Annotated in this window: 48 protein-coding genes, 2 tRNA genes and 2 pseudogenes (1 of these 52 running past the window's edge); 21 read left to right on the forward strand and 31 right to left on the reverse strand. The window is 62.3% G+C overall.

The window, feature by feature from the left end:
• Positions 1 to 800 (forward strand): DMT family transporter (locus tag VNN55_09805; protein HWO57849.1); only part of this gene is annotated, 800 nt, incomplete at its 5' end.
• 178 nt (positions 801 to 978) lie between these two features.
• On the opposite strand, the gene panB is transcribed toward VNN55_09805, so the two are convergent.
• The 6 genes from panB to VNN55_09835 form a co-directional block, all read right to left on the reverse strand.
• Entirely contained in the window at positions 979 to 1,839 is an 861-nt protein-coding gene (panB, locus tag VNN55_09810; protein ID HWO57850.1) for a 3-methyl-2-oxobutanoate hydroxymethyltransferase, read from the reverse strand.
• Positions 1,840 to 1,903: 64 nt separating this feature from the next.
• Complete coding sequence (locus VNN55_09815; GenBank protein ID HWO57851.1) at positions 1,904 to 2,551, reverse strand: hypothetical protein; 648 nt, start codon at positions 2,549 to 2,551, stop codon at positions 1,904 to 1,906.
• A 9-nt stretch (positions 2,552 to 2,560) separates the two neighbouring features.
• The gene (gene folK, locus VNN55_09820; protein ID HWO57852.1) at positions 2,561 to 3,133 is read right to left on the reverse strand and encodes a 2-amino-4-hydroxy-6-hydroxymethyldihydropteridine diphosphokinase; all 573 of its coding nucleotides are present in this window, start codon (positions 3,131 to 3,133) and stop codon (positions 2,561 to 2,563) included.
• Entirely contained in the window at positions 3,130 to 3,522 is a 393-nt protein-coding gene (folB, locus tag VNN55_09825; protein ID HWO57853.1) for a dihydroneopterin aldolase, read from the reverse strand. Before folB ends, folK begins: the two co-directional genes overlap by 4 nt.
• Before the next feature lie 8 nt (positions 3,523 to 3,530).
• Positions 3,531 to 4,757 carry an aminotransferase class I/II-fold pyridoxal phosphate-dependent enzyme gene (locus tag VNN55_09830; GenBank protein ID HWO57854.1) on the reverse strand — a complete coding sequence of 409 codons (1,227 nt, stop codon included), beginning with the start codon at positions 4,755 to 4,757 and terminating at the stop codon, positions 3,531 to 3,533.
• 3 nt (positions 4,758 to 4,760) lie between these two features.
• The gene (locus tag VNN55_09835) at positions 4,761 to 5,504 is read right to left on the reverse strand and encodes a class II aldolase/adducin family protein (GenBank protein ID HWO57855.1); all 744 of its coding nucleotides are present in this window, start codon (positions 5,502 to 5,504) and stop codon (positions 4,761 to 4,763) included.
• A gap of 102 nt (positions 5,505 to 5,606) precedes the next feature.
• Here VNN55_09835 and VNN55_09840 point away from each other — a divergent pair, with 102 nt between their 5' ends.
• From VNN55_09840 to VNN55_09850, 3 genes are all read left to right on the forward strand, one after another.
• Complete coding sequence (locus tag VNN55_09840) at positions 5,607 to 5,894, forward strand: hypothetical protein (GenBank protein HWO57856.1); 288 nt, start codon at positions 5,607 to 5,609, stop codon at positions 5,892 to 5,894.
• 133 nt (positions 5,895 to 6,027) lie between these two features.
• Positions 6,028 to 6,456, forward strand: a complete 429-nt coding sequence (locus VNN55_09845) for a hypothetical protein (GenBank protein ID HWO57857.1) — start codon at positions 6,028 to 6,030, stop codon at positions 6,454 to 6,456.
• Between the two features lie 350 nt (positions 6,457 to 6,806).
• The gene (locus VNN55_09850) at positions 6,807 to 7,511 is read left to right on the forward strand and encodes an SDR family NAD(P)-dependent oxidoreductase (protein ID HWO57858.1); all 705 of its coding nucleotides are present in this window, start codon (positions 6,807 to 6,809) and stop codon (positions 7,509 to 7,511) included.
• A gap of 92 nt (positions 7,512 to 7,603) precedes the next feature.
• On the opposite strand, the gene VNN55_09855 is transcribed toward VNN55_09850, so the two are convergent.
• Together VNN55_09855 and VNN55_09860 are read right to left on the reverse strand one after the other, a co-directional pair.
• Positions 7,604 to 8,377 carry a hypothetical protein gene (locus VNN55_09855; GenBank protein ID HWO57859.1) on the reverse strand — a complete coding sequence of 258 codons (774 nt, stop codon included), beginning with the start codon at positions 8,375 to 8,377 and terminating at the stop codon, positions 7,604 to 7,606.
• A complete protein-coding gene (locus tag VNN55_09860) occupies positions 8,358 to 9,032 on the reverse strand; it encodes a hypothetical protein (GenBank protein ID HWO57860.1) in 675 nt (224 codons plus the stop codon). The genes VNN55_09855 and VNN55_09860 overlap by 20 nt, the downstream gene beginning before the upstream one ends.
• 119 nt (positions 9,033 to 9,151) lie before the next feature.
• Between VNN55_09860 and VNN55_09865 the strand changes: the two genes are divergently transcribed.
• Entirely contained in the window at positions 9,152 to 10,366 is a 1,215-nt protein-coding gene (locus tag VNN55_09865) for a TIGR00300 family protein (GenBank protein HWO57861.1), read from the forward strand.
• 193 nt (positions 10,367 to 10,559) lie between these two features.
• Positions 10,560 to 11,906 carry a hypothetical protein gene (locus VNN55_09870; GenBank protein HWO57862.1) on the forward strand — a complete coding sequence of 449 codons (1,347 nt, stop codon included), beginning with the start codon at positions 10,560 to 10,562 and terminating at the stop codon, positions 11,904 to 11,906.
• Positions 11,907 to 11,911: 5 nt separating this feature from the next.
• Here VNN55_09870 and VNN55_09875 read toward each other — a convergent pair whose 3' ends face one another.
• Positions 11,912 to 12,352 carry a hypothetical protein gene (locus tag VNN55_09875; protein ID HWO57863.1) on the reverse strand — a complete coding sequence of 147 codons (441 nt, stop codon included), beginning with the start codon at positions 12,350 to 12,352 and terminating at the stop codon, positions 11,912 to 11,914.
• Between the two features lie 455 nt (positions 12,353 to 12,807).
• On the opposite strand from VNN55_09875, the gene VNN55_09880 reads away from it, so the two are divergent.
• Positions 12,808 to 13,164, forward strand: coding sequence for a hypothetical protein (locus tag VNN55_09880; GenBank protein ID HWO57864.1), 357 nt, complete (start codon positions 12,808 to 12,810; stop codon positions 13,162 to 13,164).
• A 1,062-nt stretch (positions 13,165 to 14,226) separates the two neighbouring features.
• The gene (locus VNN55_09885) at positions 14,227 to 16,647 is read left to right on the forward strand and encodes a vitamin B12-dependent ribonucleotide reductase (protein HWO57865.1); all 2,421 of its coding nucleotides are present in this window, start codon (positions 14,227 to 14,229) and stop codon (positions 16,645 to 16,647) included.
• A gap of 395 nt (positions 16,648 to 17,042) precedes the next feature.
• Here VNN55_09885 and VNN55_09890 read toward each other — a convergent pair whose 3' ends face one another.
• The 6 genes from VNN55_09890 to VNN55_09915 form a co-directional block, all read right to left on the reverse strand.
• Positions 17,043 to 19,640, reverse strand: coding sequence for a fibronectin type III domain-containing protein (locus tag VNN55_09890; GenBank protein HWO57866.1), 2,598 nt, complete (start codon positions 19,638 to 19,640; stop codon positions 17,043 to 17,045).
• A gap of 654 nt (positions 19,641 to 20,294) precedes the next feature.
• Positions 20,295 to 22,472: a sodium-translocating pyrophosphatase gene (locus VNN55_09895; GenBank protein ID HWO57867.1), complete on the reverse strand. Its 2,178-nt coding sequence runs from the start codon at positions 22,470 to 22,472 to the stop codon at positions 20,295 to 20,297.
• A 237-nt stretch (positions 22,473 to 22,709) separates the two neighbouring features.
• Positions 22,710 to 23,306, reverse strand: coding sequence for a YceI family protein (locus VNN55_09900; protein HWO57868.1), 597 nt, complete (start codon positions 23,304 to 23,306; stop codon positions 22,710 to 22,712).
• Positions 23,307 to 23,381: 75 nt separating this feature from the next.
• Entirely contained in the window at positions 23,382 to 23,669 is a 288-nt protein-coding gene (locus tag VNN55_09905) for a DUF2480 family protein (protein HWO57869.1), read from the reverse strand.
• 9 nt (positions 23,670 to 23,678) lie between these two features.
• Positions 23,679 to 24,062, reverse strand: coding sequence for an iron-sulfur cluster assembly accessory protein (locus VNN55_09910; protein ID HWO57870.1), 384 nt, complete (start codon positions 24,060 to 24,062; stop codon positions 23,679 to 23,681).
• Positions 24,063 to 24,143: 81 nt separating this feature from the next.
• The gene (locus tag VNN55_09915) at positions 24,144 to 25,337 is read right to left on the reverse strand and encodes a cysteine desulfurase family protein (protein ID HWO57871.1); all 1,194 of its coding nucleotides are present in this window, start codon (positions 25,335 to 25,337) and stop codon (positions 24,144 to 24,146) included.
• Between the two features lie 167 nt (positions 25,338 to 25,504).
• Between VNN55_09915 and VNN55_09920 the strand changes: the two genes are divergently transcribed.
• Positions 25,505 to 25,948: a CBS domain-containing protein gene (locus VNN55_09920; GenBank protein ID HWO57872.1), complete on the forward strand. Its 444-nt coding sequence runs from the start codon at positions 25,505 to 25,507 to the stop codon at positions 25,946 to 25,948.
• Between the two features lie 231 nt (positions 25,949 to 26,179).
• Here the strand turns inward: VNN55_09920 and VNN55_09925 are convergent, their stop codons facing one another.
• Positions 26,180 to 27,094, reverse strand: coding sequence for a hypothetical protein (locus tag VNN55_09925; protein ID HWO57873.1), 915 nt, complete (start codon positions 27,092 to 27,094; stop codon positions 26,180 to 26,182).
• 148 nt (positions 27,095 to 27,242) lie between these two features.
• Here VNN55_09925 and VNN55_09930 point away from each other — a divergent pair, with 148 nt between their 5' ends.
• Positions 27,243 to 28,133, forward strand: a complete 891-nt coding sequence (locus VNN55_09930) for a restriction endonuclease (protein ID HWO57874.1) — start codon at positions 27,243 to 27,245, stop codon at positions 28,131 to 28,133.
• Between the two features lie 53 nt (positions 28,134 to 28,186).
• Here VNN55_09930 and VNN55_09935 read toward each other — a convergent pair whose 3' ends face one another.
• The 3 genes from VNN55_09935 to VNN55_09945 all read right to left on the reverse strand — a co-directional run bounded on the left by VNN55_09935 (position 28,187) and on the right by VNN55_09945 (position 30,326).
• Complete coding sequence (locus tag VNN55_09935; protein ID HWO57875.1) at positions 28,187 to 28,402, reverse strand: hypothetical protein; 216 nt, start codon at positions 28,400 to 28,402, stop codon at positions 28,187 to 28,189.
• A gap of 22 nt (positions 28,403 to 28,424) precedes the next feature.
• Positions 28,425 to 29,186 carry a class I SAM-dependent methyltransferase gene (locus tag VNN55_09940; protein HWO57876.1) on the reverse strand — a complete coding sequence of 254 codons (762 nt, stop codon included), beginning with the start codon at positions 29,184 to 29,186 and terminating at the stop codon, positions 28,425 to 28,427.
• A gap of 195 nt (positions 29,187 to 29,381) precedes the next feature.
• On the reverse strand, positions 29,382 to 30,326 hold the full coding sequence (locus tag VNN55_09945) for a cysteine synthase family protein (protein HWO57877.1): 945 nt from the start codon (positions 30,324 to 30,326) through the stop codon (positions 29,382 to 29,384).
• Between the two features lie 150 nt (positions 30,327 to 30,476).
• On the opposite strand from VNN55_09945, the gene VNN55_09950 reads away from it, so the two are divergent.
• Complete coding sequence (locus tag VNN55_09950) at positions 30,477 to 31,325, forward strand: class I SAM-dependent methyltransferase (GenBank protein HWO57878.1); 849 nt, start codon at positions 30,477 to 30,479, stop codon at positions 31,323 to 31,325.
• Between the two features lie 62 nt (positions 31,326 to 31,387).
• On the opposite strand, the gene VNN55_09955 is transcribed toward VNN55_09950, so the two are convergent.
• Positions 31,388 to 32,068 carry a uracil-DNA glycosylase gene (locus tag VNN55_09955; protein ID HWO57879.1) on the reverse strand — a complete coding sequence of 227 codons (681 nt, stop codon included), beginning with the start codon at positions 32,066 to 32,068 and terminating at the stop codon, positions 31,388 to 31,390.
• A gap of 517 nt (positions 32,069 to 32,585) precedes the next feature.
• Between VNN55_09955 and VNN55_09960 the strand changes: the two genes are divergently transcribed.
• Both VNN55_09960 and VNN55_09965 read left to right on the forward strand, forming a co-directional pair.
• Positions 32,586 to 32,864, forward strand: coding sequence for a transposase (locus VNN55_09960; GenBank protein HWO57880.1), 279 nt, complete (start codon positions 32,586 to 32,588; stop codon positions 32,862 to 32,864).
• Positions 32,865 to 32,881: 17 nt separating this feature from the next.
• On the forward strand, positions 32,882 to 33,622 hold the full coding sequence (locus VNN55_09965; protein ID HWO57881.1) for an IS3 family transposase: 741 nt from the start codon (positions 32,882 to 32,884) through the stop codon (positions 33,620 to 33,622).
• A 209-nt stretch (positions 33,623 to 33,831) separates the two neighbouring features.
• Here VNN55_09965 and VNN55_09970 read toward each other — a convergent pair.
• Positions 33,832 to 33,902, reverse strand: a tRNA-Leu gene (locus VNN55_09970).
• Between the two features lie 227 nt (positions 33,903 to 34,129).
• Here VNN55_09970 and VNN55_09975 point away from each other — a divergent pair.
• From VNN55_09975 to VNN55_09985, 3 genes and pseudogenes are all read left to right on the forward strand, one after another.
• A complete protein-coding gene (locus VNN55_09975) occupies positions 34,130 to 37,081 on the forward strand; it encodes a DNRLRE domain-containing protein (GenBank protein HWO57882.1) in 2,952 nt (983 codons plus the stop codon).
• A 317-nt stretch (positions 37,082 to 37,398) separates the two neighbouring features.
• Positions 37,399 to 37,593: pseudogene (locus tag VNN55_09980) on the forward strand (transposase).
• Positions 37,594 to 37,695: 102 nt separating this feature from the next.
• Positions 37,696 to 38,836: pseudogene (locus VNN55_09985) on the forward strand (IS3 family transposase).
• A 248-nt stretch (positions 38,837 to 39,084) separates the two neighbouring features.
• On the opposite strand, the gene VNN55_09990 reads toward VNN55_09985, so the two are convergent.
• The 4 genes from VNN55_09990 to VNN55_10005 form a co-directional block, all read right to left on the reverse strand.
• Positions 39,085 to 39,158: transfer RNA gene (locus VNN55_09990), tRNA-Arg, on the reverse strand.
• Positions 39,159 to 39,263: 105 nt separating this feature from the next.
• Complete coding sequence (locus VNN55_09995; GenBank protein HWO57883.1) at positions 39,264 to 39,890, reverse strand: carbonic anhydrase; 627 nt, start codon at positions 39,888 to 39,890, stop codon at positions 39,264 to 39,266.
• A complete protein-coding gene (locus VNN55_10000; protein HWO57884.1) occupies positions 39,887 to 40,285 on the reverse strand; it encodes a heavy-metal-associated domain-containing protein in 399 nt (132 codons plus the stop codon). The genes VNN55_09995 and VNN55_10000 overlap by 4 nt, the downstream gene beginning before the upstream one ends.
• An 8-nt stretch (positions 40,286 to 40,293) precedes the next feature.
• Positions 40,294 to 41,058: a 4Fe-4S binding protein gene (locus VNN55_10005; GenBank protein ID HWO57885.1), complete on the reverse strand. Its 765-nt coding sequence runs from the start codon at positions 41,056 to 41,058 to the stop codon at positions 40,294 to 40,296.
• A gap of 374 nt (positions 41,059 to 41,432) precedes the next feature.
• Here VNN55_10005 and VNN55_10010 point away from each other — a divergent pair, with 374 nt between their 5' ends.
• Complete coding sequence (locus VNN55_10010; GenBank protein ID HWO57886.1) at positions 41,433 to 43,493, forward strand: S9 family peptidase; 2,061 nt, start codon at positions 41,433 to 41,435, stop codon at positions 43,491 to 43,493.
• A gap of 98 nt (positions 43,494 to 43,591) precedes the next feature.
• Here VNN55_10010 and ric read toward each other — a convergent pair whose 3' ends face one another.
• Positions 43,592 to 44,968, reverse strand: a complete 1,377-nt coding sequence (ric, locus tag VNN55_10015; protein ID HWO57887.1) for an iron-sulfur cluster repair di-iron protein — start codon at positions 44,966 to 44,968, stop codon at positions 43,592 to 43,594.
• A 25-nt stretch (positions 44,969 to 44,993) separates the two neighbouring features.
• Positions 44,994 to 45,620: a TetR/AcrR family transcriptional regulator gene (locus VNN55_10020; protein HWO57888.1), complete on the reverse strand. Its 627-nt coding sequence runs from the start codon at positions 45,618 to 45,620 to the stop codon at positions 44,994 to 44,996.
• Between the two features lie 294 nt (positions 45,621 to 45,914).
• Between VNN55_10020 and VNN55_10025 the strand changes: the two genes are divergently transcribed.
• The 3 genes from VNN55_10025 to VNN55_10035 all read left to right on the forward strand — a co-directional run bounded on the left by VNN55_10025 (position 45,915) and on the right by VNN55_10035 (position 51,372).
• Positions 45,915 to 48,392 (forward strand): prolyl oligopeptidase family serine peptidase, encoded by a 2,478-nt coding sequence (locus VNN55_10025; protein ID HWO57889.1) that lies wholly within the window; start codon positions 45,915 to 45,917, stop codon positions 48,390 to 48,392.
• Between the two features lie 156 nt (positions 48,393 to 48,548).
• Positions 48,549 to 49,019, forward strand: a complete 471-nt coding sequence (locus tag VNN55_10030) for a hypothetical protein (protein ID HWO57890.1) — start codon at positions 48,549 to 48,551, stop codon at positions 49,017 to 49,019.
• Positions 49,020 to 49,065: 46 nt separating this feature from the next.
• Positions 49,066 to 51,372, forward strand: coding sequence for a DPP IV N-terminal domain-containing protein (locus tag VNN55_10035; GenBank protein HWO57891.1), 2,307 nt, complete (start codon positions 49,066 to 49,068; stop codon positions 51,370 to 51,372).
• Between the two features lie 19 nt (positions 51,373 to 51,391).
• On the opposite strand, the gene VNN55_10040 is transcribed toward VNN55_10035, so the two are convergent.
• Both VNN55_10040 and VNN55_10045 read right to left on the reverse strand, forming a co-directional pair.
• Positions 51,392 to 52,864, reverse strand: a complete 1,473-nt coding sequence (locus VNN55_10040; GenBank protein HWO57892.1) for a C69 family dipeptidase — start codon at positions 52,862 to 52,864, stop codon at positions 51,392 to 51,394.
• Positions 52,865 to 52,945: 81 nt separating this feature from the next.
• The gene (locus tag VNN55_10045; GenBank protein ID HWO57893.1) at positions 52,946 to 53,833 is read right to left on the reverse strand and encodes an aldo/keto reductase; all 888 of its coding nucleotides are present in this window, start codon (positions 53,831 to 53,833) and stop codon (positions 52,946 to 52,948) included.
• Between the two features lie 188 nt (positions 53,834 to 54,021).
• Between VNN55_10045 and VNN55_10050 the strand changes: the two genes are divergently transcribed.
• A complete protein-coding gene (locus VNN55_10050; protein ID HWO57894.1) occupies positions 54,022 to 54,225 on the forward strand; it encodes a cold-shock protein in 204 nt (67 codons plus the stop codon).
• A gap of 123 nt (positions 54,226 to 54,348) precedes the next feature.
• Here VNN55_10050 and gatD read toward each other — a convergent pair whose 3' ends face one another.
• Together gatD and gatE are read right to left on the reverse strand one after the other, a co-directional pair.
• Positions 54,349 to 55,737 carry a Glu-tRNA(Gln) amidotransferase subunit GatD gene (gatD, locus tag VNN55_10055; protein HWO57895.1) on the reverse strand — a complete coding sequence of 463 codons (1,389 nt, stop codon included), beginning with the start codon at positions 55,735 to 55,737 and terminating at the stop codon, positions 54,349 to 54,351.
• Positions 55,730 to 57,671 carry the 3' portion of a Glu-tRNA(Gln) amidotransferase subunit GatE gene (gene gatE, locus VNN55_10060; GenBank protein HWO57896.1) on the reverse strand. It continues 32 nt past the right edge of the window, so 1,942 of the gene's 1,974 nt are visible here — the last part of the coding sequence; its start codon lies off the right edge, out of view — the gene reads right to left on this strand; the stop codon is at positions 55,730 to 55,732. Before gatE ends, gatD begins: the two co-directional genes overlap by 8 nt.

Raw genomic sequence — 57,671 nt, forward strand, 5'->3', positions numbered from 1 at the left:
CCCCGCCGATCACCGTGGCCTTCTACCGCATGGTCACCGCCACGCTGGCCATCGGCGGGATTGTGATTGCGCGCGGCGGACGCGACCTGGTCGGCATTGATAAGCAGGCGTTTTGGCGTTCGGTCGCCGCCGGTGTGCTGCTGGCGGTGCATTTTGCGACTTGGATCACTTCGTTGGACTACACATCGGTGGCCAATTCGGTCATCATCGTCACCACCCAGCCGATCTGGGCCGCGCTCCTCGGCATCTGGTACCTGCGCGAGCGCGTGCATGCGGCGACCTTCATGGCCATCGGCCTGGCGTTGGTCGGTGTTGTCATCATTTCCGGCGGCAATCCTGAACCGGGCGGGACAAAAGGCGATCTTTTGGCGTTGGTCGGCGCCGTCATGGCATCATCCTACATGGTGGTCGGCCGCCAGGTGCGCCGTACGGTCTCGACGCTTGGATATGTGCTGGTCGCCTATGGCACCGCGGCTGTCGCGCTGGGGTTCTTCGCCGTCCTTATCGACACGCCGCTGTCCGGGTTGCCGGAGACATCCTGGTTCTGGATCATCGTCGCCGGATTGGGGCCCTCGGTGATCGGGCACACGCTTTACAACCGATCATTGCGCGAGTTTTCGGCGCATGCGGTGGCGACCACGATCCTGGGCGGAGAGACTCTGGTAGCCACCGTCCTGGCCGCGCTGGTCCTGTCGGAATTTCCAAGCCCGTGGGCGTATCTCGGCGCCATTCCGATCGCGATTGGCGTCGTGTGGACCTTGCGCCTGGAGCGCAATCGCGTGTTGGTGGAAGAGGCGTAGCGGGGAATCGGGCCTGAGTGCGCTACCTGGAAACTGGCTGACGCGGAAACCAAGACTTCAACGCCCATTCCTCGTGCGCGACCGGCGGAGATACCACATCGCCCCCGCGGAAGCGGGGGCCCGGACCGCAGGAGCAAGTGTCTGAATTTCCAATGTCGCGGGAAGAAAGGCGTAGCGCCTAATACGATTCGTCCGGACCGGGGAATCTGCGCGCGCGGACATCGTCGCGGTAGCGCGTGAAGGCGTCCTTCATCGCCGTCGACAACTCCGCATACCGCCGCACAAACTTCGGACGAAAATCGGGGAAGAGCCCAAGGAGATCATTGGTGACGAGGATTTGGCCGTCGCATCCGACTCCCGCGCCGATACCGATGGTGGGAATTTCGATGGCCTGGCTGATCTCCGCGGCCAGACCCGCCGGAATACTCTCCAGCACGATGGAAAAGCAGCCGGCCTCGGCCAGCGCCTGCGCCGACTCCATGAGGTACTGACGCCCCTCATCGGATTTCCCCTGAACCGAATAGCCGCCGAACCGGTGCACCGACTGCGGCACCAAGCCGATGTGGCCCATGACCGGGATGCCGGCCTCGATTAGGCGCTTGACCGTCGGCGCCATGGGCAACCCGCCCTCGAGTTTGACCGCGGCCGCTCCGGCTTCCTTGAGGAAACGCCCGGCATTGCGCAACGCCTCGTCGGCACTCACCTGGTAGGACATAAAGGGCATGTCGGCGATGACCAGCGCATGCCGGACCGCGCGCGCCACGGCGCGGGTATGGTAGATCATCTGATCGACCGTGATCGAAAGCGTGGTCTCCTCGCCATAGAAGACCATGTTGGCCGAATCGCCGACGAGGACACCGTCCAGGCCGCATTCATCGAGGAAACGCGCCGTGAAATAATCATAGGCGGTCAGCATCGCGATCGGATGCCCGGCTTTCTTCATGCGCACGATATCGGTCACGGTGACCGGCTTGTCGCTCAACATGCCCTTTGCCTTGCCGGCGGCGATTCCCGCCTGTCGCGGTGATACAGTCGACATGATCCGCCTCGCATCCTCCTGCACCCGGAATACGAGGGGAATCTACGATTTGCCGGGGGGTAAATCAATCGGCGGTGGGTTGGCCGCCGGCCCAGGAGTCGGCCTCGCCCATGAGGTAGGTCTTGGCGCCGCGTGTGCCGAGAATCCGCTCGAAGAGGGCGTTTTTGGCCTTGTCCGACGCCAGCCAGGACGTCGAGGCGGTGCGCACCACCAGAAGCGGCGCGGTGTCATACGCGAAGAAGTGGTGATTGAAGAAGGCGATCAGATCGCGCCAACGCGCCGGATCGACATTCTTGTCCAGCGCACGCAGTGTCTCCACCAGGTCTTCTTCCGGTCCCTGCAGGTAGACAACCAGGTCCAGCGTCACCGGCGGCGGGACAATCACGGCGGCGATCTTCTGGTAGAGCGTCCAATCCTTCTCGGCCAACAGCGCCCGGGCCCAGAGTCGATGGGTCTCGAAGATGTAGTCGGTGACAATCTGCTCGCGGAACAGGTCGGTGCCGATCAGGCCATGCGCCCAATCGTAGCGGTCGATCAGAATCTGCAGGAGCGACGAGAGATGCGACGCGCGTCCGCCGGCCAGCGTCACCGGTTCCTCGGCGCAGGCGGCGTACCAGCCGGGCTGGTCGCCGATCCATTGGGCAAACTCGGTGTGTCCCGAGCCGGGGAGTCCCTCGATGGCGATGAGGCGGCGGTTGGGAGGCGCGGTCATCGGGAATGGTCAGGTCCGGGGCGCGTACGTCGTTGGCAAGGCGCCGGCCACCACGCCGAGAATCTGGTCAGACGGCGGCAGCGCCGCAAGCAGTTCCCGCATCGACAGCCCCAGCTCCGGATGGGTTTGTTCGGCGTCCAGGTCGCAGAGGGGGCGCAGAACAAACTCGCGCTGGTGCATGAAGGGATGCGGCACGACCAGCGCATCGTTCTGGAAGACCAGATCATCATACAGCAGGATGTCGAGGTCGATGGTGCGCGCACCGATCCGTGCGCCGGCCTTTGCCCCGGCCGGAGCGGGGGAGCGCCCCAGCGCGATCTCGATCTCCTGCAGGACCGCCAGCAATTGCACCGGGGAGAGGCAGACCTCCAGAGCGAAGACGGTGTTGAAGAAGTTGTCCGGTCCGGCCGGTCCGACCGGGCGTGTCTCGTAGATCGGGGCACAGCGCAGTGTGCGGATGCCGGCGGTGTCCTGCAGACGGTGCGCCGCTTCAGCGATGCATCCCATGCGGTCGCCGAGATTGGAGCCGGCGCCGACGAAGACACGGCTGGGCCGGAAGCAGGGGTGGGCGGGCTCCATCATGACCCTTTGCGCTGACGGGGCGCGACGGGCTTGTCATGCGCCGAATCGTATTCGACTTCGATGTAATCGAGGTTGCCGGGAATCGGCGGGATGCGCTTGCGCACCCGCACGACCACCCGCTTCGGCTTGAAATCAGCGAGCAGCTTGGTGGCGATTCGTGTGGCCACGGTCTCGAGGAGGTTGAAGCGGTTGCGCCCGACAATCTCCTCCACCACCGCGTAGACGCGGGTGTAGTTCTTGGTGTCGGCTAGTTTGTCACTGCGGGCGGCGCGGGCGATGTCGATGTCCAGCTCGCAATCGACCTCGAAACGGCGCCCGGTTTCGCGTTCGGCCTTCGAGACGCCGTGGTAGCCGTAGAAGGTCATGTTGTGCAGGCGGATGGTGGCCACAGGCGGTCCTATTCCTCTTCGGGTTGACGGCGCAGACGCGCGCCGATGTGGCGCGGGCGCGGCAGGCGGCGCTGATAGATGCGGACATGGCGGCGCCAGCGGTCGACGACCTTCTGCGCCAGCGCCGTGTCCTCGGGAATGGTGACGCGGATGTACCCTTCGCCGCCTTCGCCGAAATCGGTGCCCGGCGCAACGAGGACGCCGGTGCGGCGCAAAAGCCGGCGGCAGAAGGCCTCGGCTCCCACCCGGGCGCGCACCCGCACCCAGAGATAGGGGGAGATCGTCGCCGCCGATGGCTCCCAGTCCAGTTCGCTCATCATCTCGCGGAGCAGGCGATGCGATGGCGCCAGTCGCTCAAGCCGCGCGCGGATCGGCGCATCCCCCTGAAGCAGCAACCGACAGGCGGCGCTTACCATTCCCTGCGGCAACGACCAGCGCCCCGCTTCGGTCAGGAAGGCGACCGCCGAGACCGCCTCACGATTGCCGGCCAACAACGCCAGCGGCAAGTCAGAACGGCCGAAATTGGTGTCGAGCGCGGCGATTTCGACGCCGACGCCGGTGGCGTACGACGCCGACAGAAACGACGGGGGCCGTGTCTGCGCGTCATAGGGGAAGGCAAAGGCGGCATCGGAGACAACCAGAGTCTGGTGCTTGCGCGCGAAGGCCACCGCTTCGGCGAACAACGCATCATCGGCCTGGGCGGCGGTGGGGTTGTGCGGATAGGACAGCACAATCAACCGGGTCCGTCCGACCAGCCGTTCGGCCAGCGCGGCGAAACGCGGGCGGTAGGCGTTGGCGTCGCTCAAATGGTAGGGAACCGCGCCGCCGCCGGCCATCACGATGGCGCCGCGGTAAAACGCCGCGCCCGGATCGGGCAGCAACGCCATGTCCCCCGCCTCGACAAACGACAGCGAGAGCAGCGTCATGCCGATGACGGCATTGGGAACGAAGGTGATCTCGGATTCGGGGTCGAGCGTGACGCCGAAACGATGCTCGTACCAGTGCGCGGCCGCCTCCCGCAGCGCGGCGAGTTGCTCCGGTGTGGCCGGTTGCCATCCGGCAACATCAATTCCCATCGCGCTGATTGGATTGCCGACGGCGACACGCGACAGATCGATAATCTCGACGCCACGGCGGCGTAACCGCCCGGCGATGCGTGCCAGGTCCTGCGAGGGGACCGCCAGTCGCTGCAGACGGTCGGTCCGATCCAGAAAGATGCGTCGTCCAATGCTCACAACTCAGCCGCCATATCCCGGCGATTTTCCGTCCGTCCCCGACGTGGTACCCACTTGGCAGCGTCCGCAGACCGGAGCGGCGGCGCCGGCAAACCGCGAGTGCAGGTTCTGCGACAAGGCCAGGAGTTCATCGACCTGCTTGCACGTCAATTCATCCACCGCGCCGAGGCTGCGGGCCAGATGCACGATCATCGCGAAGCGCTCGACGGTCTCCATCTTACGGAATGCCGACTCCAGGTCGGGCCCCAGTGTTAATACGCCGTGATTCTTCAAAAGAAAGGCATCGAACTTATCGAGATATCCCTCGATCGACGCGCCCACCTGCGGGGTCGACGGCGTGGCATACTCGGCCAGCGGCACGGCGCCGAGCGTGGCCACCACTTCGGGAAGGATGCAATCGGCCAACGGGATGCCGGCGACGGCGAAGGCCGTGGCATACGGCGGATGGGCATGCACCGCCGCCATGACATCGGGGCGCCTGCGCATCACGGTCAGATGCATGCCGTATTCGGTGCTGGGGCGGTTGCCGCCCTGGGTCTTTTTCCCTTCGGGCGTGATGACAACCATGTCCTCAGGGTTCATGCGTCCTTTGCAGAATCCCGCCGGCGTGATGAGGATGTTGCCGTCGGGCAGACGGGCGGACAGGTTCCCCTCCGCGGCGACCACCAGCCCGCGGTCGTAGAGGCGACGGCCGATGTCGACCATCTCGCGGCGCAGGGCAAAAGTCGATCTTGCAACTTGAACCATCGCAACAATTAAGACGGTCGCATCGGGGTGAATCAATCGCTTTGTCAGCGGATTGCCAGATGGCTTGACCCCGGTCGGGCAGATTCGTTAGTCTGTGGCAGAATGGATACTGGCCGTCCCCATTGCTGGAGTTGCGGTGAACCGTATGAGTTCGACGGCAAGATTGCGCGCGGCCAGGAATGCGAAAAGTGCGCGGCGTGGCTGCGTTGCTGCCGCAACTGCCAATTCTTCGATGAGTTCGCGCCGAATCAGTGCCGCGAGCCGCAAGCCGATCTGCAGGCGGACAAGGAAGCTGCCAACGCCTGCGACTACTTCCGTCCCGCCGGCTTTGGACCGGCCTCGAAGTCAAAGAATTCCAAGAATGACTTCGATAACCTCTTTAAGGATTAGCCAACAACAGCGCGTCGCGTGCGGAACGGCTTCTCGACTTGAGAGATGACGACAAGAGGAAACCCCGACCGACCTCATCCGTAAGAGCATTGGAGTATTGAGGCTGATCACAGGAGGACCCATGGGACGCAGAATGAAAATCGCGTTGTGGGGCGGCGTCGGATATCTTGTTGTGCTGTTGATCGTGATCGCGACCGGGCTCATAGTATTCCGTGGTCTCGCTGATGCGCCGCGGCCCACGCTTGGCACGACCTTTGCCCCGCAGTACCAGGGATTTCTCGGTCTGATCGGTGGTTTGCTGGCCGTCTATCTTGGCGGCTACACCGGTTTCCTTGCAAAGTTTTTCGGGCGTATGTGGATCGGCGCAACCGGCTTCGGGGTCGGCTCACTGGCTACGATTGCGGCGTTTTCCCTGTTGCCGTGGGTCAGGTTCCCCTTTGACCAGTATGCGGCCGGCGTGGCTTGGGTATTCTCTTCGATGCCGATTGGCGTGTGCGTATGGATTCTGGTCATTCTGCATAACAGAATTGCCCGCGCCAGTGACCATTCCACCCTGTTCTGATTTTCGTTTTCCATCGACTATTCTTCAGCAATTGGCCATTGCCTTTGCGATGCGTGCATCTATATTGCAAGCGAGGCCGACGGAGAGATGCATTTGAAGAACCCTTTACAAGTGTTCCAATGAAGGCTGCCCCAGTCGGGTTGAGTCGCTTGCCGTGACCTCTGCCAAACAGAGTAGCGAGGACAAAAAACTCGATGCGGCTTTAAACCGCCTTTACCGTATTTGTGTTGTTGGCGTTCTTCAAATCGAATCTCTCGACTGGCCACCGCCGCCCCGGTGCAAACCGGGGCGGTTTGTTTTGTAACACCGATGTATCATGGCCTGAAATATGGGACAGACAGCGAGAGGTCATGGCCATGACAAGTGACAAACGGACCGCCCTCGTCACCGGCGGCAACCGCGGCATCGGACTGGAGGTGTGCGCACAGCTGGCCCGGAAGGGACTGGATGTCATCCTCGCGGCGCGCAATCCCACCCTCGGCAAGAAGGCGATGGACCAGCTGGAACGACGCGGCTTGCCGGTGGCGTTGATCACCCTCGATGTGACCGACCCGCGCAGCATCGACCGTGCGCTGGCCCGGCTGGAGCGTCAGGGGATCGCGATCGATGTGCTGGTCAACAACGCCGGGGTCTATCCGCAGGGCACCGCGCTCAGCTCGCCGGAGGCGCATTTCCGCGAGACCCTGGAGACGCACTTCTTCGGGCCGTTGCGCCTGTCGCGCGCCCTCATCCGGGGAATGCAGAGGCGGAAGTACGGACGGATTGTCAATGTCTCCTCCGGCTCCGGCTCCTTTGGCGAAGGGCTGGAGGGACCGGCGGCGTACTGCATTTCAAAAGCGGCAATGAACGCCCTCACGTTCAAACTGGCGGAGGCGGCGGGGCCTCACATCAAGATCAACGCGCTCTGCCCCGGGTGGGTGCGCACGCGCATGGGTGGACCGAGGGCGACACGGAGTGTGGTCAAGGGCGCCGAAACCATCATCTGGCTGGCCACACTGCCGGAGGATGGGCCGACCGGCAAGTTCTGGCGGGATAAGAAAGAGATTCCGTGGTGACGCCGCCGCGGTCCGCGGATGACCGTAACGGGCGCGTTTCCGCCGGCGATTGATCGCCCGCGACGAGGCATCGTGCTCGAAGGATCTGTGCCCTAACGCGCGGATTGGCCGCGTTCGCGGTGTTCCAGATACATGAAGAAGCCGGCCTGCTCCAACAAGTCGTGGTGTGGGCGCAGGAGGACATAGAATTCCTCTTCGGCCAGCGGGCGCTGGGTTTCGAGGGTTTCGAGGAACGCGTCGATCATCGCGGCGATGGCCTGCATGGTGGCGGCGTTGCCGGCGAGCGTTTGACCCTTGCGCACCTGCAAGCGCCCGGCGGCATCGACCATGATGGCGTCGAGGGCGCCGTTGGTGTTGGCCGCTTCACGGGCCTTGCGCCAGTCGTTGGCCAGACGGAGCCGTCCGCGCGAATCGGCCAGTTGGTCGGTCAATGCGCCGCAGGCGGTCACCAGGCGCAGAATGGGTTCAGCGCCGTTGGCGGCGGTTCGGGTGGAGGCGCCGCCGCGCTGGCTGCCGGCCGGTGCGGCCGCGTCGCCCCCCTGCGCCAGCGCGCGGGCGATCGAGCCCAGCTTGGAATTGACCACCTGCTCGCACTGACGCGTATCGGTGTCGGGCAGAGTGGTAAGGAACAGCAGAAACTCGGGCTGATTGTACAGTTGCACGACCACGCGCTCAAAGCGCAGCGCCAGACGGGTGAAGCCGCGCAGGCGCTGGTAGGTGTTCGAAACCAGGTCGCGCAGGTACTGCGTGTGCCGGTCGCTGAAGGCGGCCGGGAACAGGTGCTCGATCTTCCCGGTGCGTTTGGCGATCACCGCCACGCCGGTCACGCCCGACAGGGCGCGGATGTCAGACAGGATCTGTCGCATGGTAGACGGCCTCGAAGAACTCGGGGAAATCGCGGCGGAGGTGTTCCACGGTGGCCTCGGGATCGGTCATGATCCCGAAGGCGCGTCCCTTGATCCGCGCGGTGATCAGGTTTTCAGCGCCGAAGTAGACGATCCCCTGCCGGAACTCGCCGACACGGATCACCGCCGGCATGCCGAAGACAATCTGCGAGAGCGCTTCGAACTCGCGGTCCCACTCGCCGACCATGTCGCGGAACTGGGCGCGGTAGACGACCTTGCCTTCGTTATCGAATTCGCAGAAGGCCATGATGTAGGGCACCGTGCGCAGGACTTCCTCGATCGTGTCGCGGAAGGTTGGGGTCTCGTAGCCGGCCTGCGACGGCACGGTGACCGTGGCTTGTCCGCTGGTGAACTCGGCGGCGCGCTCGGCCACCAGCGTCATGGTCGCCCTGTGTTGCTCGACGATGGTGGCTTCCAGCCGTTCGCGGTTTTCGGGCACAGCCAGATCGTCGGACCACTCGCGGTCGTTTTTGTGAACGATGCGGCCGTCGACGACCACCGAGGAGGTGATGCGGGGACGCGGACGGGTGGCGTATTCGGTCTGCACCTGCAGGACCTTGTCCCCGTGTTTGTGATGGCCCAGTTGTCCGGGCGGGATGTAATCGACCGCTTCCATTGCTCTCCCGGGTGACGGACGCTATCTTGCGACGCCCGATGGACTTCGGGGCGCCCTGCGCCCCCATATCCAGTTTATCGAACTATTTCAGCCAAGGTTTAGCCGGAGAGAATGCCCCCATGAGCCGATTTTCGACGACCGTCAAAGCCGAAGGCCACCTGGTCGATTCCGGCACCCTGTCCGAGGCGATGGATCAGATTGTCCGCCGCGGCGGCACCTTCACCGTGCGCGAATTCAAACTGGGGGCGACCAACACCGAGGTCAGCCGCGTGGCGTTGGAAGTGAGCGCCGACAGCGAGAGAACGCTGCACGCGGTGATCAACAATCTGGTCGATCTCGGTTTTTACACGGACACGGTGGCGCGTCTGGCGCTCAAGCGGGCGCCCAAGGACGGCGCCGCGCCCGAGGGGTTCTATTCCACAACCAACCATGCGACCGAAATCCATCTGGCCGGCCGCTGGCGACGGGTGGCGCGTCAGCGGATGGATGCCTGCGTGGTCGTGTCGGCAGACGGGCGGCATGCCGAATGCCGCAAGCTGCGCGATGTGAAAAAGGGGGAGTGGATCGTCTGCGGGCATGACGGCATTCGCATCATCCCGGAATTCAAGGACCGCGCCCGTTCGGATTTCGGCTTCATGGCCAGCGACGTGTCATCGGAAAAGAAGGTCGAGTGGGTGGTGAGCCACCTCACCCGCTGGATCCGCGAACGCGAAGGCAAATTGATCGTCGTGGCCGGGCCGGTGGTGATCCACACCGGCGGTGTCGAGCCGCTGTCGCGCATCATCGCCGGTGGCTGGGTCGACGCCCTCCTGGCCGGCAACGCGCTGGCGGTGCATGATGTCGAGCGCGCTCTCTATGGCACCTCGCTGGGGATCAACACCGACACCGGCGTGCCGGTTGAGCACGGCCACCAGCATCACATGCGCGCCATCAATGCGATCCGTCTGGCCGGCGACCTGAAACGGGCGGTGCGCAAGGGGGTGCTGCGCGCGGGCCTCATGCACGCCCTGATTAAACACAAGGTCCCCTATGTGCTGGCCGGGTCGATCCGCGATGATGGCCCGCTGCCCGATGTCATCACCGACATGAACGCGGCCCAGGAGGCCTACGCGAAGCATCTCGAGGGCGCCGAGATTGTCCTGATGCTCTCTTCAATGCTGCATTCGATCGGTGTGGGCAACATGCTGCCCTCGTGGGTAAAGACCGTCTGCGTCGACATCAACCCCTCGGTCGTCACTAAACTGGCCGACCGCGGCTCGCACCAGGCGATCGGCTGCGTGACCGACGTGGGACTGTTCCTGCACCTGCTGGCGGATCAACTGCGAACGAAATAGCGCCGGATCGCCGCACAAAGCACAGCCGGACTCAGCGCGCTTCGCTCACGGGTTATGGAGGATCGCCAGTTGCAGGAATTCGCGGTCACCGGAGCATTCGATGCTCTGGCTTGACGACGGCGGCAACATTGACTATATTTCTCCTGATTGCGCGGAGTGACTTCCCCTCTCCGACTCTCAAGCGAGGTATTCCATGCCGTATCGTACCCCTGTGTTGGGCGGGTGTCTGTTGTTGGTGACGGTCTTCTCGCCGATAGGGCCGGCGCGGGCCGCGGTGCCGACGCAGATCAATGTCGAAATCGACTACATGGTCCTGCGCGACAACAACAACAATATCCTGCATACGCATCGTCCCAACCAGTCGGAGATCGACGCCGGCGTGCAAATGTTCGCCTGCCGCGGGATCATGCTCAATGTCATCATCGATGATGAGATCCCGCACGTCAACGTCCTGCCGCAGAATCCGAACAATCCCAAGACGATCTTCGGCTGGGTCGGGACCAACAGCTTTGATTCCTACAAGCAGACATACTTCGACAACAGCGGCGGCGGCTGGCACTATTGCATCTTCGGCCACCAGTACCAATTGAACGGCTCGACCACCGGCAGTTCCGGGCTGGCGGAGGGGCTGGCGGATGACTTTGTGGTCACGCTCGGCAGTTTCTCCAACCAGGTCGGAACGCCCTGGGACCGCGCCGGGACTTTCGTGCATGAGCTGGGGCACAACCTGGGGCTGTCGCATTCGGGGTCGATGAACGGCGACTCGGTGGGGCCGGGGCAGTTTGTCCTGCCCAGCGTCATGAGTTACTACTTTCAATTGGAGGGAGTGCGCAACAATCTCGAATGCCACGGGCTGACTGTGCCCGGGGTGAACCTCTTCAAGAACCTCGACTACTCCGATGGTCGCATGTGCGCGCTCAATGAGACCGCGCTCAGCGAGACCGCCGGCAACCGGATGATTCAGATCGACTGGAACTGCGATGGCGCCATTGCCGGTTCGTTTTCACGCGACCTCGACGGCGCCTACAACAATCCCGGCGGTGGCGGCACCTGGTGCGGCCTGCCCGCCGGCGACGACATAGTCTTCGACTACAACGAGTGGGCCAACATCGAGGATGTCACCGTCACCGCCAACAAGGCGGCGCTGGAGGATCGTCCCTGCACTCCCTGCATCAGCTATGACGAGGTGATGCGCTACCGCAAGGACATCCAGGATCACTGCCCGCAACCGACACCGATCAACGAGGCCTGCATCGGCGGCGACATGATCTTTGTCGGGCCGGTCAACATTGTTCCGATCGGCACGTGCTCATTCCCCATTCCCAATGTGACCAGCGCGGTCGACGCCGCCCCGTCGGGCAGCGTGATCTACCTGCGCGCCGGCACCTACACCGAGGCGGGCAGCGGTTTGGTGTGGGACAAGAAACTGCTGATGACCAGTGTCGGCGCGGCGTTTGTCAGTTCGGCGACGCTGAAGGCGGCAGACACCGCGGTGGTGGAGCCGGCGCTCGCCGAACCCGTTCTCTCACCCGACGAGTAGAGGTCCTACAGCGCCACCGGCACGCGCTTCTGCTTCATGACGTGCAGAAACCGCCGGTGGGAGGCGTAGCGGCACCCCTGTTGGCACTCCGATTGATCGTCGAGATTGCGGCAGTGGTTCTCGCAGAGGTCGGTGCCGGCCAGACTCTCTGGGGCCGGCTCTTCCTGCAGGAAGGGAGTAAACAACTCCACGGCGACCACGAAGGTCGTGCCGCATTGGGCAACACGATGATTAAAGTAGTAGACGTTGTGTAGAAGTTTCGTGTCGACAAACTGGATGCCGACCGGTTCGACTTCGGGACTTTCGATCAAATCTTCGACGGTGAAGGCGGCCCCGCATCCGGGGCAGATTTTCGCGGCTGCTTCGCTCATGTTGTCCTTTGACAGGCGCACGGTCACCGGATGGGCGATCGCGCCATTGGTAGTTATCGGCAGCGGCCACGGCATCCTCGCCCGCAAAGCACAAATCCCGTTTAAAGTGACAGGTCTGCGGATGGATTCGCCCGCCCCTGGCCGACACCGCCTTGTCCGGGAGACTGGATCTCGGCGAATGTGTTGTCCAAATGAGGCCGAATCCCGCCAGACGCAAGGATTCGACTAATCAAGACATTGATAGACAATAGCTTACATCAGCGAGTGAGGTGGATTTGGACGAATAACGCCGAGTACGTTACGTGTGTCACAAGATGACGTGGCCAGCATAACGGCTTGGCACAACATATTGTGGTTTTTTTGCAATTTGGCGGGTTTTTGTGATTGACACCTACCTTACACCCCGATAATCTGGCCCCACAATAAGGGACCGCTGGCGGGCGAAGGGCACCCGCCGGAGCACTGAATCTCAGCGAAGACCGTGTCTGAAGGGGGCAAGGGTAGGACTTCCTATCCAGGGAGGAGTACGCATGTTGCATGTGATCAGCTACAGAGGACCGTACACGCTCACCCTTAAGGCGGTGGAGTGGCTCCGAGATGAGTCTTGGCCGGGTGTGTTCGTGCTCGGCGAGTCAAGCCGCGAGTCAGGCAGCTTCCATGTGGAATACGTCGGCAGGTCTGACACCAACCTAGCCGATCGTATCAGCGAATGGATCGGGACGCACCCGGAATTCATGTTCGCTTTCACCGAGACGCCATGGCAAGCTTTCCTGGAAGAGTGCCACATCTTCCACCACCTGCATCCCTCCGGCAACCAGTCACACCCGGTGGCATCGCTGTATCGCGGCTGGCAATGTCCTGATTGCAGCGATCGGATCTGGGCGTGAATTGCCATACGCGTCATTGGCACACGAAACCATCAAAGGTCTGGTGACGGGACGTCCGTCATGGAGGTGAATAAGACATATGGCTGTAATTCAACCTTGGCATTCGGTAAAGCAACCGGTTCATCATAACAACACGGAGTGCAACACTGGCAACAACATCGAATCCGAGAACTTTCGGAGGGGGACTGGCGGCAAACCGCTGTGCCAAGAGTGCGCACGTCTGCGTAGGGTAGTCCGTTAGACCCGTTGCCCGGCGGGGCCCGCTGGGAATTCAGTTTCTTCCCAACAAGGCCCCGCGGGCGAATTATGACCTTTGGTGCTTCAAGGTAAATGTACTCACTATTCGCGAGCGCGCAAGAGGTCACTCCCCGGCCAGGGCTAGCGTACGACCAAAAGTGGAAGGTTGAAGTGGTGCGGTGAACCGCTGGCCGTTTTGTCCCGAGCTCGGTCGGGGAAACTGAGAATCAAATGTCAAAGCACGCCCTGCGGAGTCGTAAGCACTGCTACCTTGCCGTTAAGACTCTTGAACCACGCTTCGAAATCCTCTGGCGCAATCCCGGTGAACGACAACACGTTGTGATAGTTCGTAGGCAATGGACACGTCTGCATGTGATAACGGTAACAACTGGATGTGTTTGGAAACCATTAAACCACAATATATTGTGATTTTTGTGGGCCATGTGAACGAAATCTGATTGACAGATATATCCACCATGGATAATGTGGCTACAGAACGTTGACTCGGAGTTCATGGGAGAGTCCGAGCCGAAGCGAATCAGTAAAGAGCGAGGGTCGGGACCGCATCGCGGTCCCTATCGTGATAATTCGATAATTGGACTTACCCCGAGGCGCCGACGGCTAGGGAGAGGGCTTGGCGCGCTCAGGCAGGGTTGATGTGCCTTTCCCTGAGGACTTTCCGGGGTGAATTCAGACCGTTAAAAGGCGCAAGGGGCTCGTTGGGGTGCGCCTAATTCAACAGAATTAAAACTAGAGTAAGTAAATGTCTCGTCTTTTGGGCGGGACGGGGAGCGTATCTCTGTTGTAGATACGTCGGAGGGTCAGATGTTCGAGCAAACACCGATGCTGGCCGAAAACGCCGTACGGGTGCTGGAGCGCCGCTATCTCATCAAGGATGGGGATGGCCGCATTGTCGAGACGCCGACCGAGCTGTTCTGGCGTGTCGCCAATGCGATTGCCGCTGCCGACGCCAATTACGGCGCCAGTGAGGCGGAAGTGAAACGGACCGCCGAGCGATTCTACCGGGCGATGGCCGCCTGCGAGTTCATGCCGAACTCGCCGACGCTGATGAATGCCGGGCGTCCGTTGGGGCAGTTGTCGGCCTGTTTTGTGTTGCCGGTCGGCGACTCGATGGAAGAAATCTTCGAATCGATCAAGAACGCCGCGCTGATCCACAAGTCCGGCGGCGGGACCGGGTTTGCCTTCTCGCGGTTGCGTCCGCGCAACTCCGTGGTGGCCTCAACCTCCGGTGTCGCCTCCGGGCCGGTGTCGTTCATGAAGGTGTTCAACGCCGCCACCGAGGCGGTCAAGCAGGGCGGGACACGCCGCGGCGCCAACATGGGCATTCTGCGTGTCGACCATCCCGACATCGAGGAGTTCATCGCCTGCAAAGACGACCTGACGCAAGTGACGAACTTCAACATCTCGGTGGCGGTCACCGACGAGTTCATGGAGGCGGTCGAGCGCGGGGTCCCCTACAACCTCTATGACCCGCGCACCCGTCGGCCCTACATCAAGGACGGCCAGCCGGTGACGCTCGATGCGCGCAAGGTGTTCAACTCGATTGTCGAGCACGCCTGGCGCACCGGCGAGCCGGGGGTGGTGTTCATCGACCGGATGAACCAGGGCAACCCGACCCATCGCATCGAGGAGATCGAGGCGACCAATCCCTGCGGCGAGCAGCCGTTGCCGCCCTATGACTCCTGCAACCTGGCCTCGATCAATCTGGGCAGAGTGGTGAAGGATGAGCTGCCGCACACCTATGACCGGCGCCGTCCGGCCGAAGGCATCGATTGGGACAAGCTGACCCAATTGGTGCACATGGGCGTGCATTTCCTCGATAACGTGATTGATGCCAACAAGTACCCGATTCCGGAGATTGCCGAGCAGACCCGTCGCAACCGCCGCATCGGGCTGGGGGTCATGGGCTGGGCCGATATGCTGGCCCGGCTTGGTGTGCGCTACGACTCCGAAGAAGCCTTCGAGCTGGGCGACAAGGTGATGGCGCACGTGCAGTCCGAGGCGCGTCTGCATTCCTCGGATCTGGCGGCCACCCGCGGCAAGTTCCCGAACTGGGAGGGATCGATCTACGCCGACGAGGGGATTGCGATGCGCAACTGCACCGTGACCACGGTGGCGCCGACGGGGACGATTTCGATCATCGCCGGCTGCTCCTCGGGGATCGAGCCGTTCTATGCGATCTCGTTTGTGCGCAACGTGATGGAGGGCACGCGCCTGGTCGATGTCAACCCGCTGTTCGAGCAGGTGGCCAAGGAGCGCGGGTTCTACTCGCAGGAGTTGATGGAGCGGATCGCCAATGCCAATTCGATCCGCGACTTCGACGAGATTCCCGAGGATGTGAAGGATGTGTTCGTGACCGCGGCCGACATCGCGCCCGAGTCGCACATCCGCATGCAGGCGGTCTTCCAGAAGCACTGCGATTCGGCGGTGTCGAAGACGATCAACATGCCGCAGAATGCGACGCGCGACGATGTGCAGACGGCGTACTGGCAGGCGTTCCGTTCGCGCTGCAAGGGCGTGACCATCTACCGCGATGGATCCCGTCCGGGGCAGGTGCTGTCCACCGGCGCTACGCCCGAAAAGGCGCGCACGACCGAGCAGGTGGGGGCATTCACATCGAAAAAGGAGTTGAGCGAGGTGGAGCAGATGAAGGGCCTGCTTGGTCCCGAACCGTGCGATATCCAGTCGGTGCCGCCGGCGGTGTCCACCGAAACGGCGAAGCCGGCCGCCGCGCCGCGCGCGACGCAGGGCGCCAGTTACCCCGAGCCCGAAGACCGTCCCGAAACGCTCACCGGGTTCACCGAGAAGATCAAGACCGGGTACGGGAACCTCTACATTACCGTCAACATGCACAACGGCCGTCCGTTTGAGGTCTTTGCCTCGATCGGCAAGTCGGGGTATTCGACCATGGCCGACACCGAGGCGATCTGCCGGCTGATTTCCCTGGCGCTGCGGTCGGGGATTCCGCTCCTGCAAATTGTGCGCCAATTGCAGGGAATTGGCGGCTCGCAGCCGGTTTTTGAGCGCCGCGGACTCGTTTTTTCCATTCCGGATGCCATTGCCAAGGTGTTGTCGGACCATTTCGTCCACTCCGGTGGCAAGAAAGGCAACGGCCGCGGCGACACGCGCGACATTTCCAAGGAACATTGTCCGGATTGCGGCGGGATGCTGGAGCACGAAGAAGGTTGCGTCCTGTGCCGCGGTTGCGGATATTCCCAGTGCTAGAACGACTGCGACCACTGGGCCGACCGTCCGTGGACAGTCAATTTCCAAACCCCCCGCGCTCCCCCCGCGGGGGTTTTGGTTTTAGGCACACGCGCCGGACAAAGAGCGTAGAGTCCGAGCATCGTCGAAGCGGCCCTTGAGCTGTGTCCTGTCGTGCGTTCGGGGCAGTGACTGAAGCGTAGTGCTCCTGCGCGAGGAGAGCAGGCCCGGCAGAAGCCTCGCCCTCCCGCTCATTGCGCTGGACATCGCAGCTCAGGCTGACCGCGCCGCGCGGGAGAAAGCAGATTCCTCTCCGCCTGAGGCGGATCGGAGTGACCATGTAGTGGCGAGGGTTCAGGTGTCCTGCGAAGGGGATGGTCGTGTGCGATGATGCGATTGACCGGCGCCGTCCGAACTCACCGCTTTATTCCGCCCACGACATCGCGGATGTCGATCACACCGTCGCGGTTGATATCCCAATCCGGGTCGGGCCTGGTTGACGACTTGCCATAGAGCCATTCGATCATGGCGCGATTGGTCGTGGCCGGCGGCGTCCAGTAGTTGGTCGTGTCGATGCCCAGATCGACGATCGCCTGTGTCAGCGCGCGCCAGGCCTGCTCGCGTTTCATCAGCGAGAGGGGGAAGTTGAACATGACGGTGGCGGTAGAATCGGTGATGCGTTCGACGGCGACGGGTTTGCCGTGCAAGTTGGAGGGTTCGTAAGCGGATTCATACGTGTAGAGAACCTGCGTGTGTTCGTCCAATGATCCCAGGGCGCCGATGTACGGGATGTACCCGGCGGCGAAGATCGTGTCCACTTGATCGGCCAGCTGCCGGAGATACGGCATGTCCCAGCCGGCCGTGCTGTCTGCCTCCACCGACTCATAGCGCGCGTCCACGGATTGCGCGCCCAAAAATTCCCCGCGAAGCCATTGCGTACCCCTTACTGACTTCTCGTAGAACACCGCGTCGACACCACAGAATTCTCTCACGATGAATGCTGGACTGTAACATCCGCAGTACCAGAAGTAGTTACCGTGATTTCGTGTTGCGAAGACGGCTCGGCCTCCGCTTGCCAGATACTTCCTGATCCCGTAAAAGGGCATGAACACTGTGCGCAACGGACTCCTTGAACGGGGATCCTCGTCAACCAAGACAATGCACTGGTAACGAGCCAGGTACTGAATCGACACGAGCGAATCCCATCGCTGCAAATCGTCGTCGACGATGGTGCTGGTATCGAATCCCATTTGCGCGGCCCAGTTGCCGTAGAACTCGAGCTGACGTTCGGGATTGTACAGGGACGCGGTTTCCTGTTTGTCGAGAAAGATGATCAAGCCGCGGCGGTCCTTTGTCATCGCGGTGACGGAAACGGCCGGCGATGGCGGTCCTTCAAGGCCGAGACTGTTCTCCACGGACGCGCGGTAGGAATACCTGGTGCCGATTGCGATGTCGCCGTCGATGTAGGCGTTGGGAAGCAGGGAGAGATGTCCGCGCCGCGGTTGCCCTGCCGCCGTTGCGCCATCGGTCGCACTCAACGCAATGCGTGCCAGGAGGTGAAAGTCATCTTCGTATTCGGACTTGCGATACAGATTGACGAACCGCAGAGGTGGGAGCGGCGCGGGTGGCGGGGTCACGCTGATTCTGACGGCGACCACGTTACGGACTGACTCGCACGTCAGTTCGGGAACGGTCACCGGGCGCCCGACGATGATGGTGTCGGGGTGTGACAATGGCCCCTGGGTCAGATTCCAATCCAGCGAGGCGACGGCAAACTCATACGCCCGTCCGACTTGCAGGCCGGACGCGGTGCTCGCGCGGCGATTCTGGTCGGACTCGGCGACACACTGCCACGATGCCTCTCCCAGCGGACGGGCAAAGAGGCGATAACCACGCACATGATAGAAAGGTGCTGGTGTCCACTCGCAACGAACGGCATCGCCTGCGTCCGGTGCGGTGGAGATGAATGCGGGCGCCGCGGCATACAGGTCAAACTGGCCGGCCCAGGCGGCGCGCGCCATTTCCACATTGCGGATCAGGTCGGAAAAGTCGAATTGGCTGTTCAGATTCCCCGGATGCTGCGGATCGAAGAGCCGGGCGAAGTCCGCGGGGTGGACATGCACGGAGTCACCCGCGGCCACGGCAATCACAATGCGAATCGAGTCGCCGGGTTCCATGTCCGGGAAGCCGAACGACAGGAGGATGCGGGTATCAAGTCCGTTGGCGAGATTTTCGGCCGCCGGTCCCAGGCGAGGTTTCCTCCATCCCTCGCCCGACATATCGACCGCCGACCAGAGCTGATCGTAGTCCTTTTCATGATTGGCCATCGTCCAGTAAACCTGCCGCGGACCGCCGGGGAAGTACGGCAAGGAACTGTTGTAGGAGGGATAATCGGGTGAAGGACGCATCGGCGCCCACGTCAACTGACCGAAATCGGTGGCCCACCAATTGAACGATGTGTCGTGCGGGAGCGGGTCGGCGAAGACCGGGGCAATTCCCATCGCGCCGACGCTCGAGGTGGGCACCCAGACGGTGTCGCCGTGCGGGTCACCATCGTTGTCGAGGGCATAGGCAATCGTGTGCGAGGGAATGAACCCGGCAATATCATCCTTGGGGCCATCCTCTCTCAGGTGGCCGGCGCGCGTGTTGGCGATGTCGGCGTCATCGAAGAAACCCACATAGGGTCGCCGGATGGTTTGGCCGGACCGGTTGCGGATCAGGTAGTCGATGAGGATGAAGCGGTCATACGGCGGGCTGGCAAAAGCATGAGACGTTTGTCGGACCTCGATGCCCGGCGCGCGATCCCATGCTCCGAGGCGATACGATGCAATGGCGGTGTCGTAGTAGACACAGGTAAAGCGCTGGTGACCCCGGAGGGAGTCGACGTGCCGCTCAATTCGCCGGCGTCCATAGAAGTCGCGCAGGGTGGAGCTGCCCGATGATGCCGCCATGCTGGCCAGCGTGTCGACGCCGCTCAGGCCCGCAAACCACAGCCCGCCGAGAAAGCTGTACATGCAATCCGATCTGGCCGGGAATTCAAATGACGCATCCCCGCCATCAGTCGTCTGCAGGTCCTCATCTGGCCCGGGCGCCGAGCCCTCACCCCATCCGCCGAGGGAACCATCATTCCCAACCTTAACGCGGACATTGCCGAAGTCGTGCAGGATTCGCTGACGGAAGAACTGCGCGGATGAGTTTTCCGCAAGCGCGGACAGCGGACCGGCGGGCGGTGACGCGGCTTGAGCCGGGATCCCGGCAATGAGTACAAAAACGGCAACCGTTGTGAGGACGGCCCGTGGCATGGTCCTGGTTCTCAGTGCAATTACCCGCCAGCCCACCCCGTATTCCAGCCAAAATCAAGTGCGCCACCCCATCCTCCGCCGTGGAAGCGGCTCTTGAGCCGCGTCCGCACATCAGGAGCAGGCGCTCCGCCGCAGCGGACCGCCCTCCCACTCGTCGCGCTGGATATCGACGGCCCGGCCACCGCGCCGCGCGGGAGAAAAGCAGATTCCTCTTTGCCGGCGACGGATCGGAATGACCATGTGCGCATGGATCGCCTTGTCCTGCCGGCGTCGGGCGGGCTTTGCCCGCCGGTTCTGTGAGGAATAGAAATCCCAATGACCCACTCGCTTCTGGCGAATGGGTCATTGGGATGACGATGAACAGGATTAGATAAACAGCGGGGCGAGCACGAGCGTGATCGTGGAGAGCAACTTGATCAGCACGTGGATCGAGGGGCCGGCGGTGTCCTTGAAAGGATCGCCGACGGTGTCGCCGACCACGCCGGCCTTGTGGGCGTCAGAGCCCTTGCCGCCGTACATGCCGGTCTCGATGAACTTCTTGGCGTTGTCCCAGGCGCCGCCGCCGTTGTTGAGCATCGTGGCCATCAAGATGCCGCCGATCGTGCCGACCATCAGCAGGGCCGCCACCGCCTCAGCCGCGATCAGTCGATCTTCCGGAGTAATGAACATGCGGAAAATAAGGCCCACGGCGATCGGCATGCCGACCGCGAGAATGCCCGGCAGTACCATTTGCTTGAGCGCGCCGCGGGTGACGATGTCCACGCAACGGCCATAATCCGGTTTCTCTGTGCCCTTCAGAATGCCCGGCTTCTCCTTGAACTGCTGACGGACATCGTTGATGACGTAGTAGGCCGCCTTGCCCACGGCGCGGATCGCCAGTGCCGAGAAGAGGAAGACCAGCATCGCGCCCAACAGCGCGCCGACAAAGACCGCGGGCTTGGCGATGTCGATGGCTTTAAACAATTCGTGGTCGCCGATGTAGTTGCGGATTTCATCCATGTAGGCGGTGAACAGCAGGAAGGCCGCCAGCGCCGCCGAGCCGATGGCATACCCCTTGGTCAAGGCCTTGGTGGTGTTGCCGACGGCGTCGAGACGGTCGGTCTTGCGGCGGATTTCCTCCGGCTGGTGGCTCATCTCAATGATGCCGCCGGCGTTGTCGGTGATCGGGCCGAAGGTGTCCATCGCCAGGATGTAGGCAGCGGTGGCCAGCATGCCCATGGTCGCCACCGCGGTGCCGAAGAAGCCGCCGCCGGGCAGCGCCGCCTCGCCGAGGAAGTAGGAGGCCAGAATCGCGATCGAAATCGTGAGCACCGGCAGCGCGGTGCATTCCAGCGCCACCGCCATGCCGGTGATGATGTTGGTCGCCGGGCCGGTCTGGCAGGCCTCGGCGATCTCCTTCACCGGACGGTACTTGTATTCGGTGTAGTATTGCGTGATCCAGACAAACGCCACCGAGGTGAGCACGCCGATCAACCCGGAGGCGAAGAAGAACATCCAGGCGTTCGGCGCCGCGTCGATGTGCAACAGCCAGCGGGTCGAAATGCCAAAGCCGATCATGGCCAGCACCACCGCGATCATGTAGCCGCGGTTGAGCGCCTTCATCGGGTCTTCCTGCTCGTTGGTCTTGACCATCATGATGCCGATGATCGAGGCGATAATACCGAAGGCGCGGGCGATCAGGGGAAAGAGCATGACACCGATCGACCCGGCGGCGAAGGCGAGCCCCTGCTTTTCGGCGGCCATCGCGATCCCAGCGCCGAGGATCATCGCGCCGATGTTTTCGGCGGCGGTGGATTCGAAGAGGTCGGCGCCACGCCCGGCGCAGTCGCCGACGTTGTCGCCGACCAGATCGGCGACCACCGCGGGATTGCGCGGGTCATCTTCGGGAATGCCGGCTTCGACTTTACCCACCAGATCGGCGCCGACGTCGGCGGCCTTGGTGTAGATACCGCCGCCCAACTGGGCAAAGAGCGCGACGAACGAGGCGCCGAAGCCATAGCCGACGATCAGAAGCGGGATGCTGGTCAGCTTGACGTCGGTGGTGGCGGCCACCAGCCAGTAGAGACCGCCGACACCCAGAAGACTCATCGCCACCACCAGCAGCCCGGAGACCGCGCCGCCGCGCAGGGCGATACGGAGCGCATCATTGAGCGAACGGGTGGAGGCGGAGGCGGTGCGGATGTTGGAGCGGATGGAAATCCACATGCCGATGAAACCGGCGATGCCGGAGCAGAGAGCGCCGAGCACAAAGGAGAGCGTGATCCACCAGGCCATGGCCAATCGTGAACCGACCGGATCGAAGTCATGATGGCCACGCACAAACCCGTAGAGCACAAAAATGACCGCGGCCAGCACAATGGAGAGTTTCGCGATGGTCCCATACTGGCGGCGCATGAACGCCTCGGCGCCCTCCCTGATGGCGTCCGAGATTGCGCGCATCGCCGGCGTCCCGGTGTCGAAACTCAGCACATGCTTCGCCAGCCAGATGACGAAGAGCAGACTCGCCACGCTGATGCCGACGATGATGGCCATGTAGCCGTTAATGTCCATGCTGACATCCCCTTATGCGGTTTGAGGTTAACCGTTGACCCTGACTGAAAACCCGCCGGACGTTTCAGGTGCGCAAACTTGGCGCGCTTGTGATCCAACCGTCAGGCGGGGCGGCGAAGATACATCTGCGCTATGCCCATGTCAAATCCGGATTTGCGGGCCCGAATCGGGCCAGAAAAAACCCCCGCCGGCGATCGGCGGGGGTTTTCGGAGCACGGAATGTCCTATGGATTACTGCTTTTCCTTGGGGACCACCGCTTCGACCTCGAGGACCAGATCGACCTCGTTGCTGACCACCAGTCCTCCGGCATCGAGGGTCTTGTTCCAGGCGACGCCGAAGTCCTGACGGTTGATCCTGCCTGAGGCGGTGAAGCCAAGGCGTTTGCCCATCATCGGGTCTTCCATCGCGCCGACCAACTCGACATTGAGCGTGACCGGCTTGGTCACACCGCGCATGGTCAGATCGCCGGTGACCTCAAACGATTTCTCGTTCTTGGGAGTGATCGATGTGGACTTAAACGTCAGGGTCGGAAACGAATCGACCGCGAAGAAATCGGGGCTTTTGAGGTGCTTGTCGCGGCTCTCGGCCTTGGTGTCGATGCTGGCGGCCTGAACGGTAACCTCGACCATCGATTTGGCGGGATTGGCCGGGTCGTAATTGATGGTGCCGTTGAAGTCGGAAAAATTGCCCTTCACCCGGCTGAGGCCGAAGTGTGTCACGGCAAAGCCGATGTACGAGTGCGCGCGGTCAAAGACATAGTTCTCGGCCTGGACGGAGACCGCCATGCCCGTGACCATCACAGCGATCAGAGCCAAACGTTTCAGCATCGATCCTCCTGCGATGCCGCGTGGTTTTTCTCGGAGGCGCGCGCGGCTCGCGCCCCGGTTGTTGGTACCGTGATGTCAGTCAGATGGATTCAACCGATTGTTCCGGCTTGTCTCGAATTCCTCGCGCGAAAAGACCGGCAGCGGGGCCATCTCCTCACCGAAGGTGATCTTACGCGCCACCTGCGCCAGGTGCGCGGCGGTCATCAGATAGGCCCAGGTCGGGACCAGGAGGTTGCCGCAGCCGCGCACATGCACGGTCTTATCGCGGTACTGCTCCCAGTCATGCCGCGCGAAGGCCGCGCGCACGCTCTGCTCGCGCAGGATGCCGCCCTCGGCGAATGATTCGAGATCAAAGTGTGGCATTGCGCTCCATCAGGCAGAGAAGGACGTGCCGCAACCGCAGGATTTCGCGGCGTTGGGGTTGCTGAACTTGAAGCCGCCCCCCACCAATGCGGTCACATAGTCGATCGTGGTGCCACGCAGATACAGCGCGCTTTTCAGATCCACGACCACCGGCACACCCTTCACATCAATGACCTTGTCGAATTTCCCCAGCTGATCGTCGAAGGCCAGCTGGTACATCAACCCCGAACAACCGCCCCCCTGCACACCGACCCGCAGGTAATGTCCCTGCATCCCCGCCTCCTGCAGACGGCGCTTCACCTCCGTCACGGCGGTTTCGGTCAGATCGATAATTGGCAGATCCTGGCTGGCAATCGGCAATTCGTGGGCAGCGCTCTGTGGTGTTTCGCTCATAACATTGTCCCCAGCTTGGAGTTAGTGCGTCCAGTTCCGGGTGGCGAATATAACCAAAAATCAACTCGATTGTTCCAGCAATCAATGGAGCGGGGCCGGTGCCGGGGGACGCTTTGGGGACAAAGCCCTAAGGCGTTCAACGACTTCGACGATGCGGTCGATCACGTACTCGACCTCCTCAGCCGTGGTGGAACGTCCCAATCCAAAACGGATCGAGCCCTGCGCCAATTCATCGGGCAGACCAATCGCCTTGAGCACATGCGAGGGTTCCACCTCGGCCGAACTGCAGGCCGAGCCGGATGAGAGCGCCACATCCTTGATCGCGGTCAGCACCGCCTCGGCATCGACGCGCTCGAAGGCGAGATTGAGATTGTTGGGCAAACGCGACTCCAGCGATCCATTGACGCGCACACCGTCGAGCCGCTCCAGCAGCGCGCGCATCAGCCGGTCGCGCAGTCCGGCCTGACGCGCCATCTCGCTGTCACGTTCGGCCGTGACCAATTCGATCGCGCGCGCAAAACCGACAATCAGCGGCACCGGCAGTGTCCCGGAGCGCAGCCCCTGCTCGTGGCCGCCGCCGTCAAGCAACGGCGCCAGTTTAACCCGCGGCTTATATCGGCGGACATAGAGCGCGCCGATGCCCTTGGGACCATAAATCTTGTGCGCCGACAACGAGAGCAGGTCGACGGCGTCCTCCTGCACATCGAGCGGGATTTTTCCGCAGGCCTGCGACGCATCGGTATGAAAGTAGACACCGCGTTCGCGGCAGATATGGCCGATTTCCCGGATCGGCTGGATCGTGCCGACTTCGTTGTTGGCGGCCATCACCGAGACCAGCAACGTCCGATCAGTGATGGCATCGCGGATGCTCTGCGGATCGACCATCCCCGCGGCATCGACCGGAATCACCGTGAGTCGAATGCCCTGCTGTTCGAGACGTCGTGCCGTGTCGAGGACGGCGTTGTGCTCGATGGCCGAGACAATCAAATGATCGCGATTGCCGGTCTGGGCGGCGAAGGCGCCCTTGAGGGCCAAGTTGTCCGATTCGGTGGCGCCGGAGGTAAAGATGATCTCTTTGGGCTCGGCGCCGAGGGCGGCGGCGATGGTCGCGCGCGCCTTCTCGACCGCCTCCTGCGCTTCCCAGCCAAAGGCGTGCGTGACTGAGGCGGCGTTGCCGAAACGCTCGGAGAAATACGGGAGCATCGCCTCCAGCACCCGCGGATCGACCGGGGTGGTGGCATGGTGATCCATGTAGATGGGCAGAGTCACGCTCATGGGCCGCTTACCAAGTTAACCACACAAAAGAAGTTACGTTAGTGATCTTCGTCAGTTTGCCGCCGGGACGCCAAACGGGCTTGATCGGCGGGAAATCGCAGGTTAACCTATGCTCAAGAGCTCCCCGGCCCGTCCGTCCGGTGTACGACACAAGAAGGAGAACGGCCATGACCGCTGTCGGTTCGATCATTGCACAGGGCATTCCACTGAAGTGGATTCCGGTGAGCGCAAGCGTGTTGGATGCGGTCAAGATCATGGTTGGGCACGATGTCGGCGCGCTGCCGGTCCTCGATGAGGACCGTCTGGTCGGCGTCTTCTCCGAGCGCGATCTGATGAAACGCGTCATCGTCAAGGGGCTGGACCCCTCGCGCACCCGCGTCGCCGATGTAATGAGCCGCGACATCTACGCGACCGATGTCACCGATGATCATTCCGTGGCGATGCGGATCATGTCGGAGCAGCGGGTACGGCATCTGCCGGTCCTGGACCGGGGACGTCTGGCGGGGTTCCTGTCGATGCGCGATCTGATGCGGGCCGAGCTGGAAGGCAAGGAGTTCGAGATCAAGTCGCTGACCGACTACATCTACTACGTTCCGCCCACGCCGGAGTAATCGTCCGCTCCCTGCCAGGTTGCTGAGGAAGTCAGCTCCGACGCGAGAATCGGTCAATGTCATGCTGAGCGAGGCGAAGCATAGGCTGTTTTCACCTCTGTGCCAGAAAAGCAGACCCTTCGCTCCGCTCAGGGTGACAATGCGAGATTCCGGGTCTTTCAGCAACCTGCTGGTCTACTAACCGAAGCGAAGGGGCGCGGTTGGCCGCGCTCCTTGATGTTTTCGCCTTGCCTATCCCGCCGCGGGTGGCGCGGCCGCGGCACCCTTGTCGCCGCCTCCGCCGCTGCGACGGCGTCGGAAGAATCGTCGGCGATTGCGGCGGCGCTGTTGTTGCTGCTCCCTGGCGGCGTCATCGGCGACGGGTTTCGCCTCGCCGGCTTGCGCCGCGGGCTGCGGCTGCTTCGACGGCTTGGGTTGCTGGGCTTGCTGCTGCGGTTGCGCTTGTCCCGAACGGCCGCCGCGTCCGCGTCGCCGCCGGCGATCGCCGCGTCCGGCGCCCTCCTGGGGCGTGGCCTGTTGCTGCGGCTGCTGTTGCGGCTGCCGCGGCTGCTGCCCCTGACGGCGCTCGCCGCCGCGGCTTTCGGGTTGCGCAGATGGGCGTTGCTGTCCCGAACGTCCCGCCGGCTGTTTTTCCGCCTGCGGAACTTTCTCGCCGGCGTCCTTCAGGTAGGCGGTGAGAAACTCGGAAGAGAGGCCGGGGAGGCGGAGCTTCATGTCTTCCAGGAGCGCCTCGAAGCCGTCAGGTTCAAACGAGCGGATGTACTGCCGCACCGAGCCGTAAATCTGCCGCACCCGCCACAGCGATTCGGCCCAGGCGATGATCGACTCGGCCTTGTCGGCCATGCGGGCGTTGAAGTCGCCGCCCACCGCGGCGATGGCGTCGCGCACATCCGCGGGGTTGTAGGTGGACAGACGCAGCAGATTCATGCCGGCCAGCGCCTGCACCGCGCGCGGCCAGACCTCATCGAATTCGGGGATGTCGCCGCCGGTGCGCAGGACTTTCAGGAGCAGCAGCTCGAAGTACGCCTGATCGGCCCGCGGCTTTTCGCCGGGGACATAGTGCCGGAACGGCGACTCTTCCGGCTCGGCCACCGCAACATCGCCGGTCTTGGCGGTCTTCTGACCCTGTTGTTGGACCTTTGCCATGGGGACCAATATCGCCCGTTTTGGACCGACAATCAACAGAGGAGAGGGGGGCGGGGAATGTGATGATAGATCAACCAAAGATCGGTAGCCAAGAAGAGAGCTTGCACCGCTATTGATCTAATCGATGTGTACAGGTAGATTGCTTGACATGGCAAAAGAGAATCTTTCCCGGTCCCAGGAACTGGCCGCCAAAGTTGCCCATGCGGCTCTTCGGATCCTGAAGGAAAAGGGTGGTCAAGCATCAGCACGAGATGTCATTGCGGAGATCGAACGAACCATGGACTTCGACCCATGGGCCAAAGAAGTTTACGAGAAATCTGGAAATGTGCGCTGGAAGTCCGTACTGCGGTTCTTCAGTATTCCCTGCATCAAGGCGGGATTCCTGATTAAGAAGAAAGGGGTGTGGTACATAACACCCGAAGGCGAAAAGGCCTTGGATTTGGGCCCCGCTGGATTGCTCGAAGCCGCCCGAAAGGCATATCGGAACTGGCGACAGGAGAATCAGCCGCTCGACGAAGACGAATCCACGGCGGGTGGCGATGTCGAGCAGGAAGCCACAATACATGAGATCGAGCAATTGGCCATCGAGGGACTGAAGAAGCAGATCTCTCTGAAGAATCCCTATGAATTCCAGGAATTGGTGGCAGGGCTTTTGCGTGGGATGGGGTACTACACTCCATTTGTCGCACCGCAGGGCAAAGATGGCGGTATCGATGTAATCGCCTATCGCGATCCCTTGGGATCCGCATCTCCGCGAATCAAGGTTCAAATCAAGCATCGCGAATCACCGGCATCTGTTCAGGAAGTGCGGCAATTGATGGGCCTCCTTCAGAAAGACGGAGACGTTGGGATGTTTGTATCATCGGGAGGATTCACTCCCGATGCCAAGTTTACAGCACGCGGGGCCCTCGTCCATGTCGAGTTGATTGACCTTGACCGCTTCATTGCGCTATGGCAGGAGTTTTATCCCAAAATGACAGACGAAGACAGATCGCTCTTGCCGCTCGTCCCAATCTACTTCTACGCGCCACCGGTTTGAGTGCGCAAGTCAATTCATTGTGTGCTTCAGCGCCGTCGCGTTGTGGATCTTTGCTACAATATGTCCGTCCACACCGGCGGAGCGACCCTCGGCCGTTCGGAAGTGCAGCCGGTGGAGATGCTGTCCGCTTCGCCAATATCGCCGGTGATGAGCACCCTGTCGAAGCGACGGGCGGCGACACTCTCCAGGAAGGCGCGGACATCGGGTCCCTGCAGGAAACTCAGGTGAATGTCGGTCAGCCAGCCGATGCGGGGGGATGATGTGTCCACATGCGGCTCGGGCGGCGGGCCGTTATGATTTCAGCCGCGCGACAAAGAACACGTAGGGGTAGTAGTCGGCGTATCTGCGGTGCATGTCCGCCTCGGCGGCGAGGTTGTCCAGCGCGCGCTGCGCCTCGCTGTCGCCGGCGTAGCGGCGGCGGCGTTCGGCGATCAATGCTTCCATCGGGGTGTAGAAATCGTCCCACCAGGCGCTGGCCGGCAGAGTGAAGCGCCCCCGCAGTTCGAACCCGGCGTCGGCGATGACCGGCAGCAACTGGTCCACCGTGCGCATGGTGTCGTATTCGGCGAAGGCCGCGCGCACCTCCTCCGGCGGATTCTCCCGGCCCCAGACCGCATCGGAGAAGGCGATGTGCCCGCGCGGACGCAGCAGTTCGCGGCCGATCCGCAGCGCGCTTTCGATCCCGATGTTGAAGAAAGCGCCTTCGGACCAGACCAGATCGAAGCTGTGCGGCGGCACATCGAGTTGAAGCATGTCGCCGACCCGCGCATCAATGCGATCGCTCAGGCCGCGATCGGCCACTGTCTGCCGCAGCCGCTCGACAAAGGGGACATGCTTGTCGATCGCGAGGATTGTGCCCTGTGTCAATTCGGCCAGGTCCAGGGTCTGCCCGCCGACACCGCAACCCAGATCGACGATGCGCGGGCGGGGCGGCAGATCGGCGCAGAGCGCCAACGCGCGGGCCGTGCAGGCGCGGCTGCCCACACCCTGACGAGGCAGCGATTCGAAAATCTCGAAGAAGATGTCCCAGAAGCGCGGTGTCTGTTCATGCATGGCGGCTCTCCCGCAGCTGTGGCGCTGCGTTCATTGCGTGTGCGACGTGCGTGAAGGGCGTATGCAATACGCCCCTACGTACGACTCACAGGAAGGAGGTATCCATCGCTGCTCCCGGATTGCGGCGATTGATTGTCATCGAGACGATCAGTCCATCCGCGCATCCCGCTTTGGGACCTCCGGCACATTGCGTGGTCATGCCGGCGATTTTCTGCCGTGCACATCGGTGCTCAGATACTTCAGACCGGAATCGCACATCAACGTGACGATGGTCGCAGTTGGTCCGAGACGTTCGGCCAGACCGATGGCGGCGGCCACATTGGCGCCGGAGGATGTCCCGGCGAAGAGGCCCTCCTCGCGCGCCAGACGTCGCGCCATCGCCTTGGCATCCTCGGTGCGCACCGCGATCACTTCGTCGACCAATTGCGGATCCCATAGCGGCGGGATGTAGCCGATGCCGACACCCTCGATTTTGTGCGGACCCGGTTGCCCGCCGGAAAGCACCGGCGATTCGGCCGGTTCGACCGCGATGATCCGCACCTGGGGATTGTGCCGCTTGAGCGCGGCGCCGACACCGCGCAGCGAGGCGGCGGTGCCGACACTCTGGATGAAGGCGTCGACTTTCCCTCCGGTCTGCTCCCAGATCTCCTCGCCAAGCGCGTGGTAGCCGCCGATGCTGTCGGCGTTGCTGAGTTGATTGGTCCAGAAGGTGTTGGGCGCTCGGCTCAACTCCCGCGCGGTCTCGATCATCTCAAGGATCAGCTTCTTGGTGGTCAGGCCGCCTTCGCTGGGGACCATGACCAGTTCGGCGCCGAGGGCCTCCATGTGAAGCAGCTTGTCGCGGCTGAAGGCATCGGACGTGACGATCCGAATGCGGTACCCTTTGGCCAGGGCGATCAACGAAAGCGAGATGCCGGTGCTGCCGCCGGTGTACTCGATGATGGTGTCCCCCGGCTTGAGGCGTCCGTCGGCCTCGGCGCGGGCGATCATCGCCCGGGCGGCCCGGTCCTTCATGCAGCCAGTCGGGTTTTCCCATTCGAGTTTGACACAGATGCCGGCGCCGTCTTTGGGCGCCAGCTGACCCAGCCGCACCATGCTGGTCCGGCCGATGGCGGCGAGGATGTTGGCGCCGATGGACATGGCGGAAATCTCCCGGTGGACACTGCCCTGCGCGAATAAAGAACATCCCCGGTCCGAAGTCACCCGATTCCGGTTTTTTCGCCCGTCGGAAAAAAACCGCGCAACGCGCGCGCGCCCGACGCATATTAGAAGCAAAAGAGGAGGAAAATTATGCCAATTGCCGAAGACGCCACCGCGATCAAGGAACGCGAGCACAAGTCGTGGACGTTTGTCGCGCCGGGATGGCGCAAGCATGATGCCCGACTGGTGGAAATCACGACGCCGGTCACCGAGCGGATGCTCGAACTGGCCCGGATCAAAGGCGGGCAGCACATTCTCGATCTGGCCTGCGGCACTGGCGAGCCGGCGCTGGCGGCGGCCGGCCGGATCGACGGCGGACGCGTCGTGGCGCTCGACTTTGTTGAGGAGATGCTCGATTTCGCGCGCGAGAAGGCGGCGGCGCGCAGGTTGACCAACATCGAGTTCCAGCGCACCGACGCCGAGGCGTTGCGTTTTGCCAATGACAGTTTCGATGCGGTCACCATGCGGTTCGGCCTGATGTTTCTGCCCGATCCACTCGCGTGCGCGCAGAAGGCGTACCGAGTGCTGAAGCCGGGTGGGCGCTTTGTCGCCGCCTGCTGGGCCGACCCAAAGGACAACCGCTGGGCGAGCATGCCGATGCGGATCATCCGTCGCGAACTGAATCTCGAAACCCCGCCGCCGGGCAGCCCGGGGCTGTTTGCCTTTGCCGACAGGTCGCGTTTCGAGTCGGTCCTGCATGAGGCCGGGTTCCACCATGTCAGCGTCGAACCGATCACATTGCGCATGGCCGACTTCGACACGCCCGCCGAGTATTTCACCTTCACCCGCGAGCTGGCCGGGCCGATCGCGATCCTCTTTTCGCAGTTGCCGCCGGACCGTCAGGCGGCGGTGCGCGACGAAATTGAGCGCGAGGCCGCCGGCCCCGATGGCCGGGTGCGCATCGACGGCATCACCTGGGTGGCGCACGGGGAGAAGTAGGACGGACAATCAGACCTTGGCACGACCGCCCCGATTCGTTCCACGGATCGGGGCGGTCTGCTTCAGCGGCGTCCGCCGAGGGCCGCGCGCGCGGCGCGGAACACGGCATCGAGCATCGCCGCGGTGAGCAGGCCGGTCGAGGTGTTGCGCTGGCTGGGGTGGTATGAGCCGATCAGGGTGTAGGGCCCGACGGTTGCACGGGCCGCATGCCCGAACTTCGGCAGGGGTTCATCGGCGATGCCGAGGGCGCGCAGGGCGCGGCCGACCCCATCCCAGGCGAAGGCGCCGAGGGACACAATGACCCGCAGGCGCGCGAGCAGTTGGATTTCCTCGATCAGGTAGGGCAGGCAGTTGTCGCGCTCCTCCGGTGTCGGCTTGTTGGCGGGGGGCGCGCAACGCACCACCGCGGCGATGTAGGCGTCGGTCAGACGGAGGCCATCGTCGCGATGGGTGGAGGTGGGCTGGTTGGCGAATCCGGCGCGGTGCAGCGCGCGGTAGAGCCAGTCGCCGGAGCGGTCGCCGGTAAAAATGCGACCGGTGCGGTTGCCGCCGTGGGCGGCCGGCGCCAGCCCGACAATCAGAAGCCGCGCCCGCGGATCGCCCCACCCGGGCAGGGGACGTCCCCAGTACTCCTCCCCCGCAAACGCCGCCCGTTTGGTCCGCGCGACCTCCTCCCGCCAAGCCACCAGCCGCGCACACTTGCGGCAGTCCACAACCCGCTGTTGACAATCCGCCAGGGTCATGGTGCTATTCTAATGGAACGGGAGGGTCAAATCGCAGTCGAATTGCGCGGGGGACTGTAGCACCAAGCAATGTGATACGGCTGATTGTGAAACGATTCCCCCCCACTCAATCGGCCTTCGGCCGACAGCGGTCAGAGACCGCTGCCACGCCGGCCCGTTTGGCAGGAAGAAGGCCGCCATCGGTTCACTGATGGCAAACGAGTGACATTTCAACTCGTCTTGCGGCTCCGAAGAGCCCATACCAACGGTCCTGTGACAGCAACGATCACAAGTGTCACAACCGAAATGCCGGGCCCCGGTCTACAGATCATTTCACCATCGGGAAGGAAGTAGACTATGTGCAGTGATCTTCCCAGTAGGTAGGCACCGACAACCAACAAGGCCCCGCAAGAGAGAGTCAGTGATTGTTTCCAGTTCAAGTAAATCCCTTTCCCAGATGAATGGCTTATACTGCTCCCCATTTAACCTGACCGCGGTCTAAGAGAGTAAATTGGGGCTGGCCGGAAGGAGGTCAGCCATGAAAAGGCGGCAGTGGACATCGGCGCAGAAGGCCCGGATCGTGCTGGAGGGACTGAAAGGGCGTCCGGTGTCGGAGCTGTGCACCGAACATCAGATCAGCCAAGCGCAGTACTATCAGTGGCGGGACGCGTTCCTGGCGAATGCGGCCAAGGCATTCGAGGTGAACAAGCAGACGGCGCGCGAGGAGCGATTGTCCAGGGAGAATGCGCGTCTGAAGCGTCTGGTGGCCGATCAGGCATTGGAGTTAAAAAAACTCGAGGAAGAGGAGTTCGCATGAGGCGGGCCTCATCCTCGGTGGTCATCCGCAATGAGGCCATTGTCAGCCGGATCCGGGAGTTGAAGGCGGATCATCCGTTCTGGGGATATCGGCGGGTGTGGGCGACATTGCGATTCACCGACAAGATCATGATCACGCCGAAGCGCGTGTTGCGGCTGATGGGATTGCATCAGTTGCTGGTGACAGCGGAGACGGCGCACAAGGCCACCCGCACCACGCGTCCTAAACCGCGGGCGACGGCGCCGCTGCAGTGGTGGGGCATCGACATGACCAAGGTGATGACTCAAGCAGGATGGGCGTATGTGGTCATCGTTCTGGACTGGTTTGACAAGCGGATCGTCGGGCACTATGTCGGGGATCAAGCCAAGACTGAACACTGGCTGTCCGCCTTGGACTTGGCCGTCAACCGGGAGTTCCCGGCAGGGATCGAAGGGCATTGCCTGCATCTCATGTCCGACAACGGATCGCAGCCGACCTCGGTGCGGTTCATGCAGGCCTGCGGTCAGCTCGGTATTCAGCAGGCCTTCACCAGCTACAACAACCCGAAGGGGAACGCCGACACCGAGCGGATGATGCGCACGCTGAAGGAAGAGTTATTCTGGCTGCGGGAATGGGCGAGTCCGGCCGAGGTCGCCAAGGCGCTGGATGCGTGGATTCCCGGCTACCACGAAACGTATCGGCACTCGACTTTGGGATACAAAACACCGAACGAATTCAAACGGGAGCACAGCCCCAAGACTCAGTTGCAGGCCGCTTGATTAAAGGGGAGCAGTACAGGCTGGCCCAAAGGCGGTTTCGCGAAGCGAAATATCCGCACCAACATCTCATACGTCTGATTGTGAAATGCGCTCGGTGCTGTTGACCGCTTTTCGACCAACAGCGCTCGGAGACTTCTGCTGCGCCTGGCACGGTCGAGGGTGTCTTTTCAAGCGGAGATGAATGGCACACACGGACTGCGCGATGAAAGTACGCCCAGGAGGATTTGAACCCCCAACCTTCTGATCCGTAGTCAGAAGGTTGAGTTTTCAATATGGCCGTTGTGACACAACGAGTTACAGCGACAGATCCCGATTAAATTGTTCAAGTCAGAAGGTCTTCCATGACGACCCTCGCTGAGTGACCCTCCTCCTTACGGGCCGTGTGATATGGCCCAAGTACATTCAATTGGCTAGCACGAGGACGGTCAATCGAAAAACCTCAGTTGTATCTGAGGTCGGGTTTTTGTCACAACCTCGTCCGGCTGAGGATTCAGGCGCCCTTTAGAGTTGAATTCGCCACAGAGAAGCACTTTTGTAACTATGAATACCTTGTCCCTGCGGCTGTCCAACCTCTTCGAGGAGTCAATTGCCATGGGCTTCAACCAGAGACCTCGTGTATTCGCCGGGTCGTTAATCCTCGCGTTGTCGATTCTGTCAGCATCGCCTTTAAGCAGCAAAGCCGACGAGCTAGAAAGAACGGCGAGCAGAGGTTGTTTCGTTGAATCTTCCACACCCTCCTCTTGTTATTGTGTGGAAAACCAATTTGCCGTTGGAACGTATGACGCAGCGATCGGATATCTGCTCTTCCCAATATCCTCATTGATCCCTCAAGGATCGACAATCAACAGCGCGACACTCTCGCTTTGGTGTACCATCGATCAGAATGCTGGTACCCTAATGGTTGGAAGATGTGAAAATGACCCGTGGGACGAGGGCACTTCTTGCCCTACTTGGAATGATCGTCCCGGTTTCGAGCTTCCACCTCAACCGTCGACGGTCGAGATCAACGGAAACAACAAGTGGTACTACATCGACGTTACCGCCATTGCCGAGCAGTGGTTTACGTACGGGGTGTCTCACAGAGGCTTCTACCTGGAAATGAGTTCCGGTCATGCCTTGTTCGCTTCTGATGATTACACCGTCGATCCGGCAAAGTACCCCAAAATAACAATCAACTACACCTTGGGCCCCTGCCCCGCTGGAGGGAGAGTAACCGACGCGTTGGGCAATGGCGTCCACAATGTCAACATGCATTTCACGCGCATAAGTGGTTCTGGAACGACTCCGACAGACGTTTCATCAGACGTTCAAGGTTATTGGTCGCAAAGCGATTTCAAAAGTACCGCCACCTACCGTGTAACCCCAAGTAAATCAGAGTGCGGGGCTTGGACATTCAGTCCAACAAGTAGGGATTTTGATTGCGAAAGTGGCGATAGGATGAGTCTGGATTTCGTGGCGACGCCGCCAACAGTCGGCATTCCGACTGGTGTCACTGCCATTCCGGGGCCGGAGATGGGAGAAATCACTCTAAGCTGGAATCATGTCTGCGGAGCCCTGACATACGTCATCAGGTATGACGATGATCTGATTGACCCATGGGATCCGTTGCCGGACGGCAATCCCGGCTCGGGAGAAGACATAGGTTACGTTAACTCAGTCATAATATCTGGGCTTGGTCAAGGAAAGCAGTACCGGCTCGTCGTTGCAGCGGCCAACACTCAGGGCTTGGGTGCGTATTCACCCCAAGTAATTCAGAACCCTCGTGCACCAGTCATCGTCGGCCTTCATCCGCCATTTGCCGGAGCAACTTATTCAAACGACGTTACTGAATTCGAGCACATCGGAGATGCGTCCGTAGGAGCTGTTCCGTCCGACCTTGATCCAACTTCAGGTGGGATACATCAACGCAGTGGCATCGTCCTGATGGGAGTGGCTGGTACGGTCTTCCAATCGAAAGATGCCGTTTCATTCGATATCGTCGTGCCCAATTCAGGCGAGTACAAAATCACAATACGTGGGCATGTTTCGGGAGGCATTCTTGCAGCAGGACACGAGATGGTCTACTTGCCCCTTATTGGGCTTGTGGGTATCTACGACATAAAGCATGCGGTGTGGATTATCGGCACGGTTGAGAATGGAGGAACAGACGTCTTCGAAGTTTGGAATACTCTTCCCGAGGGACTAACGAGCGGAATTCGCGAACTCAGTGCTGCAGGTGCAGAGGCATTGTTTAATGTCTACTGCACGGGCGTAACCGGCGGTGTTTGCGGGGTCGCAGATTTGGTGCTTACAGTGAACGAAATATACGATGTTTGGCAGACTGTCACCGACTTTGCTACCGCACTTGCTGGTTTCGACGAGGACGTGACACTTGAAGTTGTCGCAGACTTGGAAGGAGGGGTTCCAAGTAGCCTTGAACTTTACTCGCTCTGCGTCGCGGCCGGTGGTGTCAGCGGTGCGTATGCTGCTAGCTTCACTGACGTGACTTTCATTGCCGATAGCGTTATTGTCGAGCAACAAACTGGGAGCATCGGGCCAGTAATGTCTGTATCTCCTTCCGGCCAAGCGTTGCTCCCGGCTACAACGGTCGGGACAGTTACTGACTACCCCAGCGTGTTCACGATATCTAACTTAGGTGATCAAGCCCTGATCGGGCAAGTCTCAATCAGTACTGGGCCCTTTGCCTTGACATCACCTTTGAATTACAACATCCCTCCCGGCGGTTCTGCCGTCGTTGACGTCAAATTTTCGCCTGGCAAGGACACTACTTACACCGCCACGGTTCAATTCAGCGGGGGACAAGGGGCGAATCGCACACTTCGCTGCACGGCGATTGACCCGGCGCCCTCGATCGCCATCTATCCTGACTCGGCGCGTTTTGACTCTGTCGATGTCGGACAGCAGATCACGTTTTCCGCGTTTTCAGTTACCAACACCGGGGGGGGAACTCTCGTTGGAACGGTTTCTGTCGCTCCGCCGTTTAGCGTTTCAGGAGACGGTTCTTATTCACTCACCCACGGTCAAACGAAGGTTATTGACCTGACTTTCTCTCCTTCTATGGAAGGTATGTTTGTCTCGACCGTGAGTTTTACCGGCGCCGACGGAGCATCGCGTGTTGCCCAAGGTTATGCCGAGGACAACACTTCAGATGTTCGTGAGGTTGGTGCTGGGCAGGTCCCAAGGGAGTATTCACTTTCGCAGAATTACCCAAATCCATTCAACGCCGGAACTCAGATTCAATTCTCTCACCCAGCCGATGAGCATGTTACCCTTATGATCTACGACGTCCTCGGACGAGAAGTCGCCAGATTGGCTGATCTGCACTTAAGTGCCGGCGTGTGGAGCGTGAACTGGGATGGCACTGACGCCAACGATCAGATTTTGGGCTCAGGAGTTTACTTTTATCGGATCATCGCCGGTCGTTATGAGCAAACCAGAAAGATGGTCATTCTGAAGTGACTCTCCCAATAGTTGAGCAAGTCAATAAACTGCAGTCCACAAGAACCAAGCGGCAGGCGAGGATCCGCCTGCCGCTACTCGTAGTCCAATGAACTTACCAGATCTCCAAGAATCCCTTGCTCCCTCGGTTGAGCTGCGACTTGTCTTGACCGAGTTTGTCCATCAACTTCTCGACACTTCCCAGGACGGCATGGTGGACGACGGTCGTCCATGCGCGCAGGTCCTGATGATGTATCGGTTCAGCCAAAGTCGGACACGTAGAGGCCCTTTTCTAAGAGACGGTTTTGGTATCTTACTCTTAGCGAAAGGAGCCTGGCATGAGTGCCAAGCAGAGTCCCGGCCCGGAGGCCGTGGTCAAGGAGATCCGTCGTCAGACGCGTCGGAAGTTCACGGCGGAGGAGAAGATTCGGATCGTGCTGGAGGGTTTGAAGGGGGAGGCGAGCATTGCGGAGCTGTGCCGGCGGGAGGGGATCGTGGCGAATCTGTACTACCGGTGGAGCAAGGACTTCCTGGGGACGTTCCCCCCAAAAACTGGACCACTTTGAGCTGGAGTAATTAGCTTCGTCGCGGTCCCTCCGGCTCCGCTTTGGGTGGACCGGGAAGGAGGAACAGCGATGAGGAAGCGGTACTCGGAGAAGCAGATCGCCCAAGCCCTGCGGCTGTCGGAGCAGGGTGTGGCGACCGGGCAGATCTGCCGTCAGTTGGGCATTTCGGATGCGACGTTCTACGCTTGGAACCTGACGGGAAGTATGCCGGGATGGGTGTGTCGGAACTGCGCCGGGTGAAACAGCTCGAGGACGAGAATCGGCGCTTAAAGCAGGTGGTGGCCGATCTGACCCTTGACAAGCAGATGCTTTCGGACGTGCTATCAAAAAAGGTCTGAAGCCTGCACGGCGGCGGGAATTGGCTGTGTATCTGACCGAGGCGTATCGGGTGAGTCGGCGCCGGGCGTGCGGGCTTCTGGGGTTGTTGCGATCGACGTTCTACTATGTCAGCCATGCGCCGGATCTGAGCGCCTTGCGCCGGCGTCTCCGTGAGTTGGCGGCCAAGCGCCCGCGCTTCGGCAGTCCGCAGCTGCATCGCATCCTGCAGCGGGAAGGGAAGGTCCAAAACCACAAGCGCACCGAGCGGCTGTATCGAGAGGAAGGATTGTCGCTGCGACGGAACAAGCGCCGCAAGCGCAAAGCCCAAATCCGTGTGCTACCGCCACGGCCGGAGGCCCCGAACGAACGATGGGGTATGGACTTTGTCGCCGATCGCTTGATGGATGGCCGACGCTTCCGCATCTTGACCGTCGTCGACGTGTTCAGCCGCGAGTGCCTGGCCTTGGAGGCCGACTGCTCGCTCACCGGTCGGCGCGTGGTGGAGGCCCTGACGCTTCTGGCGTTGACCCGGGGCGTCCCGCCGACCATCACCTGCGACAACGGCACGGAGTTCACCTCCCAGGCCGTGGACCTGTGGGCGGATGAGAACGGGGTACGGTTGGATTTCATTCGACCGGGCAAGCCCGTGGACAATGCCTTTATCGAGAGCTTCAATGGACGGCTCCGCGATGAATGCCTTAACAGCGAGATCTTCTTGAATCTGGAGGACGCAAAACGGAAGTTGCAGGCATGGAAAGACGATTACAATCACACGCGGCCGCACGGCTCCCTGGGCGGACAAACCCCCTCGGAATTCGCGGCTGCATGGCGGTCAAACCAACCGCGCGAAGCCAAATGTCCTAACTTGGAAGTGGTCCAGTCGATGGGGTAAGGTCACTGGAAATAGCCCAGCCGCTCGCCGTAGACCGAGATCGTCTTCGGCGTAAGGTTCTTGGTGCGGACGTGGTACTCGAACTGCTTCAGTGCAGTCTGCATACGTCTATCATCGACTGCACCGATCAGTGCCTTGAAGTGACAATCCATGAGTCAGACGCTCTTTTCTGGCATCTGACGCCGAAATCCTGCACCACTTCGGGCGGCGTAACTGATTGTAGGGGATAATGTTACCTACGGTTCAAGTACGCCCAGGAGGATTTGAACCCCCAACCTTCTGATCCGTAGTCAGACGCTCTATCCAATTGAGCTATGGGCGCATGCGCTGGCCGGGGCGGTGGGGCCGCTCCGGTTGTCGGCTGCCCTTGATACGATTTTGGGGGGCCAAAGTCAAGCCGATCGGCCCGGATTGGGGGTGCGCGGGCTCAGGGCGCCGGGCGGGGCAGGAAGTCGTCGCGGGCCGGGTCATAGGATGCCAGCGCGCCTTCATCCAGATCGAAATACCAGCCATGCAGAAAGAGTTCCCGGGCGCGGACCGGCGCGGCAATCCAGGGGAAAGTCAGCAGGTTGTCGAGCGAGACTTTGATCGCCTCTGTCTCGCAGACACGGGCGAGGTGGTCGGCGTCGGTTGCGCCGCCTGCGGCCAGCAGCCGTCGACGGGCCGGTTCGGCGATCTTCATCCACTGCGGGATGAACTCGCCGGTGGCATCGGTGACCAGCGCGCGGATGCCGGCGCAGTGGGCATGGCCGAGCACGATGATGTGACGGACCTTCAGGACCCGCACGCCGAACTCCAGCGCCGAACTGACCCCATGCAGACCGCCATCGGGGGCATAGGGCGGCACGAGGTTGGCGACATTGCGCACCACAAACAGATCGCCGGGGGCGGCATCAAACAGGATCGCCGGATCGGTGCGCGAGTCGCTGCAGGCGATCACGAGGAAACGCGGATCCTGCCCGCGTTTGAGGCCCTCAAACAGGGACGGGTTCTTCTCAAAGTAGTTGGCGCGGAAGCGCGCAAAGCCGGCCAGGAGATCGTCGATCTGCTTCACGGGGTCGTCGGCGTTTCGGTTGCGTCCGATGGCTCATCCATCGAGACGCACTTAAAGAACGCGACATGGGTGCTGTCATCAAGAGCAACCGGCGCGTCAATTTTGGCGCGGATCTGCTCCGGGGTGATGACATCGGGGTCATAACTCAGGACCGCCCGATGGTCGGAGGCGAAGGTTTCGATGGCGTGGATGCCGGGTGTGGTCAGCATGTGGGTGGTAAACAGCGAGGCGGTCCCCTTGCATTTGACGCCGTCGACGATGCACTCGACCCGGGCGCGGCCGCCCTCGCCGAGCACCACCGCGGTCGAGGGCTGGGTGAAGGCATAACGCAGGAAATAGCCGCCGACCAAGGCAGCGATCACGAGGATGGGCAGGGTCAGTTTCGGGATACGCATATCGTCTCCTAAACGCCGGCGCGCAGGGTCAGGACATCCTTCTCCGGGCAGACCTCAACACATTCGAGGCAATTGGTGCAATCGCGGTTGCGGATCTGCGCGAGGGCATGGACCGGGATGTTGTGCGGGCAGGCCAGTTGGCAGTGGCCGCAGGCGGTGCAGGTCTCGGTGTTGCGTTGCAGTTTGATCAGCCCCAGGCGGCTGAACGGATCGAAAACCGCGCCCAGCGGGCAGAGATAGCGGCAAAAGAACATCGGGATGGCCAGGCCGCCCAGGATGAGGATCACCAGCACGGTGTAGGAGATCCAACCCACGGTGCCATGGCCGAAGCCGGAGAAGATGAGGTAGAAGGGGTCGTAGCCGCGCAGGACCAGTTCGCCGAGTTTGTAGGTGTAGTACAGCGAGACCACCAGCACGACATAGCGCAAAAGCCGCAGCGTCCGATCGAGACGCTCGCCGGGAACCAACTTCCCCTTGGTCAGCTTCGCGCCGAGTTTGCCCAGCAATTCGCCGAAGAACCCGATCGGACAGGCCCAACTGCAGAAGACCTTCTTGGCGATCAGCGCCAGTACGATCACGCCGATGAACAGCGAGAGATTCAGCGGCCCGAGCGCGCAACTGAATTGCCCGGCGGTGAGAAGCCCCCAGAGACTTTCGGCGCCGCCGAAGGGGCAGAAGGCCTCGAACGAACGCGCGCCATATCCCAGCGCCAGCCAGACCACCAGTCCCACGACGATTGTGAGCAGGGTATAACGGACATAACGGATCGGCATGCCTGGCTCCTCCGGCGCAGAAACCGCGCTCTGGGGAATATGTCGCCATGCGGCCGGGCCGTCTGTCAAAACGATCTGCCGGGAACCAGGATCGCCCGGCGCTGGCATCGACCTCGTGCAAATGAGCACAAGACACAAGCGATCTTAATGCGACCGACTCTATCCAGGTTTTGCCGGGCCGATTCGATGACGTGTCCGCGGTGTGCGCTTAGTGACTGCCGAGCGCCGGCGAAGATTGTCCGGAATCTGATTCAGACACTGACAAAGTTTCGCGGGTGTCGGCTCTGCCGGTCAGATACGCGTTGACCATGGACGGCGCCGTGGTGCATTCATTCACGCAGTGAAATTCGTCACAAGTATGGGAGGATAATGCCATGAGAGGGGTGTTCTTCGCCTTAGCGCTCGGCGCGGTCCTGTTCCTGGGTTTCGCGGAGGCATCGGCCGCGCCTCACGCGTTTTCGGTCATGGACATGATGGCCATGAAACGGATCTCGGATCCCAATGTCTCGCCGGATGGACGGCGGATAGTCTTCGTTCAGAGCGAAGTGGATCTGGATGCCAACAAGTCGCGCACCGATCTCTGGCTGGTGGATGTTGATGGCCAGAACCTGCGGCGTCTGACCACCAACATTGCCGGCGATTTCAATCCGCGCTGGTCGCCCGATGGCCAGCACATCTGGTTTCTGTCGACCCGCTCCGGTTCCTCGCAGGTGTGGCGTCTGGCGCTGGCCGGGGGCGAGCCGCAGCAGATGACCGATCTGCCGCTGGATCTCTCCGGCCTGTCCATCTCGCCCGATGGCCGCTATCTGGCTTTCACCGCCGAAGTCTTTCCCGATTCCTCCATGGCGGCCACCAAGCGGATGCTCGATGCCGAAGAGGCGCGCAAGTCGTCCGGCCGTGTCTACGACCGGCTCTTCATCCGCCATTGGGATACCTGGGAGGATGGACGGCGCGCTCATCTGTTCGTGATGCCGGCAGACGGGGGCGAGGCGAAGGACTTGGTGCCTGGCATGGATGCCGATGCGCCGGCCGGCGGCACCGACGAGTACACCTTCACGCCCGACAGCCGCGGCGTGGTGATTTCGGCGCGTAATGTCGGACGCGAGGAGGCCTGGTCGACCGACTTTGATCTGTATTATGTCCCGATCGATGGTTCGGCGCCGCCGCGTGATCTGACCGAAGCCAACGAGGCTTGGGACACCAATCCGGTCTTTTCACCCGACGGCAAAACACTCGCCTACCTCGCGATGGCGCGTCCGGGGTATGAAAGCGACCGGTATGTGATCATGCTGCGCGGCTGGCCCAACGGTGAGGCGCGTCCCTTGACCCCCAACTGGGACCGTTCCCCCGGATCGATCGTCTGGTCGCGCGATGGCCGCACGATCTACACCACCGCCAACAACATCGGCAACACCGCGCTTTTTGCCGTCGACGCCAGGTCGGGCCAGGCGAAGGTGCTGCAGGGCAAGGGCTCATTTACCTCGCCGTCGCCGGCGGGCAACCGCATTGTCTGCGGCATGAGCAACTTCAAATCGCCGCTGGAGCTGTACTCCCTTCGTCCGGACGGCGGCGACCTGCGTCCGATCACCCGCGTCAATGCCGAGACAGTCGCCAACATCCGCATGGGCGATTACGAGCAATTCAGTTTCAAGGGCTGGAACGATGAAACGGTCTACGGCTACATCGTCAAGCCGGTCGACTTCGATTCGCTGCGCACCTACCCGGTGGCGTTGCTCATCCATGGCGGGCCGCAGGGCAGCTGGGACAACAGCTTCCACTACCGTTGGAACGCGCAGGCCTACGCCGGCGCCGGCTACGCGGTGGTGACGGTCGACTTTCATGGTTCCACCGGCTATGGGCAGGCGTTCACCGATGCGATCCGTGGCGACTGGGGCGGCAAGCCGTTTGTCGATGTGCAGAAGGGTCTGGAGGCGGCGCTGGTGCGCAGCCCATGGATGGATGGGGCGCGTGTCGGGGCGCTGGGCGCATCGTATGGCGCTTACATGATCAATTGGATCGCCGGGAACTGGCCCGACCGCTTCAAGTGTCTGGTCAGCCACGATGGCAACCTCGATGAGCGGATGGCCTACTATGACACCGATGAGCTCTGGTTCCCCGAATGGGATCACATGGGCAAGCCGTGGGAGAATCCAAAAGGATACGAAGAGCACAATCCGGTCAACTTCGTGCAGAATTGGAAGACGCCGATGCTGGTGATCCATGGCGCGCTGGACTTCCGCGTCCCGTACCCGCAGGGGATCGGCACGTTCACCGCGTTGCAGCGGCTGGGAATTGCCAGCAGGTTCCTCTACTTCCCGGATGAGAATCACTGGGTGCTCAAGCCGCAGAATTCGGTTCTTTGGCACCAGACGGTCATCGGCTGGCTGGACCAGTGGCTGAAGCCGGCGGGAGAGACGGCGGATATCGGCAAGTAGTCGGGCATTGACGGTCCTGACGGATACGACAAAGCGGCGGCGCCGGGACTTCGGCGCCGCCGCTGCTGTATTGCAGGTTTTTCCCGTCGCTCGATCCGCTACGGACGTCCGGCCATGACTTCGCCATTGAGCGCCCGCGGGAAGAGCACGTTGTTTTCCTTGTGAATGTGCTGGTGCAAGTCGGCCTCGAACTGTTGCAATCCGTCCAGCAGCGCGCGGTAGGTGTTGCAGGCCCATGCCGGCGGATTGTATCCGTCTGTGAGGGTGGTCAGCCGCTCGAGGTTGGCGCCGGCGTCATCGTGCTCGGATTCCATCTGGCGGATCGGTCCGGCGATCATGATCGCCGAGTCGGCGGCACGCGACGGGCGCTCTTCCATCTGACGGATCATCGGAAAGAGGATGCGTTCCTCCTTCATCATATGGCTGGACAGTTCGGCGGCCAGCGCGCCGACGGTGTCGCGCACCGCGGCCAGGCGCGGGTCGCGTTCGCCGTGCACCGACGCCACCTTTTGCGCCATCGCCTGCAGACGCGGCAGTTCGGCGCGCAGGTAGGTGTGGTGGGTCTGCTCGATATGGTCGGCCAGCGCGGTCAGGGACATCGCCGCGGCGTCAATGGCCGGCGCGCCGGCGCGTCCGCGCTCCGACTCCAGCCGCGCGATCACTTCATCGGTGTCGAGGTTGCGTCGACGGCAGGCCTCCGCCAGCGGCACCTTGCCGCCGCAGCAGTAGTCGATGCCGTACTCTTCAAAGACACGCGACAGTTGCGGTTCCGCGGTGACAATGCCGCCGACTGTCGCGTCGGACTGAATGGGGTTCATGGCGTGACTCCTTGTATGGTTGCTGGTGCTGTGACTGTCTTCGGATTCGACGGCGCCGTGCTCGCGGGCATGCCCGGCGGGCGCGTTGAGGTAGTCGTGCAGTCCCTCGACGAAATGGATGTAGTCAACGTACGCGGCGACGAATTCGCGCCCCTGTGTGACCGATTCGTTCTGGCGCGCGCCGAGCGTGGCGGCATGATGGAATCGCTCCACGATCGCATCGCGCACCGCTGCGGACATGTGCTCGGCCAACGCGTCGATCTTGCCCTGGGCCAGCGCTTCATCGGCCTCGGCCAGAATCGGCGCCACCGCGCCGGCGGGCTTGATGCCGGTGAAGGGCGCGCCTTCGGCCGCCCGGTGCACACGGATAAAAGTCTCGATGAAGAGGCGATCGGCGATGGCGCGCGCCGACTCCGATTGGGCGCGCACTCGCCGGACGTCGCCGAAGAGCGCGGTAACCTCCGGCACGTCGGCGGGGGCGATCCACTTCAGCACCGGGGTGAGGTCGCCGTCGCTTAAGGCGGTACGGACCGCCGGAATGATCGGGCCGTCTTCGGAGTCGCAGTGCGCCCGGGCCGGGACGGTCCCAAGCAACAGGACCAGCCCCATGGCGCCGACAACGAGCAGGCGGCGGAGGTGTGGTGCGTGTGTCGTCATGGCATGATCTCCGCGTGACAGACGTTCAGTTTGCGTCCGTCGGTTTTGTGTGATCCGGCGCCGTGAGCGCCCGTTCGAGAATGCTCCAGACTTTGGCCACCCGTTGGGATTGGTCTTTGCGTTCGCCGGGGCGGGGACGGCTGTGCGCGATCGCGTGCAGGGCGCCGAGCACCACCAGCGCGCCCTCTTCCGGTCCGACATCGGCGGCCAGGTGCCCCCGAGCGCTCGCGGCGGAGAGGCAGTCGATCACAAACTGGCGTGAACGGCGCTTCATCTCGCGCAGGCGCTTCTCCCGCGCGCTGGAATGCGCGCCGGGGATCAGGTTTTCGGACAGCAACAGACGCGAAATCTCGGGGTGCTCACGGATGGCGCGTACCCGGTGTTCGAAGAACTGCCGCAGCGCTGAAAGCGGATCGTCGGCTTGGGGTGGGAAACCGGCGAAAATGATCTCCTCGATCCGGTCGACGATGGCATCGAGGATCTCCTCCATCGAATCGAAGTGACGGAAGATGCTGCCGCCGGTGATGCCGACCATTGCGCCGAGCCGCTCGGCGGTGAACTGACGCGCCCCTTCGATGGCGAGGATGCGCATGCCGGCGTCGACGATTTCGGTGCGGCGGATGTCGGTAGACTTGCGGGTCTCCGTTGTCATGTAATGGTTATACGCAAGCAAGTATTTACTTGCAACAACTTTCTGGCGATTTCCGAAGATTTCTGTCTTGGTTACACTGTTCGGGACACATCGAAATAATTTAGCGCGTTGTGCAACAAGCGGTTATGCTAATAGGGCCCACATGGAATAGCCGATTGGGTTCGCCTCGCCAGATCAGGTCCGATTTGCTTGGATCGGGTTGATTCACGTCTTATGTTGATCGGGTCGCCGCGGTGCCCTCGTCCCGGCGCCGGACGTAGCAGCCCAAACCGCAACAAACAAGGAGAGTTCACGATGTGGTCACCCAGATCCGCGCGCCGTCTGGCGATTCCGGCGTTGCTCTGTTTCCTGGTCATCGCGCCGCCGGTCCATAGTCAGCAGGCGCAGCCGTACATGATGCCCCCGCAGGCGTTGGCGGATCTGGTCGATGCGCCGCCCACACCCACGGTGCAGATCAGCCCGGATCAGCAGTGGATGCTGCTTTTGCAGCAACCCGGTCTGCCGCCGATTGAAGAAGTGGCGGCGCCGGAACTGCGGTTGGCGGGACTACGGATCAACCCACGGACCTATGGTCCCAGCCGCGCCGGGTACTCCAATTCGCTCGCCTTCAAGAACATTGCCGATGGCAGCGAACGCCCAGTGACCGGTCTGCCCGCGGGTGCCCGGATCAATTCGGTCACCTGGTCACCGGACGGCTCGCGCATTGCCTTTGCCGTCACCTTCGAGGACCGGATCGAACTGTGGACCGCGGCGCTGACCGATGCGGCGGCGATGCGAATTACGCCGCGTCCGCTTAATGCCACCTATGGCGGGAGCTACAACTGGGTGTCGGACGGACGGGCCTTGATCGCATTGACCGTGCCGACGGACCGTGGGGAGGCGCCGCCGGAAATGACCATTCCCACCGGGCCGGTCATTCAGGAGAACCTGGGCAAGAGCGCGCCGGCGCGCACCTATCAGGACCTCCTCAAGAATCCCAACGACGAGGCGCGTTTTACGCATTACGCGACCTCGCAGATCATCCGGGTGACGCTCGATGGCCAGGTCGTCAACCTCGGCCGGCCGGGAATCATCGCGCAGGCCAGCCCGTCGCCGGATGGGAAGTACATCCTGGTCGAGACCGTCCACCCGCCCTTCTCCTACACGGTGCCGGTCCAACGCTTCCCGAGCCGGGTCGAAGTCTGGGACATGAAGGGGAATCTGGTGCGGATGCTCTGCGAGATTCCGCTGGCCGACCAGGTGCCGGTGGCGTTTGCGTCGGTTCGCACCGGTCCGCGCGGGCATGAGTGGCGTGCCGATGCTCCGGCCACCCTCTGTTGGGCGGAGGCGCTCGACGGCGGCGATGCCCGTGTCGAGACCGACAAGCGCGACCAAGTCTACCTGTTGCCCGCGCCGTTCTCGGGCAAGCCGGTGCCCTTGATCACGCTCGGACTGCGCTACGGCGGCATCCAGTGGGGCAACGACAATCTGGCGCTGGTGGAGGAGTGGTGGTGGAAGACGCGCCGCCAGCATGTCTGGGCGGTCAAGCCCGGGTCGCCGAAGTCGAAACCGCGACTGGTGTTTGATTACTCCTCGGAGGATCGGTACAACGATCCCGGCACACCGATGATGCGGGTCAATGAGCGGGGCGGCTATGTTCTGCTGACCGGCGACAACGGCAAATCGATCTATCTGTCCGGCGCCGGCGCCTCCCCCGAAGGGGACCGTCCGTTTGTCGACCGCTTCGATCTGACCACGGCGACCGCGACGCGTCTGTTCCGCTCCGAGGCCCCCTATTATGAGCGCGCGGTGCGGTTGCTGGACCCGTCGCGCGGGTTGCTCTTGACGTCACGCGAGAGCACCAGCGAACCGCCGAACTACTACATTCGCAATCTGAACGACGGCGCGCTGCAGCCGGTGACCGCGTTTCCCCATCCGACCCCGCAATTGAAGGATGTGCAGAAGGAGTTGATTCGCTACAAGCGCGATGATGGGGTCGATCTGACCGCGACTCTCTATCTGCCGGCCGGCTACACCCCCGCGGATGGGCCCTTGCCGATGCTGATGTGGGCCTACCCGCAGGAATTCAAAAGCGCCGACGCCGCCGGACAGGTGACCGATTCCCCTTACCGCTTTGTCCGTGTCAGTTCCCACTCACCGCTTCTGTGGCTGGCGCATGGGTATGCGGTGCTCGACGATCCGACCATGCCGATCGTGGGCGAGGGGGAGGCCGAGCCGAACGACACCTACATCAAACAATTGGTGGCCAGCGCGCAGGCGGCGGTCGACGAGGTGGTGCGTCGCGGCGTGGCCGACCGCGACCGGATCGCGATCGGCGGGCACTCGTACGGAGCGTTCATGACCGCCAACCTGCTGGCGCATTCAGACCTGTTCCGTCTGGGGATTGCCCGCAGCGGCGCCTACAACCGCACCCTGACGCCGTTTGGGTTCCAGTCGGAAGAGCGCACCCTCTGGCAGGCGCGGGAGACTTATGTCGACATGTCGCCCTTCATGTACGCCGACAAGATTAACGAGCCGATCCTGCTGATTCACGGAGCCGCCGACAACAACTCCGGCACCTTCCCGATGCAGAGCGAGCGGTTCTACGACGCGCTCAAGGGGCATGGCGCCACGGCGCGGCTGATCCTTCTGCCCGCCGAATCGCACGGCTACCGTGCCCGCGAGTCGGTCATGCACATGATCTATGAGATGACCGATTGGCTGGACCGCTATGTCAAGAACGCCGGTCCGCGGACCGCGGCCGCAACCATCGAGGAGTCCGAGAGCCGGTAACGCGCGCCATCCGATGTCGAGCGTGAATGCTCCCGACAGCGCCTCCACTGCGCTGCGCGGGAGCATTCTCGTTCCATGTCAAAATGCGCGCGACCCCGACGCCGCCCATGCACTTGAGGCGCGCAATTGATTAGTCTGTGGCCGGGGAGGACGGCGATGGCAACTCGACTGGCCCTGATCGGCCTGGCTGGCGCGCTGGTCCTCGTGCCGGCGACGGTGACCGCGCCAAGCCGCTGGACCGTCGCTGTGGAGACCGGGGTTGCCACAGGCGGCTGTAAGGATGTGCGGCTGCGGCTGGACGGGGACGGGGCGGTGCCCCGCACGGCGCGTCTCGCCGATGCGACCTTCGATGCCGGCACCGCGGTCGAGTCCTATTATCGTTTCGATTCGTACCGTCTGACTTACGCCCACGACCTCAATTTCCGTCCCGGGTTGCGAGTGGCCGGCGGCGTCACCGCGAAGATCCGTGACGCGACGATCCGTTTGATGGGCGCCACGCAGGATGCGGTCAGGACCAACGGCGGATTTGTGCCGCGTTTGTATGCTGTCGGGGCGCGGAGCATCTCCTCGCGTCTGCGGCGTCTGCTGGAGGCGGACGCGCCGGCGGGGTTGCAATGGGACTTGTGATCGCATAATCTGGGTGTCGTCGAACGCCATGACCCGGAGGGTGGTAATGTCCATCAGATCAAGTGTGACTCTTGGCGCCGTTGTGTTGCTTTCGATGCTGCCGCCCTCGGTCGGGCGGTGCGCGATGCCGCCGGTCCCGACCGAGGGCGGCGGAGTGCCACCCCAACTGGCCGGGGCCGGGCAGACCCCATTGACCATTGAACGTATCTATGGTGACACGTCGCTGTCCGGCATTTCGCCGCGCGGGGTGAAGATTTCGCCCGACGGGCGGCGGGTCGGGTTTCTGCGCGGCCGTTCCGATGATCAATACCAACTCGATCTGTGGGTCTATGACGCCCGCGATCACCGGTCGCGTCGGTTGGTCGACTCGAAATCGCTTCTGCCGTCCGAGCGGCTCTCCGACATCGAAAAGGCGCGTCGCGAACGCGCCCGCACCGCGTCGTTCCGCGGCATCCTCAGTTACCACTGGTCGCCGGATGGGAAGCGGCTGTTGTTCCCGCTGGGGGACACCATCTATCTCTATGACATCGGCGCGCGCGCGCCGCTCCGTGCCCTGACCGCCCGCGGCGACATTCTCGATCCGCAGATTTCGCCGAAGGGGAACTATGCCTCGTTCGTGCGCGAGCAGGACCTCGTTGTCATCGATCTGCAGACCGGCCGCGAGCGTCAATTGACCTTCGATGGCGACGGCACGGTTCACAACGCCGAGGCCGAGTTCATCGCGCAGGAGGAGATGGGCCAGTCGCACGGCTACTGGTGGTCGCCGGATGACGCGTGGATTGCCTTCAAGCAATTCGACGAAGCGCCGGTGCCGATCATCCGCCGCTTCGAGGTCTATCCGGAAAGCACGACCGTGGTCGAGCAGCGCTACCCGACGGCGGGGGAGGCGAATGTCACGGTGCGTCTGGGCCTCGTGCGTCCCACCGGCGGCGATGTCGCCTGGGTCGACCTGGGCCCGGATCCCGACATTTATCTGGCGCGCGTCGACTGGCTGCCCGACAGCCGCACGGTCAGTTTCCAGCGGCAGAGCCGCGATCAAAAACGGCTCGATCTGGTCTTTGTCGACGCCGCGACGTTGGCGCAGCGGGTTGTACTCACCGAAACCTCCGAGACCTGGGTCAATCTCAACGATGACCTGCGTTTCCTGAAGCGACGGCCCGCGTTTGTCTGGTCGTCGGAACGCAGCGGATTCAACCATCTGTACCTCTACAACCTCGACGGCGCCTTGATTCGCCCGTTGACGGAAGGCGACTGGGATGTCGATGGTCTGCTGGCGGTGGATGAGGAGTCCGGCCTGGTGTACTTTTCTTCCAACCGCGACGCGGTGACCGACAAGCAGATCTACACGGCGCCATACGCCACGGACGAACTGGCCGCGCCGACGCGCATCAGCGCGTCCGATGGATGGCATGATGCCTCTTTCGCGCGCGATGCCGACCGTGTCCTGCTATTCGTCGACCGTTTCAATGATCCGGCCACGCCGCCGCAGACCAGCGTGCGCGGTCCCGACGGCCGTTTTCTGGCATGGATCGAAGAGAATCGTCTGGGGCCGGGCCATCCCTACTGGCCGTACGCCGCAGGGCATGTGATCCCCGACTTCGGCACCATCCCCGCCGAGGACGGCCAGCCCCTGGTGTATGGTCTGTGCAAACCGGCCAACTTCGACCCGGCAAAGCGGTACCCGGTGCATGTTTCGGTCTATGGCGGTCCGGGAAGTCAGGGTGTGACGCGCACCTGGGGCGACCCGTTCACGCAGTACCTGCTGCAGCAGGGCTACATTGTCTTTGAGTTGGACAATCGCGGCACGGGGCGTCGCGGTCGCCGCTTTGCCGACGCTCTCTATCACCGGCTGGGCGACATTGAAGTGCGCGATCAGGTGGCCGGCATCCGCTGGCTTAAGGGGCAGCCGTATGTCGATCCGGAGCGCATCGGCGTTTCCGGCTGGAGTTACGGCGGCTACATGGCGGTCATGTTGCTGGCCAAAGCGAGCGACGAAATCGCGGCGGGGATCGCCGGCGCGCCGGTGACCGACTGGCGCATTTATGACACACATTACACCGAGCATTATCTCGGCCGCCCGCAGGACAACCCCGACGGATACGATTCGAGCTCCGTCTTCAACGTGCTGGCGGGTCTGCGCTCGCCGCTGCTTTTGATCCACGGCATGGCCGATGACAATGTGTTGTTTACCAACTCCACACAATTGATGGCCGCCCTGATCTCCCAGGGGCCGCAGTTCCACCTCATGACCTATCCGGGCGGGAAGCATGGGCTGTCGACGCCGGCCATGCAGCGTCATTCCCACCATCTGATGGTGGACTTTCTCGAGGACGAGATGGTGCGTCGGCGTTAACGGCGATGGTTGACGCCGATCACGGCTGTGCCGTCAGATATACCATCGCACCAATCGCGTCTCGATACACCCTGGCGGAGAACTCCCGCAGCCGCCGCCGCGCGCCTTCCGGGTCGTGCGGCCATTGACGCAGCGCCTCCTGCACGGCCGTGGCATGTCGAACGCCGGCGTCGGCTTCGATTGCGCCAAACGCGTCACGCACTGATGCTGACACCGCGCCGTAGCGCTGCGACATGTGGTGCCGCCAGGATGTGAAGGTCCAATATGCGCTGGCGCTGTCTATGCTGAACTTCGAGCCGGTGCGGGCAGTGTATTCTTCGATTGTCGGGGCCAATCCGGCGTCGGTGTAATGGGCAGGGAATACCTCCGGATCGAAATGGAAGGGGATGTAGCACGACAGGCAGGGCGACGAGAAGCAGGCCCAATAGGTCAATCCGATTTCCTTCGGCATGTCGCCGCGCAATTCGGCGACGAAGCTGGTCTGGGTGTCATCGCCGCAGATCGGCCCGGTTGGGTTGGAGTGCGGGCATCCGGTCAGAGAATCTGCCGCATAGAGCGGTGTGCCCTCAAAATGACTCCGCAGAATCGCCATCAACATCGGCGCATCGACCTTGCGCGCCGGCGTTACAGCGAAGGGAATCGCATCGCCATAAGCAGGAGGTTGAGCGGCGATGCGGCGGACGCCGTCCCAGCGCCGTCCGATGTTGGACGGGTGGCCGGCCGCCTCCGGAAGCGCGTACGCACGCGCGAAGTCAAAGGGGCCATCACTCGCCGCGTTGTACCAGCCGCGTTCGGTCGCGTAACTGACAACGTCGGCGGATCCCAGGAAGTTCAGCGAGTCCGTCAGGTCGATCGTTTGAATGGTGTAGGTGTTGGCGATTAGCGCCACCTGATCGTCAGGGACTCGTTGCGCCACCCAGTGACGGCCTTGCACCGCTGCCAGAAGCCAGCCCTCCTGCGGGTCGCAGATCACATAGGTCCGTCCCGAACCGGAATAGCCGAATCGCTCAATCAACTGGCCGGCCAGACGCACCCCTTCGCGCGCACTCCGGGCGCGTTCGGCAACCAGACGGCGCAGCCACCAGTTGATGCCGTCGCCATCCAGGGAGGGCTGATCTTCGCGTGAACGGCAGGCGTCGGAACAGACGCAGACGCCCCACTCATTTACATAACTGTCGGAGTACAGCAAGCCAGGAATTTCCGACCAGAGATAGGCCCAGGTCTCGGGCACCTGTTCGAGGGGCAGGGCGCTGTCGAGTTTCACCATCGCGCCGGGGGGGTGTGTCTGACGGGGCACATAGTGGTGATTGACCACCTGCGGGTTGCCATCGTCCTCATTGTGAGCCATGGTGACAAAGCCAGTGGTAGAGACATCCTTGCCGACGACGATGGAGAAGCAGCCGCCTTCTGACGGCGGGGCCGACTGGGCGGATAGGCCGCTCAGGCAGAACGTCGCGAGCAAGACAGACAGACGGAATAGTTGCCGGCGCATGGAACCCTCGCTTGAGTTAGTTACCTGCCGGATCGCTCTCCGGCTCCGGGCCAGCCGACCTCTCAGATCGGCAGGTCGCATTTACATGAACCACCGCTTCTGCGCGTGAACGATGTCGCCGAAGCGGCGCATAAACGCCATCTCATCGTCGGCGAGGGGACCGCCATCCAGCGCGGTGAGGTTCTCCTTCAGCTGAGCCAGATTGCTGGGGGCGGTCAGGACAACATCGACTTGGGGGCTGCTCAACACAAACCGGTAGCACAAAGGCGCGGTGGGCACCGGCTCGGAGGCCGGGTATCCTTTTGGGCGCCGCAGCAGGTGGCCCCAGCGGGTGGCGGTGTAGCTGATCACGGTCGGTTTGTGGGCCAGATGCGGGAATATGTCGGATTCCGCGCCCCGGTGGGCGGCGTTATAACGCATCATGAGCGTGTCCATCGCCCCGGCCGCCATGGTCTTTCCGGCGAATGACCGATCGTGGCATGACATACCGATCCCGCGGACCTTGCCTTCCTCGCGCAGGCGCATCAATTCCTCCTGCACCGATTCGGGGAAGTGTTTCGGCTTGGTCACGCCCAGAAGCAGGAAGAAGTCCAGGTAGTCGGCGCCGAGTTGGCGGAGGCGTTTTTCCAGCGTCCTGCGAATATTCGTATGGGTGATCAGCAGGTTGTAGGCGCCGGTGATTACGATGAAGTGGTCGCGCCCATGGCGGAACAGCTCCCGCAGCGACGTGACCATCTGTCGGTCGAAGCCGTAGCAGAAAAAGACGGTGACTCCCTGATCGACGGCGTAATGGACCGTCTGCCTGCCCGGCCAATAGCTGGCCGACAGGCCCATCCGGCGGACGGTCAATCCGGCGCCGCCCAAAACGGCGGTCTGAAAGTCGGACATCCTGCGGGAATGAATGGGTCCGGCGGCCATTTCGGCAACCGGCAAGGCGTCAAAATCCCCTTCCACGGGCCCGGATTTCATCTTGTTCCTCGACTTTTGGCGGCGGCCCCCCTATACTGGCGGCGAGAACCGAAACCGCCGACTTTTCTCGGACTGACCGCACAGGCAAGGACCGACGGCATTCACGGAAGAGCGTAACCGGTTTCGCGGCCGTCGGGGCCAACGGATGGGAGCACCGTGTCGCTCCCAGCAAGCAAAGGACGTGCAAGATGGCAACAGGCACCGTGAAGTGGTTCAACGACGCCAAGGGCTACGGTTTCATCACGCCTGATGACGGCGGCAAAGATGTGTTCGTGCATCACCAGGCGATTCAGGCCGAGGGCTTCCGCAGTCTGAAGGAAGGCGACAAGGTGACCTACGAAGTGGTCCAGGGTCCCAAGGGTCCCCAGGCCGAGAACGTCAAGAAAGCCTGACCATTGACGCCAGATGCTGCCCCGGGCGGAGCGATCCGCCCGGGGTTTCTTTTTTGGCATGACACCGCGGTCGTCGGGAATTCATCCGTCGCCGCTGCGCCGCCGACCGGTCTGCCGATCTGCTTACTTCCAGTGCGCGGCGATGAACGCGTCGGTATCGGGCAGGCCGCCCTGCAGGATCAGGTAGCCGTTGTGCGGCTCGCGCTGTGTGATCTCGTGGTTGATGGATGTGCGCATCATCCGCATCACCTCATCGTGATCATCCGTGTGGGCGAGCACCCACGAGAGCTTCATGAGCGCCGTTTCGGGCAGCATGTTGTCGAGCGGGACCACGCCGAGGTCCATCAGGTCGCGTCCGGTGTCATAGACATACATTTGGGCGTAGCCCCAGAGGGTTTGCACGGTCATGACGATGTGCACACCGGCGGCGACGGCGCGTTTGAGCGCCGGGTAGAGCGGCTTGTTGACATGGCCGAGGCCGGTGCCGGCGATCACTATTCCACGATAACCTTTCTCGACCAGCGCGTCGACGAGGTCGGCGCGCATGCCGGGGTAGTAGTAGAGAATCGTGGCGCGGTCGTCGTAGACGGCGTCGATGACCACCTTGCGCGATCGGTCGCGGCGACGGAAATCGTCGGTCAGATACGAGAACTCGTCACGGCTGACCGTGGCCAACGGCGTGTCGCCCACGGTGCGGAAGGTGCTGCGGTAGGAGCTGTGCATCTTGCGGCAGCGGGTGCCGCGGTGCAAGAGGCCGTAGCGGTCGGACGTCGGCCCGAACATACAGATGACCACCTCGGCAATGTCGCCGTAGGCCGCCGAGCGCACCGAGTGAATCAGATTGAGCGCGGCATCGCTGGAGGGACGGTCGCTGGAGCGCTGGGAGCCGACCAGCACAATCGGCACCGGCGAATTCTGCACCATGAACGAGAGGATCGCGGCGGTGTGGCCCATGGTGTCGGTGCCATGCCCGATCACGATGCCATCGGCGCCTGCCTCGATTTCGGCGCCGATCGCCTGGGCCAGTTCGATGTACTGGTCCTTCGCCATGTTCTCGGAGAAGACGCCGAAGATCTTTTTGGTCGTCAGGTTGCAGATGTCGGCCAGCTCCGGGACCGCGCCGTAGAGCTCGCCGGGAGTGAAAGCCGGGATGACCGCGCCGGTGCGATAGTCCAGACGCGAGGCGATGGTGCCGCCGGTACCCAACAACGTCACCGCGGGCAGATCGGGCCGCCGGGGGAATTCTTTCTCCGGAATCTTGTAGACCGCGACTTTGTAGCCGACTTCGGTCACCGTGGCAATGCGATCGATGTGCACGCCGACGTTGTAGCCATTCTTCAGCTTGATCACGATGTGCGCGTCATCAAGCGTCTCGCTGCGCGGCAGGATGACGCCTTCGAAGACGCTGCCGGTGTCGTTGACCAGACGCACATCGCTCCAGACCCGTACGCCGAGTTCGGAGAGCCGGGCGCGCGCGCGGCCCTTGTATCCTTTCAGATCGTCCTCAGCCATGACGGCCCTCGGCGGATAAGTTGTGCTCGATTTCAGCGGCGACCGTCTGCGCGGAGACTTTGCCGCGCAGCGATTCCATGCACCGTCCCATGGCCAGCCGTCGCAACCGTGTCGGATCGCCGCCGGGACGCAGATCGCGGCGCGCGGCCTCGATCTGCAGCCGAACGGTCGACGGCCAGTCGACGGGTGCCGTGCCGAGGCCCTCGACTGCGAGCAGTTCCGCGAGGGGTGTCGTTGGGCTAAGCGCCAGCTTGCGCACGATCAACTCCCAGGCCTCGCGGAGCGCGGTTTGGTTCTTCATGGCCGCGAACAATTCACACCAGCGGGTTTCGGGGATGGCATCGACAGGAACGCGGGCACGCTGCAAGCCCTTGAGGCGCTCGCCGAAGAGGAAGCAGGCATCGCGCAGATCGCCGCCGGCCAGCGTGACCAGATCGACCAGATGGGCGCCGTTGCGGCGAATCAGGTAGTGAATGGTCGGTGTCGGCACGCCGGCGGCGCGGTAGCGCTCCTCGCGATCCCAGGGACGCGGCGCCAATTGACGACGCAATCGTTCGACCCGCTCGCGTGTGACGGGTGTCGGCGGGCTGTCGGTGTCGGGATACATGCGGTCCGGCCCGGGGAGGATGCGCTCGAAGTCAGTGTGCCCATCGCGGAACGGTTGGCGCGTCTCATTGGGGACCCCATCGATAGCATCGGCGTAGCGCTTCTGAATTTCCTCCGTGGCCGTCACGGTGTCGGCTTCGGACCCCCAGACGATGACGACCGCGTCGCCGGGGTCGCAGTGCAGACGGGCGCGGAGGCGGCGCAGGTCGGCCACCGAGCCTTCATAGTCGGGCCATTTCTCATCATGGAAGAGGATCGGGATCTGGTCGAGCCCGGCGATGACGCGGATGCGTCCGGCCAGTTCCGAGGCGAAGGTCAAGTCGGGTTGGGTCGGCCAGTTGAGCGTGCCGGTCAGTCCTTTCAGACGCACCGCGCGCACGCAGAAGGGACCCGCGCCCAGTTCGAATCCGGGGCGCCGTCCGGTGGATGCCACCCACTTCTCCCACGATTCGATGCGAAACGGCTTGAACGCGCAAGTGGAAAACAGGTCGGTCACATTGACGCTGTCGATTTTGAGGTCCTCGGGACGGCGGAATCCGCGTCTGTGCAATTCATCGCGCAGCCGCAGCAGGTTCATCTGCCGAACCGCTTCGCCGTGCACCAGCCGTACTGCCCAGTGCGCCTGCGGCACACCCTTAATCTCGACGCGCCGTCCGCCGCGCACCGAGACGTTGACATCCTGACGGCTGGCGCCGATGCCCACGCGGACATGGCCAGTGCTGCGGCAGACTCGGCCCACCAGCAGGATGGCCTCGGCCACCTCCTCGGGCGTGCGCAGGTCGGGCCCGGTCACCGTCTCGATCAACGGCATTCCCAGGCGGTCGGTGCGCCAGACGATCAGATGGCCGCGGTCGGACACCTCGCGGCAGGAATCCTCCTCCACGCTGACCTGCGTGATTGAGATCTCGCGGCCGCGGAAGGGGAGTCGGCCGTTGACGCCGACAATCGCCGTGCGCTGGAACCCGGTCGGGATCGAGCCGTCCAGGTACTGCTTGCGGGCAATATGCACCTCATCGACGATGTCACAGCCCAGCATCAGGCATTGCTCGATGGCAATGTCAATCGCCTGCTGGTTGACGAGGAAGGGCGGGGTGTCGTCCATCTCGTAGGTGCAGACATTCTCTTTGTGCAACAGGTAGATGATGTTCTTCTTGGTCCGGAACTCCATCAACGCGGTGCCGTCGTATTCACCGAGTTCGGAGAGGGTCGGACGCATGTGCCGCAGCACCTCGCCGTCATGGGTCTCGGTGTAGCGACCGGCGGGGCAGTGGCAAAACATCTTGCTGTCGGTCAGCAGTTGCTGGTGGACTTCCAGTCCGGCGCGGAGG

This window comes from bacterium, from assembly GCA_035559435.1.
Classification (GTDB): domain Bacteria; phylum Zixibacteria; class MSB-5A5; order WJJR01; family WJJR01; genus JACQFV01.

Bases quoted from the DNA above. Each gene is read 5' to 3' on its own strand.
- VNN55_09920 (HWO57872.1), top strand. From the start codon at position 25,505: ATGACCGCTGTCGGTTCGATCATTGCACAGGGCATTCCACTGAAGTGG.
- VNN55_09910 (HWO57870.1), bottom strand. From the start codon at position 24,062: ATGAGCGAAACACCACAGAGCGCTGCCCACGAATTGCCGATTGCCAGC.
- VNN55_10030 (HWO57890.1), top strand. From the start codon at position 48,549: ATGGCAACTCGACTGGCCCTGATCGGCCTGGCTGGCGCGCTGGTCCTC.
- VNN55_09905 (HWO57869.1), bottom strand. From the start codon at position 23,669: ATGCCACACTTTGATCTCGAATCATTCGCCGAGGGCGGCATCCTGCGC.
- folK (HWO57852.1), bottom strand. From the start codon at position 3,133: ATGATGGAGCCCGCCCACCCCTGCTTCCGGCCCAGCCGTGTCTTCGTC.
- VNN55_09855 (HWO57859.1), bottom strand. From the start codon at position 8,377: ATGCGACAGATCCTGTCTGACATCCGCGCCCTGTCGGGCGTGACCGGC.
- ric (HWO57887.1), bottom strand. From the start codon at position 44,968: ATGACGACACACGCACCACACCTCCGCCGCCTGCTCGTTGTCGGCGCC.
- VNN55_10035 (HWO57891.1), top strand. From the start codon at position 49,066: ATGTCCATCAGATCAAGTGTGACTCTTGGCGCCGTTGTGTTGCTTTCG.
- VNN55_09930 (HWO57874.1), top strand. From the start codon at position 27,243: ATGGCAAAAGAGAATCTTTCCCGGTCCCAGGAACTGGCCGCCAAAGTT.
- VNN55_09900 (HWO57868.1), bottom strand. From the start codon at position 23,306: ATGCTGAAACGTTTGGCTCTGATCGCTGTGATGGTCACGGGCATGGCG.
- VNN55_09845 (HWO57857.1), top strand. From the start codon at position 6,028: ATGAAAATCGCGTTGTGGGGCGGCGTCGGATATCTTGTTGTGCTGTTG.
- VNN55_09960 (HWO57880.1), top strand. From the start codon at position 32,586: ATGAAAAGGCGGCAGTGGACATCGGCGCAGAAGGCCCGGATCGTGCTG.
- VNN55_09915 (HWO57871.1), bottom strand. From the start codon at position 25,337: ATGAGCGTGACTCTGCCCATCTACATGGATCACCATGCCACCACCCCG.
- VNN55_10040 (HWO57892.1), bottom strand. From the start codon at position 52,864: ATGCGCCGGCAACTATTCCGTCTGTCTGTCTTGCTCGCGACGTTCTGC.
- VNN55_09885 (HWO57865.1), top strand. From the start codon at position 14,227: ATGTTCGAGCAAACACCGATGCTGGCCGAAAACGCCGTACGGGTGCTG.
- VNN55_10005 (HWO57885.1), bottom strand. From the start codon at position 41,058: ATGCCGATCCGTTATGTCCGTTATACCCTGCTCACAATCGTCGTGGGA.
- VNN55_09840 (HWO57856.1), top strand. From the start codon at position 5,607: ATGGATACTGGCCGTCCCCATTGCTGGAGTTGCGGTGAACCGTATGAG.
- VNN55_09870 (HWO57862.1), top strand. From the start codon at position 10,560: ATGCCGTATCGTACCCCTGTGTTGGGCGGGTGTCTGTTGTTGGTGACG.
- panB (HWO57850.1), bottom strand. From the start codon at position 1,839: ATGTCGACTGTATCACCGCGACAGGCGGGAATCGCCGCCGGCAAGGCA.
- VNN55_09940 (HWO57876.1), bottom strand. From the start codon at position 29,186: ATGCATGAACAGACACCGCGCTTCTGGGACATCTTCTTCGAGATTTTC.
- VNN55_09890 (HWO57866.1), bottom strand. From the start codon at position 19,640: ATGTACAGCTTTCTCGGCGGGCTGTGGTTTGCGGGCCTGAGCGGCGTC.
- VNN55_09945 (HWO57877.1), bottom strand. From the start codon at position 30,326: ATGTCCATCGGCGCCAACATCCTCGCCGCCATCGGCCGGACCAGCATG.
- VNN55_09815 (HWO57851.1), bottom strand. From the start codon at position 2,551: ATGACCGCGCCTCCCAACCGCCGCCTCATCGCCATCGAGGGACTCCCC.
- VNN55_10045 (HWO57893.1), bottom strand. From the start codon at position 53,833: ATGAAATCCGGGCCCGTGGAAGGGGATTTTGACGCCTTGCCGGTTGCC.
- VNN55_10050 (HWO57894.1), top strand. From the start codon at position 54,022: ATGGCAACAGGCACCGTGAAGTGGTTCAACGACGCCAAGGGCTACGGT.
- VNN55_09950 (HWO57878.1), top strand. From the start codon at position 30,477: ATGCCAATTGCCGAAGACGCCACCGCGATCAAGGAACGCGAGCACAAG.
- VNN55_10025 (HWO57889.1), top strand. From the start codon at position 45,915: ATGTGGTCACCCAGATCCGCGCGCCGTCTGGCGATTCCGGCGTTGCTC.
- VNN55_09880 (HWO57864.1), top strand. From the start codon at position 12,808: ATGTTGCATGTGATCAGCTACAGAGGACCGTACACGCTCACCCTTAAG.
- VNN55_10000 (HWO57884.1), bottom strand. From the start codon at position 40,285: ATGCGTATCCCGAAACTGACCCTGCCCATCCTCGTGATCGCTGCCTTG.
- VNN55_09925 (HWO57873.1), bottom strand. From the start codon at position 27,094: ATGGCAAAGGTCCAACAACAGGGTCAGAAGACCGCCAAGACCGGCGAT.
- VNN55_09850 (HWO57858.1), top strand. From the start codon at position 6,807: ATGGCCATGACAAGTGACAAACGGACCGCCCTCGTCACCGGCGGCAAC.
- VNN55_09875 (HWO57863.1), bottom strand. From the start codon at position 12,352: ATGCCGTGGCCGCTGCCGATAACTACCAATGGCGCGATCGCCCATCCG.
- VNN55_09860 (HWO57860.1), bottom strand. From the start codon at position 9,032: ATGGAAGCGGTCGATTACATCCCGCCCGGACAACTGGGCCATCACAAA.
- VNN55_09835 (HWO57855.1), bottom strand. From the start codon at position 5,504: ATGGTTCAAGTTGCAAGATCGACTTTTGCCCTGCGCCGCGAGATGGTC.
- VNN55_09865 (HWO57861.1), top strand. From the start codon at position 9,152: ATGAGCCGATTTTCGACGACCGTCAAAGCCGAAGGCCACCTGGTCGAT.
- gatD (HWO57895.1), bottom strand. From the start codon at position 55,737: ATGGCTGAGGACGATCTGAAAGGATACAAGGGCCGCGCGCGCGCCCGG.
- VNN55_09955 (HWO57879.1), bottom strand. From the start codon at position 32,068: ATGACCCTGGCGGATTGTCAACAGCGGGTTGTGGACTGCCGCAAGTGT.
- VNN55_10020 (HWO57888.1), bottom strand. From the start codon at position 45,620: ATGACAACGGAGACCCGCAAGTCTACCGACATCCGCCGCACCGAAATC.
- VNN55_10010 (HWO57886.1), top strand. From the start codon at position 41,433: ATGAGAGGGGTGTTCTTCGCCTTAGCGCTCGGCGCGGTCCTGTTCCTG.